The 57,671-nt window shown below is 70.7% G+C and carries 40 protein-coding genes (1 of these 40 running past the window's edge); 32 read left to right on the forward strand and 8 right to left on the reverse strand.

Translation table 11 applies throughout. From position 1 onward, the window contains the following. Window positions 1-746: 746 nt before the first annotated feature. From PLE19_00005 to PLE19_00015, 3 genes are all read right to left on the reverse strand, one after another. Window positions 747-1,799: a Gfo/Idh/MocA family oxidoreductase gene (locus PLE19_00005; protein ID HPD13297.1), complete on the reverse strand. Its 1,053-nt coding sequence runs from the start codon at window positions 1,797-1,799 to the stop codon at window positions 747-749. Between the two features lie 64 nt (window positions 1,800-1,863). After that, window positions 1,864-4,557: a serine/threonine-protein kinase gene (locus PLE19_00010; protein HPD13298.1), complete on the reverse strand. Its 2,694-nt coding sequence runs from the start codon at window positions 4,555-4,557 to the stop codon at window positions 1,864-1,866. After that, window positions 4,550-5,197, reverse strand: coding sequence for a sigma-70 family RNA polymerase sigma factor (locus tag PLE19_00015; GenBank protein HPD13299.1), 648 nt, complete (start codon window positions 5,195-5,197; stop codon window positions 4,550-4,552). Before PLE19_00015 ends, PLE19_00010 begins: the two co-directional genes overlap by 8 nt. 222 nt (window positions 5,198-5,419) lie before the next feature. Between PLE19_00015 and PLE19_00020 the strand changes: the two genes are divergently transcribed. The 7 genes from PLE19_00020 (at window position 5,420) to PLE19_00050 (ending at window position 23,272) form a co-directional block, all read left to right on the forward strand. Next, window positions 5,420-6,466, forward strand: a complete 1,047-nt coding sequence (locus PLE19_00020; GenBank protein HPD13300.1) for a hypothetical protein — start codon at window positions 5,420-5,422, stop codon at window positions 6,464-6,466. Between the two features lie 180 nt (window positions 6,467-6,646). Then, entirely contained in the window at window positions 6,647-8,641 is a 1,995-nt protein-coding gene (locus tag PLE19_00025; protein HPD13301.1) for a hypothetical protein, read from the forward strand. Window positions 8,642-8,675: 34 nt separating this feature from the next. Beyond that, the gene (locus PLE19_00030) at window positions 8,676-13,559 is read left to right on the forward strand and encodes a PQQ-binding-like beta-propeller repeat protein (GenBank protein HPD13302.1); all 4,884 of its coding nucleotides are present in this window, start codon (window positions 8,676-8,678) and stop codon (window positions 13,557-13,559) included. Next, a complete protein-coding gene (locus tag PLE19_00035) occupies window positions 13,559-16,771 on the forward strand; it encodes a PQQ-binding-like beta-propeller repeat protein (GenBank protein HPD13303.1) in 3,213 nt (1,070 codons plus the stop codon). Before PLE19_00030 ends, PLE19_00035 begins: the two co-directional genes overlap by 1 nt. Before the next feature lie 136 nt (window positions 16,772-16,907). Further along, on the forward strand, window positions 16,908-17,729 hold the full coding sequence (locus PLE19_00040) for a sugar phosphate isomerase/epimerase family protein (protein ID HPD13304.1): 822 nt from the start codon (window positions 16,908-16,910) through the stop codon (window positions 17,727-17,729). A gap of 318 nt (window positions 17,730-18,047) precedes the next feature. Then, complete coding sequence (locus PLE19_00045; protein ID HPD13305.1) at window positions 18,048-21,521, forward strand: hypothetical protein; 3,474 nt, start codon at window positions 18,048-18,050, stop codon at window positions 21,519-21,521. Between the two features lie 500 nt (window positions 21,522-22,021). Further along, window positions 22,022-23,272, forward strand: coding sequence for a hypothetical protein (locus tag PLE19_00050; protein HPD13306.1), 1,251 nt, complete (start codon window positions 22,022-22,024; stop codon window positions 23,270-23,272). A 35-nt stretch (window positions 23,273-23,307) separates the two neighbouring features. On the opposite strand, the gene PLE19_00055 is transcribed toward PLE19_00050, so the two are convergent. Both PLE19_00055 and PLE19_00060 read right to left on the reverse strand, forming a co-directional pair. After that, on the reverse strand, window positions 23,308-24,510 hold the full coding sequence (locus tag PLE19_00055; GenBank protein ID HPD13307.1) for a DNA polymerase IV: 1,203 nt from the start codon (window positions 24,508-24,510) through the stop codon (window positions 23,308-23,310). Window positions 24,511-24,755: 245 nt separating this feature from the next. After that, window positions 24,756-26,123 (reverse strand): Gfo/Idh/MocA family oxidoreductase, encoded by a 1,368-nt coding sequence (locus PLE19_00060; protein HPD13308.1) that lies wholly within the window; start codon window positions 26,121-26,123, stop codon window positions 24,756-24,758. 374 nt (window positions 26,124-26,497) lie between these two features. Between PLE19_00060 and PLE19_00065 the strand changes: the two genes are divergently transcribed. From PLE19_00065 to PLE19_00130, 14 genes are all read left to right on the forward strand, one after another. Then, window positions 26,498-27,358 carry a HEAT repeat domain-containing protein gene (locus PLE19_00065; GenBank protein HPD13309.1) on the forward strand — a complete coding sequence of 287 codons (861 nt, stop codon included), beginning with the start codon at window positions 26,498-26,500 and terminating at the stop codon, window positions 27,356-27,358. 67 nt (window positions 27,359-27,425) lie between these two features. Continuing rightward, window positions 27,426-28,916 carry an ADP-ribosylglycohydrolase family protein gene (locus tag PLE19_00070; protein HPD13310.1) on the forward strand — a complete coding sequence of 497 codons (1,491 nt, stop codon included), beginning with the start codon at window positions 27,426-27,428 and terminating at the stop codon, window positions 28,914-28,916. Between the two features lie 137 nt (window positions 28,917-29,053). Then, on the forward strand, window positions 29,054-31,345 hold the full coding sequence (locus PLE19_00075; protein HPD13311.1) for a PPC domain-containing protein: 2,292 nt from the start codon (window positions 29,054-29,056) through the stop codon (window positions 31,343-31,345). A 155-nt stretch (window positions 31,346-31,500) separates the two neighbouring features. After that, window positions 31,501-32,265, forward strand: a complete 765-nt coding sequence (locus PLE19_00080) for a hypothetical protein (GenBank protein ID HPD13312.1) — start codon at window positions 31,501-31,503, stop codon at window positions 32,263-32,265. A gap of 30 nt (window positions 32,266-32,295) precedes the next feature. Then, window positions 32,296-33,261: an L-lactate dehydrogenase gene (locus PLE19_00085; GenBank protein ID HPD13313.1), complete on the forward strand. Its 966-nt coding sequence runs from the start codon at window positions 32,296-32,298 to the stop codon at window positions 33,259-33,261. Between the two features lie 86 nt (window positions 33,262-33,347). Next, window positions 33,348-33,563, forward strand: a complete 216-nt coding sequence (locus PLE19_00090) for a type II toxin-antitoxin system HicB family antitoxin (GenBank protein ID HPD13314.1) — start codon at window positions 33,348-33,350, stop codon at window positions 33,561-33,563. Beyond that, window positions 33,560-33,784, forward strand: a complete 225-nt coding sequence (locus tag PLE19_00095) for a type II toxin-antitoxin system HicA family toxin (protein ID HPD13315.1) — start codon at window positions 33,560-33,562, stop codon at window positions 33,782-33,784. The genes PLE19_00090 and PLE19_00095 overlap by 4 nt, the downstream gene beginning before the upstream one ends. A 65-nt stretch (window positions 33,785-33,849) precedes the next feature. Continuing rightward, window positions 33,850-34,707, forward strand: coding sequence for a dihydropteroate synthase (locus PLE19_00100; GenBank protein HPD13316.1), 858 nt, complete (start codon window positions 33,850-33,852; stop codon window positions 34,705-34,707). Window positions 34,708-34,727: 20 nt separating this feature from the next. Further along, window positions 34,728-35,264 carry a cob(I)yrinic acid a,c-diamide adenosyltransferase gene (locus tag PLE19_00105; protein ID HPD13317.1) on the forward strand — a complete coding sequence of 179 codons (537 nt, stop codon included), beginning with the start codon at window positions 34,728-34,730 and terminating at the stop codon, window positions 35,262-35,264. Further along, complete coding sequence (locus PLE19_00110) at window positions 35,261-36,898, forward strand: hypothetical protein (GenBank protein HPD13318.1); 1,638 nt, start codon at window positions 35,261-35,263, stop codon at window positions 36,896-36,898. The genes PLE19_00105 and PLE19_00110 overlap by 4 nt, the downstream gene beginning before the upstream one ends. A gap of 11 nt (window positions 36,899-36,909) precedes the next feature. Next, a complete protein-coding gene (locus tag PLE19_00115; protein ID HPD13319.1) occupies window positions 36,910-37,920 on the forward strand; it encodes a Gfo/Idh/MocA family oxidoreductase in 1,011 nt (336 codons plus the stop codon). 176 nt (window positions 37,921-38,096) lie between these two features. Further along, window positions 38,097-39,596, forward strand: coding sequence for a hypothetical protein (locus tag PLE19_00120; GenBank protein ID HPD13320.1), 1,500 nt, complete (start codon window positions 38,097-38,099; stop codon window positions 39,594-39,596). Continuing rightward, window positions 39,593-40,186, forward strand: coding sequence for a DNA-3-methyladenine glycosylase (locus tag PLE19_00125; protein HPD13321.1), 594 nt, complete (start codon window positions 39,593-39,595; stop codon window positions 40,184-40,186). The genes PLE19_00120 and PLE19_00125 overlap by 4 nt, the downstream gene beginning before the upstream one ends. 20 nt (window positions 40,187-40,206) lie before the next feature. Further along, window positions 40,207-41,010 carry an alpha/beta fold hydrolase gene (locus PLE19_00130; protein ID HPD13322.1) on the forward strand — a complete coding sequence of 268 codons (804 nt, stop codon included), beginning with the start codon at window positions 40,207-40,209 and terminating at the stop codon, window positions 41,008-41,010. Between the two features lie 6 nt (window positions 41,011-41,016). On the opposite strand, the gene PLE19_00135 is transcribed toward PLE19_00130, so the two are convergent. Further along, window positions 41,017-42,138, reverse strand: coding sequence for a uroporphyrinogen decarboxylase family protein (locus PLE19_00135; GenBank protein ID HPD13323.1), 1,122 nt, complete (start codon window positions 42,136-42,138; stop codon window positions 41,017-41,019). Window positions 42,139-42,270: 132 nt separating this feature from the next. On the opposite strand from PLE19_00135, the gene PLE19_00140 reads away from it, so the two are divergent. The 7 genes from PLE19_00140 (at window position 42,271) to PLE19_00170 (ending at window position 50,530) form a co-directional block, all read left to right on the forward strand. Next, window positions 42,271-43,974 (forward strand): hypothetical protein, encoded by a 1,704-nt coding sequence (locus PLE19_00140; protein HPD13324.1) that lies wholly within the window; start codon window positions 42,271-42,273, stop codon window positions 43,972-43,974. Window positions 43,975-43,988: 14 nt separating this feature from the next. Next, window positions 43,989-44,606 carry a hypothetical protein gene (locus PLE19_00145; protein ID HPD13325.1) on the forward strand — a complete coding sequence of 206 codons (618 nt, stop codon included), beginning with the start codon at window positions 43,989-43,991 and terminating at the stop codon, window positions 44,604-44,606. Window positions 44,607-44,802: 196 nt separating this feature from the next. Continuing rightward, window positions 44,803-47,532 (forward strand): beta-galactosidase trimerization domain-containing protein, encoded by a 2,730-nt coding sequence (locus tag PLE19_00150; GenBank protein HPD13326.1) that lies wholly within the window; start codon window positions 44,803-44,805, stop codon window positions 47,530-47,532. A 13-nt stretch (window positions 47,533-47,545) separates the two neighbouring features. Continuing rightward, entirely contained in the window at window positions 47,546-48,346 is an 801-nt protein-coding gene (locus PLE19_00155) for a hypothetical protein (GenBank protein HPD13327.1), read from the forward strand. Beyond that, a complete protein-coding gene (locus tag PLE19_00160) occupies window positions 48,343-49,011 on the forward strand; it encodes a hypothetical protein (GenBank protein HPD13328.1) in 669 nt (222 codons plus the stop codon). Before PLE19_00155 ends, PLE19_00160 begins: the two co-directional genes overlap by 4 nt. Then, window positions 49,008-49,859, forward strand: coding sequence for a hypothetical protein (locus PLE19_00165; protein ID HPD13329.1), 852 nt, complete (start codon window positions 49,008-49,010; stop codon window positions 49,857-49,859). Before PLE19_00160 ends, PLE19_00165 begins: the two co-directional genes overlap by 4 nt. Next, window positions 49,856-50,530: a hypothetical protein gene (locus tag PLE19_00170; protein HPD13330.1), complete on the forward strand. Its 675-nt coding sequence runs from the start codon at window positions 49,856-49,858 to the stop codon at window positions 50,528-50,530. Before PLE19_00165 ends, PLE19_00170 begins: the two co-directional genes overlap by 4 nt. A gap of 6 nt (window positions 50,531-50,536) precedes the next feature. Here the strand turns inward: PLE19_00170 and PLE19_00175 are convergent, their stop codons facing one another. Then, window positions 50,537-51,778: a CAP domain-containing protein gene (locus PLE19_00175; GenBank protein ID HPD13331.1), complete on the reverse strand. Its 1,242-nt coding sequence runs from the start codon at window positions 51,776-51,778 to the stop codon at window positions 50,537-50,539. A 167-nt stretch (window positions 51,779-51,945) separates the two neighbouring features. Here PLE19_00175 and PLE19_00180 point away from each other — a divergent pair, with 167 nt between their 5' ends. From PLE19_00180 to PLE19_00195, 4 genes are read left to right on the forward strand one after another with little or no spacing between them, the layout of a single operon-like run. After that, window positions 51,946-53,217, forward strand: a complete 1,272-nt coding sequence (locus PLE19_00180; GenBank protein ID HPD13332.1) for an FHA domain-containing protein — start codon at window positions 51,946-51,948, stop codon at window positions 53,215-53,217. Next, window positions 53,217-55,352, forward strand: a complete 2,136-nt coding sequence (locus tag PLE19_00185) for an FHA domain-containing protein (protein ID HPD13333.1) — start codon at window positions 53,217-53,219, stop codon at window positions 55,350-55,352. Before PLE19_00180 ends, PLE19_00185 begins: the two co-directional genes overlap by 1 nt. Next, a complete protein-coding gene (locus tag PLE19_00190; GenBank protein ID HPD13334.1) occupies window positions 55,349-56,686 on the forward strand; it encodes an ABC transporter substrate-binding protein in 1,338 nt (445 codons plus the stop codon). Before PLE19_00185 ends, PLE19_00190 begins: the two co-directional genes overlap by 4 nt. Window positions 56,687-56,696: 10 nt before the next feature. After that, window positions 56,697-57,056, forward strand: coding sequence for a cupin domain-containing protein (locus PLE19_00195; protein ID HPD13335.1), 360 nt, complete (start codon window positions 56,697-56,699; stop codon window positions 57,054-57,056). Between the two features lie 89 nt (window positions 57,057-57,145). Here PLE19_00195 and cysK read toward each other — a convergent pair whose 3' ends face one another. Then, window positions 57,146-57,671: the 3' portion of a cysteine synthase A gene (gene cysK / locus PLE19_00200; protein ID HPD13336.1), read on the reverse strand. The gene runs 362 nt beyond the window's last position; 526 of the gene's 888 nt are visible here — the last part of the coding sequence; the start codon falls outside the window, past its right edge — the gene reads right to left on this strand; the stop codon is at window positions 57,146-57,148.

Genomic DNA, 57,671 nt, shown 5'->3' on the forward strand with positions numbered 1-57,671 from the left:
GCGGAGCCCTCCCCAGGAACCACCAGGTCCGCAATGGGACAGCGTGCCAACCCCCCGCGCCGGCCAGTCGAGGCAAGATCGCCGAACCCCGAAGAGCCGTTTCTAACGCAGGGGCCGGGCATAGGATCTGCTTTTTCCGACCCACTCCTCATCGGGGTTCAACGACCCTGCCGTGCCCGCCGTCGGCGGGAGGACTGGTGTTGCCGCGCCAGCGACGTCCGCCCCATAACCCCATATGCTGCATGGCCTTACGCTCTCCGGCCTTTCCCCTCCCATACTTGCTCATCCCGCAGATGAGCGCGAATGGCCGGAGCCGCGAGAATCGCCAATCCTCGCCCATCCACCCATACTTGCTCATTTCCCCTCCTCAAGGTTGAGCAAGTATGGGCGCGAGGAAGGCGAGAGGAAGGGGTCTCAGATCTGCTTCTCCACTTACCACTCCGGCCGCAATTGAGGATGGATCGCGACGCGGAAGACGCTCGTAGTGCGGCCTTCAGGCCGTATCTGGGCATACGGGCTGAAGCCCGCACTACGAACGAGCGCGGCATGAACTGGGGCCGGAGCAGTATCCTGCATGAGCAAACACGGACAAGCACGGACAGGCTCCAAGCGCCGCTGCGACCACGCACCGAGTGCGATGAGACTGATAGGATAGGCAGCACCGAGAGGACGAGGCAGGACCGCGCCCGCTCCGGGTCCTATCCGCCCTGTCCGGCCCATCGGTCCCGTCGCCTGCGGCAGCCGCCTCAGGCCTCGGGCAGCTCGCGCGCCAGCCGCGCGATCTCATCCTCCGCGGGAATCTCGGCCAGCGGCAGGTCCACGCGGCGATGATCGAGGGCGCTCGTGATGAAGGCGTAGGCGATCTCGAAGCCGTGATAGCTGATGTCGCCGTTGCAGGGGTGGACCTTCGTCTCATCGTCCAGCCAGTCGGCCAGGTCGCGCAGGTAGCGCGGCTGGAGCAGCACGTTCTCCTGCTCGGGCCACCGCGGCAACGCCTCGCCGAGGATCTCCCCGCCCGATGTCCTCGTGAACGCCGCCCAGTCGCCGTCGGTGTTGGCCCAGGCGTAGCCGTGGGTGCCGTAGAGGGTGATGCGGTTGTCGGTCCAGAACTTCTCGTTGGCGAGCCACTGGGGCGAGAGGTAGCCGAACTGAACGAAGGCGCGCACGCCGTTCTCGAAGGCGATCTCGCCCTCGGTGTAGTCGGGCGACGGATGGCTGTCGGTGAGGCCCTTGCGGCCGTGGACGTGGCCGACGACCCACTTGGCCCTCACGCCGCGGTTGAACCAGAGGATGTAGTCCACCAGGTGCGTGCCGAGCTGCGAGAGCCAGGCGCGCGAGGAGGCGTGGATGCGCACGAGGTCGCCGATCTCGCCGCGCTCGTAGACGGCCTTGGCCCTGCCCCACTGCTCGCCGTACTTCTGCTGGTGCGAGACGATGTACTTGACGCCCGCCCGGGCGCACAGGTCGTGGATGCGGCGGGCCTCGGCGAGCGAGGTGGCCATCGGCTTCTCGAAGGCGATGGCTCTGGGCTTGTGGCGGAGACCCAGCTCGATCATCTCGAGCCGCACCTTGGGCTGGGTGACGAAGCAGAAGACGTCGGGCCGCTCGGCGGCGAGCATGGTGGCGGCGTCGGTGTAGGTCCGGGCGATGCCGAATTGCTTCGCGGCGGCGTCGAGGCGTTCGCGGTTCAGATCGCAGAGGGCCACCAGCTCGAAGCGGTCGGGGTTCTTCAGAAAACCGTCAATGTGGTTCCTGCCGCGGTGTCCGCAGCCGACCTGGGCGACGCGGTACTTGGCCATGGCGTGCTCCTGGAGGCGGAGGAGAGTCGGACTTGCCGAATCATGCCCCGACCTCGGCGGCCCGTCAAGCGGCGTTCGCCCTGACACGCCCCCGAGAGCGCGCGCCGGGAGCGGGCTTGGGGTCTTGGGGCGGCTTGGGCTGCATGGCGTTCCGGTGCTCGGCGGCCTTGGCCCGCGCCTGGGCGGCGGCGGCCGGATTGCCGAGGTCGCGCCAGGCGGCCTCGAGCGCGCCGTAGCTCCGGGCGAGCAGCGCGTGCAGCACCTCGGGCTCCCGGCTGTCCTGCAAGGCGGGGGTGAGGAGGGCGATGGTCTCCTCGAGCAGCGGCCGCGCGTCGGAAGCGCGGCGGTGGAGCAGCCGCAAGCGGGCCAGGTCGTTGGCGAACTCGCCGAGCCGGACCTTGTGGTAGAGGACGTCGGCGAACTGGCTGGCGAGGGTTCGCTGGGCCTCGAGCGCGAGGGAGTGGTAGCGCTCGGCCTCGTCGAGGCTGCCGCCGGCCTCCAGGAGCAGGGCCAGGCGGTGGGCGAAGAGGGCCTGGGCCACGGCGTAGCGCGGGATGTGCGGGCGGCGCTGCGCGAGGCCCGTGGCCAGGGCGAGCGCCTGCCGCAGACGCTCCTCCACCGCGTGGGGCGCGTAGGCGGCCGGGCCGGGCCGCGGCAGGTCCGCCGCGGCGTAGGCTTCGGCCAGATCGTACGGGTAATCGGGCACGCGCGGGAAGTCGGCGGCGAGCTGCCGCAGTGTGTCGGTGGCCTTGTCGAGCGCGGCGCGCGCCGCCGCGGGCTGGCTCGCGGCCAGCGCGTGGAACTGCTGGCGGTGGCAGAGGGCCTCCAGGTGGCGGCGCGGGGGGCTGTCGGGGTCCGTCTGGCGCAGCGGCGCGAGCGTCGCGAGCGCCGTCGCGAGGTGGCGAACGGCCTCGGCCGGGTCCGTGAGCGCCAGGAAGTAGTGGGTCCGGGCCAGCTCGAGCCGGAAGGCGGGCGTGGGCGTCGCGCCCGCGGGGGCGCCTTCGAGAAGGCGCAGGGCGCTGCGGTGCGCGTCGAGGGCCTCCGGGGTCCTGTCGGAGGCCTGCCGCAGGCGGCCCAGCTCGTTGTAGGTCTTCGCCATCTCCACGGTTGCGCCGAGGGCCTCGGGAGCGTCGGCCGCGAGCCCCTCGTAGAGGGCGATGGCGCGCTGGTAGGCGGCGGCCGCCGGGTCCAGCTGGCCCAGGCGCTGGCGAATGTCGCCCACGCGGCGGTTCGCGTCGGCCACCTTGCGCCGCAGGGCCACTGCGCCGGGCGTCTGTTGCGCCAGCCGCTCGTAGTGGGGCAGCATGTCCTCCAGCAGCGCGGCCGCCTCGCGCGAGAGCACCGGCTCCACCTGCACGTCCACCGGCGAGCCCTCCACATTGTCCACGAGCAGCCCGGGCGACGCCACGACCGAGCGGGGCGAGAAGCGCTCGAAGATGCGGTCGAGGGCGTCGGTGGCCACCTGGGCGCTGGCCTTGGCCTCCAGGAGCGCGCGCCGCGTGCTCAGGTAGCCGACGGTGGCGACGGCGGCGACGAGGAGGGTGAGGAGGGCCGTGGCGCCGGCGAGCGCGGCCACGGTCTTGTTGCGGCGCGCCCAGCGCCCCAGGCGCTCGAGGGACGAGGCTCGGCGGGCCCGGATCGGCTGGTCGGCCAGGAAGCGCCGGAGGTCGTCGCCCAGGGCCTCAGCCGTGGGGTAGCGGTGGGCGGGGTCGCGGGCGGTGGCCTTGAGCACGATCGTCTCGAGGTCGTGCGGCACCGCCGGGTTGAGCCTCCGTGGGGGGGTGGGGCGCCCCTCGGCCACCAGGCGGATGAGCCGGCTGCGGTCCTTCTCGTCGAAGGCGGGCCGGAAGGTGAGCAGCTCGTAGAGCGTGAGGCCGAGGCTGTAGACGTCGCTGCGCGCGTCGGCCCGGCCCTCGAGCTGCTCGGGGGCCATGTAGCGCAGCGTCCCGGCGATCTCGCCCGTCACGGTGATGTCGTCGCTCCGCACGGCCTTGGCGAGGCCGAAGTCGGTCACCCACACGCGCCCCTGGGCGTCGGCGAGCAGGTTGCTGGGCTTCACGTCGCGGTGCAGCACGCCCTGGCCGTGCGAGTAGTGCAGGGCGTCGGCCACCTGGCAGCCGAGGGCGGCCACCTGGCGCCAATACGCGGCGCCGCCCTTGCCCAGGAGCTTTCGCGCGATGGACTCAGCGGCCTGTGCGGCGGGGGAGGGCGCCGCGGCGCCGCCCTGGAGCGCCGCCAGGCGCTGGATGACCTGGTCGAGGCCGGGCCCGGGGATGTACTGCATGACGAAGTAGTGGTGGCCGTCCTGCTCGCCTACGCCGAAAATCTCGGCGATGTTCGTGTGGTGCAGCCCGGCGGCGATGCGGGCCTCGCGGCGGAAGCGACGCAGGCGTTTGACGTCCTGCAACGCCGGACGGGGCAGGACCTTGATGGCCACGCGGCGGCCGAGCGACTCCTGCTCGGCCTCGTAGACGATGCCCATGCCGCCGCGGCCGATCTCGCGGAGGAGGCGGAAGTCGCCCAGCCGCTCCAGGCGCGGGGCCTCGAACGGAGCGCCGCCGGGCAGCAGGCACTGCGTGGACCCCTTCATCGCCTCGGCGGCGAGCATGGCGGGGAACAGGTCGCGGATCTCGTCGGCCAGCTCGGGATGGCGCCGGGCGTAGTCGTCCACGCTCGGGCTCTCGCCGCGGCGCTGGCGCTCGAGGAAATCGCTCGCCAGCACCTCGAAGGGGTCGCGGTCGTCTGCGGGCTCAGGCATCGCGGGTCTCGTCATGAAGCCCGGGCAGCGTCGAGAGGAGGTCCTTGAGCCGCCGCAGGGCGCGCACGTAGCGGATGCTGGCCGCCTTGGGCTGGATGCCCAGCACCTCGGCGGTCTCCTGGTTCGAGAGCTCCTCGAAGTGGCGGAGCGCCAGCACCTCGCGATCGATCGGGTCCATCGTCTCGATAGCCTGGCGGGCCCGCTCCACCTCTTCGGCGCGCGCGGCGGCCTGGCTGGGCGAGGTGAGGTCGGCGGCCAGGCGAATGGCCATCGAGGCCGACGTGGCCTCGGGCGAGCCGCTCTCCTGGAGGGGCACCTCGCGGCCGCCGTCGCGCATCTTCGCGCCCAGGTGCTGGCGGTAGAGGTCCACGAGCGTCTGCATCACGATCATCCGCAGCCACACGAAGGGCGAGGGCGCTTCCGTCCTCGCAAAGTGCTCGAGCCGCCGCGCGGCGGCCAGGTAGGCCTCCTGGAGCACGTCGTCGGCATCCACCCGCCCCTGGAGGCGGGGGGCGAGCCGGAAGCGCACCAGGCCGGCCAGGCGCTGGCGATGGCGCGCGAACGCCTCGGCCAGCGCCTCCCGGTCGCCCGCTCTCAGGCGGCCGACCAGATCGTCGGTGCTGTTCGGCGAGGCACTCACTCCGGCCCCTTCGCCCAGGGTTCCCTGCACATGCTGAACGGGCAGCCGCTCACAGGGTCCACAGCCCCCTCGGGATTCTACTGCCCGCCGGGCGCGGGAGTCAATGCCGCGGGGCGGTGCGGTGGAATCCCCCTCCGCCCTGTGGACCGCGCGCCCCGGCCGCCGTTCCTGTACTTGGGCAGTGTGCTCGGCAGCGTCCCTTTGGAGAAAGGAGAGACCCGGATGCGCACGCTGTTGTGGATGGCCGTGGCGGCGGCCCTGGCCGCCCCACCGTCGTGGGCAGCCGAGAAGGGCAAGGCGGCGCCGCCCGGCGGCGAGCGAATCGGCGGCCAGCAGGACGGCCCGGGCCGGCCCCCCGGCCCGCCGCCCGAGGGCGGCCCAGGCCGCGCCCCCGGCGACCGGCAGGGCGGCCCGCCGCCCGGCGGGCGAATGGGGCCGCCCCCCGGCGGGTTCGGCGGACCCGGCGGCGGCTTCGACGCCATGAGCCGGCCCGAAATCTTCGATGCCGCCCGGCAGACGATCGCCCTGCCCGACGACGCGAGGAAGGGCGTGGACCAGCTCGAGATGCAGTTCAACGACGACCTTCAGGCGGCGATGACCGAGGCGCGCCTCAAACTCGCCAAGGCCTACGTGGAGAAGCTCCTGGCCCTCGTGCCCGAGGCCGACAAGCCGAAGTACCAGGCGGTGGCCAACGCCCTGACGGCGCGCGATGAGACCCTCGCGGCGGCGCAGAAGGAGCTGAAGGGCGCGCTCGACCTCATCAAAGTGGCCCAGGCCGGGGCTCCGGCGGCGCGCGACGAGCGTCGGCCCCGCTTCGGCCCGCCCGGCTCGATGACCAGCAAGACCGACATCCTGCGCACCCACTTCACCCTCACCGACGAGCAGCGGGCCGACTTCGACCAGGCGCAGCGCGAGGGCTTCGACGCGATGCGCGAGCGCACCGACGCCCTGTTCGCCGAGCTGCGCCAGCGCGGCGGCCCGCCCGACCCCACGGCCTTCCGCCGCATCGGCCAGGCCATGCGCCAGGTGCGCGAGGAGATCGAGGACCAGGTGGCCAAGGCCGTCGCGCCCCTCCTCACCGCCGAGCAGAAGAAGGACTACGAAACGGCCTGCGCCGCGATTGACGCCTGGCGCAAGAAGGTCAAGGACGCCGAGGCGGCCTGCCGCGCGAAGATCGTCGAGGCCGTGGGCGAGGAGAAGGCCGCCGCGCTCCTCGGCCCGCCGCCTGGCCAGATCGCCAAGCCGCCCAAGAAGGCCGCCGAGTTCTGAGCCCGCGGCCGCCCCGCGCGCCATGGCATCCGCCGGCAGCACACCACAAGGGCCCCACCGACACGGCGTCGGTGGGGCCGCTGCGTTCTGGCCCGCCGCGGCCCCTCCCTCCGGGCGCGCTTGACGATGGGTTCGGCACGGCGTAAGATGCGGTGGGCGAGCGCGGCGAAAGGTAACGGCATGACTCGACGGACCCTGGTCGCCGCAGTGTCGGCGTGCCTGTGCGCGGCGGACTGCCTGGCGGCGGCCATCGCGCAGACGAACCGCACCGGGCGCATCCAGTGCCTCGACCTGGCGGGCGACCCCGTGGCGATCCACACCGACCTGCGCATCCCCCTCGAAGGCTGGAAGCAACTGCGCACCCTGGACGCCGCCCAGGAGGTCGAGGCGTCGGCCGTCGAGGGCGGCCGCAAGTGGGCCGGCCGCATCGAGCTCGCTCCCAAGGAATCCTACCGCTACGAGCAGACCCTGCGCGAGGCCGACGGCGCTGTCCGCCTCGCGCTGCGCGTGACGGCCGAGACGGACCTGAAGACGCCCGGCGTGTTCTTCTGGCTCGACTTGCCCATCGCGCTCTTTGGCGGCGGCACGTGCGAGCTGCGCGGCGAGGCGGGCGTGGTCGGCAACGCCTCGCTGCCGAAGGAGCCGCCCCCGAGCCGCCAATTCCTGGCCGGCCTCGCCAGCCAGGCCACGTTCGCCGCCCCCGCCTCCCCGCTCAAGCTCGCCGCCACCTTCGATCCGCCCTGCCCAATGGTGATCCAGGACAACCGCGTGTGGCGCTCCGCCACCTACTCGGCCCTGGTGAGAATCCCCGGCACGCCGCTCGGCAAAGGCCAGGCCGCCACACTCAACGTCACGCTCCGCCTCACGGGCGAGGGCGATTTGTCGCCCGCCCGGCTCACCCTCGACGCGGCGAAGCCCCGCTACCGGCTCGACGGCTTCGGCGGCAACTACTGCTTCGGCATCGAGTCGCCCGTCACCCAGTACACCCTCGACCACCTCCGGGTCGCCTGGGCCCGCACCGAGATGACCCCCGCCGAGTGGGAGCCCGAGAACGACAACGCCTCGCCGCAGGATACCAACTGGGCGGCGCTGACCGCGAACGACAAGCCCGACTCGAATCTGCGGCGCGAGTTCCTCCTCGCCCAGCAGATCCAGAAGCGGGGCATTCCCTATTCCATCACCATCTGGCACCTGCCCGAATGGCTCTACGTGGACCCCCGCACCGACGACCAGCGCCCCAACGGCCGCCGGATCGCGCCCGACAAGTGGCCCGAGCTGCTCGAATGCCTCGGCTCCTACCTCGTCTATGCCAAGAAGCAGTATGGGGTCGAGCCCGACCTCTTCTCGTTCAACGAGCCCGACGGCGGCGTGCGGGTGAAGTTCAGCCCCGAGGAGCACCGCGACGCGATCAAGCGCATCGGCGCGCACTTCGAGAAGCTCGGGCTGAAGACCAGGATGCTCCTCGGCGACACCTGCCACGCCCGCGGCACCCACACCTATGCGGCGCCCGCCGCCGCCGACCCCGAGGCCCTGCGCCACGTGGGCGCGCTCTCGTTCCACTCGTGGGGCGGGGCCACGCCCGAGGAGTACGCCGCCTGGGCCGACCTCGCCGATACTCTCAAGCTGCCCCTGCTCGTGGGCGAACTGGGCGTGGACGCCTGGGCCTGGCGCGGCGGCTCCTACGACTCCTTCCACTACGGCCTCCGCGAGGTGCAGATGTACCAGGAGCTGGTGCTCCACGCGCGGCCCCGCGCCACGATGCACTGGGAGTTCACCTCCGACTACGGCCTCGCGAAAGTCGGGAAGGACGGGGCGCTCATGCCCACCTCGCGCTTCTGGTTCGTGAAGCACTTCTGCAACCTCACCCCGCCGAAGGCCGAGGTGCTGGCCACCGCCTCCGACCATCCCAAGGTGCTCTTCACCGCCTTCCGAGGCGAAGGGCCCGTGTTCGCCTTCCACATTGCCAACCTGGGGGCGGCTCGCCGGGCCACCCTGGCCGGCCTGCCGGCCGGGCTCAAGAGCCTGCGGGCCGTGCAGACGAGCGAGACCGATTCATTCCAGGAGCTGGCCCCCGTGGCCGTGGAGGACGGGGTGGCGAGGCTGTCGCTCGCGCGGCAGTCGCTTCTCACGCTCACCACGGCCCCCGCAGGCGCCGGACTCGCGCCTCCGAAATGACCGATTGCAGAACCCGGAACGAGGACGCGGCATCATGAATTGCTGGCAACGGATCGCGTGTGCATGTCTCGTGCTGGCGTGCCGAGGGGCGGCGGCCGACGACTGGCCCGTGTACCGGCACGATGTGGGCCGCAGCGCCACGACGCGCGAGCGGCTCCGGCTCCCGCTCTCGCCGGCCTGGACCTATCAGCCGCTGCACAAGCCCCAGCCGGCCTGGGGCGACCCGAACCCGCGCAAGGTCGGCGGCTTCTACGGCTCGGTCGAGGGCCGCCGCGTGCACTTCGACGACGTGTTTCACGCCGTGGTGGCCTACGACAAGGTCTTCTTCGGCTCGTCGGCCGACGGCAAGGTGTATGCGCTCGATGCCGCCACGGGGCAGGAGGTGTGGACCTTTTTCACCGGCGGCCCGGTGCGCCTGCCGCCGGCCGTCTGGAGGCGCAAGGTCTACGTCGGCTCCGACGACGGCTTCGCCTACTGCCTCGCCGCGCGCGACGGCAAGGAGCTCTGGCGCTTCCGCGCCGCGCCCAGCGACCGCAAGGTACTGGGCAGCGGCCGCATGATCTCGCTGTGGCCCGTGCGCACGGGCGTGCTGGTGGACGACGGCGTGGCCTACTTCGCCTCGGGCGTCTTCCCCGCCGAAGGCGTGTACCTCTTCGCCGTCAACGCCGACGACGGAAAGCTCGTCTGGTGCAACGACCAGGGCGGCTCGACGCCGCAGAGCCGCTTTTCGCCCCAGGGGCCGCTGCTGGCCTCGAAGGCCACGCTCTTCGTGCCCACCGGCCGCGTGTCGCCCGCCGCCGTGGACCGCGCGACGGGCAAGCTGCTGCATCAGCCGGCGTTCGGCCACGACGTGGGCGGCACCTTCGCCTTCCTGGCCGACGACTGCGTGTTCACCGGCACCGAGCAACTCATCGGCTACGGCCAGACCCCGCCCTGGCGCCGCACCGCCTGGTTCGAGGGGCGCACCCTGGCGGCCGGGCGCAATGCCTATTACCTCGCCACAGGCCGCGAGATCATCGCCCTCGACCGCGACACCTATCCCAAGGCCAGCCTCGCGCAGCAGGCGATCATCGTCCAACGCGACCGACTCAACGAGCCGCTCACCGTCTCGCGGCAGCGCGTGTACCGCCACGAGGCCACCCTCAAGGAGGACAAGGAGGACCTGGCCGCGCTCGACCAGCAGATCGCCGAGCTGGCCAAGAAGGCGGCAGCCGATGACCAGGAACTCGCCACGCTGAACGAGCAGCGCGCGGCCCTCGCCAAGAAGATCGAGGCCGACACCAAGGCCCTCCCCGGCCTCGTCCAGGCGGCCGAGAAGCTCCAGAAACAGGCGGCCGACATCCGCGAGAAGGTCAAGGAGGCCGACGCCGCACTGGCCCAATGCGCCCGCTGGCGCGTGGCGTCGGACTGCGCGGAGGCGCTCGCCATCGCCGACGGCGTGCTTCTCGCGGCGGGCAGGGGCAAGGTCGTCGCCCTCGACATCGAGAAGGGCGACACGCTGTGGACCGCTGAGGTCGAGGGCACGGCCAAGGGCCTGGCCATCGCGGAGGGCCGCCTCTACGTGAGCACCGACACGGGCGCCATCCACTGCTTCGGCCCGGCCGGCACAAAGCCGATCGGCGTGGTGCGACCCGCGACCAGGCCATTCCCCGCCGACGACCTCGCGCCGGCTATCGAGGCCGCCGCCGACCACATCGTCCGCACCACCGGCGTCACGCGCGGCTACTGCCTCGTGCTGGGCAACGACACGGGGCGCCTGGCCTATGAACTGGCCCGGCGCACCGAGCTCCAGGTCTACGCCGCCTGCTTCGACCCCGACCGCGCGCCCGCGGCGCGCGCCGCGCTCGACGCCGCCGGCCTCTACGGCTCGCGCGTGGTCATCGAGCCGGCCACGCCCGGCCATCTCCCGTTCTCCGACTACTTCGCCGACCTCATCGTGTCGGAGGGCGCGCTGACCCGGGGCCTGTTGCCCGTGGACCCGAAGGAGGCGTTCCGGCTGATGCGGCCCCTCGGCGGCAGGATGCTCATCGGCCAGCCCGAGTCGGCAAGGGCCAAGACCAAGCCCCTCGATGCCGCCGCGCTCCGCGACTGGCTGGCGAGGATGGGCACCGAAGCGGCGGGGCGTGCGCTCCTGCACGCGGAAGTGACCGAGGACGGCAGCACGTGGCTCGCGCTCACCCGCGGCGCGCTCCCCGGCGCGGGGAGCTGGACGCACCAGTATGCCGAGCCTGGCAACACCACGTGCGGCGACGACCAGCTCGTGAAGTGCCCGCTCGGGGTCCTCTGGTTCGGCGATCCCGGGCCGGGCGACATGGTCGAGCGCCACCCGCGCGCCGCCGCGCCGCTCTCGGTCGGCGGGCGGTTCTTCGTGCAGGGCGTCAACGTGCTGATGGCCTACAACGCCTACAACGGCGTGAAGCTCTGGCGCCGCGAGATGCCGGGCGCGATGCGCCTGGGCGCCTCCCACGAGGCCAGCAACCTCGCCGCCGACGCCGACAGCCTGTTCGTCGCCGTGGGCGACCAGTGCCACCGCCTCGACGCGGCCACGGGCGAGACGAAGGCCACCTATGCCATCCCCCCCGCCAAGGACGCCAAGCCACGCCGCTGGGGCTACGTGGCGGTCGTGGGCGACACCCTCTACGGCAGCCGCGCGCTCACCAGCGGCACCGCCTGCGAGGCCCTCTTTGCCCTCGACCTCGCCAGCGGGAAGCTCCGCTGGCTCCACGAGGGCAAGAGCATCCCACACTCCTCCATCTCCATCGGCGACGGCCAGGTGATGTTCGTCGAGACCGCCGTGACCCCTGCGCAGCGCGACGAGGTGCTTCAGCGGCAGATCGCGGCCCTCCAGGCGCTCAAGGGCACCGACCGTGCGAAGGCCGAGCGCGAACTCAAGGCTGCCACCGTGCGCCTCGTGGTCGCCCTCGACGCCGCCACCGGCCAGCCCCGCTGGCAGAAGCCCATGGACCTCACGGGCTGCGGCAGCGGGCAGTACTGGTGCGCGATGGGCACCATGTACGCCAGGGGCCTGCTGGCCCTCTTCGGCGTCTACTCGGACGGCCACTACTGGAAGGAGTTCTTCGCCGGCCAGTTCGGCCAGCGCCGCGTGGTGGTGGTGGACGCGGCGAACGGCCGCGAGCTCTGGTCGAAGCAGATCGGCTACCGCGTGCGCCCGCTCATCATCGGCGACACGCTGCACGCGGAGCCGTGGGCTTTCGACCTGCGCACCGGCGCGCAGCGCATGCAGCCCAACCCGCTGACCGGCCAGGAGGAACCCTGGCAGTGGGCCCGGCCCGGCCACCATTGCGGCTGCCCGTCGGCCTCGCCCCACACGCTCTTCTTCCGCTCCTACTGCTTCGGCTACTACGACCTGGTGGGCGACCAGGGGACCCAGCACTTCGGCGGCCAGCGCCCCGGGTGTTGGATCAACCTCATCCCCGCCAACGGCCTGCTGGTGGCGCCCGAGGCCAGCTCAGGCTGCCAGTGCCCCTTCCCGACCATGTGCACGGTCGTATTCCAGCACCGCGACGAGAGCCGCGCCTGGGGCTACTACAGCGTCGCAGGGCCGCTCACGCCCGTGAAGTCGCTGGGCATCAACTTCGGGGCCGGCGGCGACCGCAAGGATGCCACGGGCACCCTCTGGCTCGGCTTCCCGAGGCCCAAGGGCTCGCTGGTGGCGCCCCTCGCCGCCTCGGTGTCGCTGCTGGCGGGCGGCGAGTACTTCGAGCGGGACCCCGCGCGTGTGGAGGTCGAGGGCACCGACAAGCCCTGGGTCTTCCGCGCCGGCGTGCTGGGGCCGCGGCAGGTCGTTCTGCCCCTCGTCGAGAAGGGCGATGGCGCCGCGCGCTACACGGTGCGGCTCGCCTTCGCCGAACTGGACGGCGCCAAGCCCGGCGCCCGCGTGTTCGACGTGAGAATCCAGGACAAGCCGGCGCTCCAGGCCTTCGACGTGGCGAAGGAGGCCGGCGGGAGCTCCAAGGCCCTGGTGAAGGAGTTCCCCGGCATCGAGATCGCCGACAAGCTGAAGATTGACTTCGCGCCCAAGGCCAAGAAGCCGACGAGGGATGAGCTGCCGATCCTCATGGGAATCGAGATCGTGCGCGAGGCCGTCCTCACCCTGGGCGTGACCGTGCCGTCCTTCGTCCTCAGCGACGCCGACACCGAGCGCGAGGGCGAGATGCGCCTGGCGAACCACCGGGACGCGGAATTCGCCGGCACGCTCCGTCTTGCGGCGCCCGACGGCTTCACGGTGACCCCCGCCGAGATGCCGGTGAAGCTGGCCGCGGGCACGACGGCGAAGCTGACCCTCAAGGCCGCCGTCGCCAGGGCCATGCCGCGGGGCAAGTACGCCATCGCCCTCACGCTCGTGCGGCCCGACGGCACGACCGAATGGGCCGGCCGCGCCGACATCGAGCACCTCGGCCCGCGCGCGCGGCTCGTGGTGCAGGCCGCCGAGGATGCCCACGTGACCAAGGGCTCCGCCACGGCCAACTTCGGCGCGGCCAAGGTGCTGCTCGTGGATGCCGGCGACACCGCGGCGGGCGACCACGACCACGCCATCGCCTACCTGAAGTTCCGCCTCCACATCCCCGGCAAGCCCGTCTCGGCCACGTTGCGCCTCTTCAACGCCGGCAACCCCACCGGCGCCTCGGGCAACGTGTGCTTCGTCACCGCGCCGTGGGACGAGAAGGCTGTTACCTACGACACCCGGCCCTCGCTCGGCAAGGTGGTGGCCAAGCTCGGCGCCGTGAATGAGGACCAGGTGGTCGAGGCGCCGCTCGCCCTCGACCTGGCCGGCCTGGCCGAGCTGAGCCTGGCGATCGACCCCGTGAGCCTCGATGGCGTAGACTACCTGAGCCGCGAGGCCGGCAAGGCGGCGGAGCTCGTGGTCGAATACGAAAAGAACCCAGAGGAGTTGTGATGCACGTCTGTAGCCCCACCGTCAGGCGCTCTCCGGTTCATAGTTCCGTCTTCAGGCGGTCTTCCCTCCTGCTGCTGCCTCTCGCGCTCGCCCTCCTCGCCCCGGCGTCGCCCGGCATCGCCGGCGAGGGGGACGACGCGAAGGCGCTGGCTGCGGAGATCCTCCAGTCGGCCGGCGTCGCGGGCGGCCTGTGCGTGCACCTCGGCTGCGGCGAGGGCGCCCTCACCGCCGAGATCGCCGCCACAGGGAAGTTCCTCGTCCACGCCATTGACCCCAACCCGAAGGCCGTGGCCGCGACGCAGCAGCGGCTGCGCGACCGGGGCCTCTACGGCATCGCATGGGCCGAGACGCGTCCGCTGAGCCCCCTGCCGTACGCCGAGAACCTGGTGAGCCTGATCGTGATGGACGCCATGCCCGAGGGGGAGGGCACGCCGCTCAAGGAGATTCTGCGCGTGCTGCGCCCGAACGGCATCGCCTATATCGGCCAGAGCGACCAGGCCGCCCGCCATGGCGTGCGCGTGCCGAAGGAGGCCTTTCGCCGGCTGCTCACGGCCTCGGGCCTCGAGGGCGTGGAGATCATCGAACGGCGCGGCCTCTGGGCGCGCCTCCCGAAGCCCTGGCCCGAGGAGATGGACGAGTGGCCCATGCCGCGCCACGGCCCCGACGGCAACGCCGCCTCGCGCGACGCGCTCGTGGGCCCGCCCCGCCGCATCCGCTGGGTCAACGGGCCCTGGCACGAGGCGAGCAACATGGTCACTGCCGGCGGCCGCCTCTACCACAGCGGCCTCATCGCGCGCGACGCCTTCAACGGCCTGCGCCTCTGGAGCCAGACGCTCACCCCCGGCCCCTTCCGCTTCGGCTACCCGGCGTCGGGGCCGGCCGGCAGCGTGCTGCCCGTCGTCGCCCACGACCGCCTCTTCGCCTTCACCGACAAGCGGGTCGTGGCCCTCGACCCCGCCACGGGCGCCCTGCTGCGCGAATACCCCGAGGCGGGCCACCCCGCCGAACTCGTCTACGACCGCGGCATGCTCTATGCCATGGGCAAGACCTTCGTCCGCGCCCTCGATGCCACCGACGGCAAGCTCCTCTGGGCCTTCGAGGGCAAGGAGCTGGACGGCCTGGTGACCGGCGACGGCGGGGTGTTCCTCTTCGCGGGCGACGCCAAGCAGGGCGAGAAGCGCGCCCTCGTGTGCCTCGACCGCCGCACCGGCCGCGAACGCTGGCGCCGGGACGACTACCCCTGGCTCGCGCGCGCTCGCCGCCTCTCGCACGGCAACGACGTGCTGGCCTGCGAGGTCTCCACCTTCAAGGACGACAAGCCCGGCAACGCCATCGAGGTGCTCTCGCCGCGCGACGGCTCGTTCCTCTGGGAGCGCGTGTACGAGCCGGGCATGACCCACTACACCCAGGCCCGCGCCATTCACACGGCGGGCCTCGTGTGGGTGCTGCTCGCGCGAAAGTGGGAGGGCCTCGACCCGAAGACCGGCGCGGTGGTGAAGTCCGCCGAGGGGGCGGGCGGCCACTGCTTCCCGCCCGTCGCCACCCCGCGGTTCCTCCTCTCCAGCGAGATGAGCTTCGCCGACATCGCCACGGGCAAGCTCGACTCGAACCGCATCACCAAGGGCAATTGCAGCCGCGAGGCGGGGTTCATGCCGGCCAACGGCCTCGTCTACGTGGGGCCCAAGCACTGCGCCTGCTGGCCCATGCTCCGCGGCTACAGCGCCCTCGCCCCCGCCGGCGGCCCCGCCGAGGACCTGGCCCACGACCCGGCGCCCCCGCTCCTCGAGCAGGGCGCTGCCTTCTCCGAAATCGGCCATCGGCCATCGGCAATGGGAAAGACAGACGAGTGGCCGTCGTACCGCGCCGACGCCTGGCGCAGCGCCAGCACCGCGAGCGTCGTGCCCACCGAACTCGATGTGCTCTGGACCGCGAAGCTCGGCGGCTGGCCCGAGGGGCCGCTGACCGAGGACTGGAAGTTCAACCTCCACTCGCGCGGCCCCGTCACGCCGCCGGTCATCGCGGGGGGCCTGGCCGTGGTGGCGCGGCCCGAGGCCCACCAGGTGGTCGCCTTCGACGCGCAGACGGGCGAGCGGCGGTGGGACTTCACGGCGAACGGCCGCGTGGACACGCCGCCCACGCTGCACGCGGGCCTGTGCCTCTTCGGCACGCGCAGCGGCTGGGTCTACTGCCTGCGGGCCGCCGACGGCAAGCTCGCCTGGCGCCTGCGCGCCGCGCCCCACGAGGAGCGCATCGTGGCCTTCGGCCAGCTCGAATCGCCCTGGCCCGTGCCCGGCAGCGTGCTCATCGTGAACGAGGTGGCCTACTTCGCCGCCGGCCGCCAGCCGCTGGCCGATGGGGGCGTGCGCCTGTTCGCCGTCGAGCCGGCCACGGGCAAGCTGCTGTGGGCCAAGCGCCTCCACTCCGTGCCCATGACCAGCTTCTACGGCGCCCTCGGGCTGGAGTTCGACCCCTTCGACCTCCTGGTCGCCGAGGCCCCCAAGCCCACCTCCACCGAGGCCGGCCTGCCGGCCAACGGCGCCGCCTTCGTCACCATGTCGCGCTGGCGCTTCGCGCCCGCGACGGGCGACATGACCGTCGTGCCCCGCAGCGGCTTCGCCTGCTATCGCAGCGACGCGGGCGGCGTGATGGCGCCTCGCGGCGTGTGGACCTATGGCCCGCGGATGAGCTACACCTGGACGCCCGACATCGTGCACACCGTGCCCCGCGGCCTCGTGGCCTTCCGCGCCAGCACGCTCGTGGGCGCGAGCGAGGACGGCCGCCAGCTCTTCCGCACCGACTTCGACCTCGCGGCCCTCGCCGAGTTCAACGACCTGTGGTACTCCCACGGCCAGCTCCCGCGCAAGAAGGAGGACAAGGGCGACCGCAACCGCAACGAGCGCCTCGCCCGCAAGGCGAAGTGGACCGCCGACCTCCAGCCTCCCGACCCCCAACCTCCCGCGGGTTCCAAACCCGCGGGAGGTTCGCCCGCGGGAGGGTCCCTCGGCCCGCCCATCGCCGGGCTGCTGCTCGCGGGCGACGCGGTGTTTGCCCTCGACCAGGCGGGGCGGCTCCGCGTCGTCGCCCTCGCCGACGGCAAGACCCTCGTCGAGCGCGCCCTGCCGGCTCCCGTGTGGGACGGCCTGGCCGCGGCCCACGGCAGGCTCTACCTCACGACCCAGAGCGGCGACCTGATGTGCCTGGGGAAGAGATAGCGTCTTGCGCGCGTGCCGGGGAGGATGATTGGATGAATGGATGGCTGGATGGGTGCCTGACAATCATCCATTCATCCACCTGTCCGATCATCCCCCGCTTCTCCACGGGAGGCACCGAGGAGATCACGTGCTCTCGATGACCACCGACTACGCGAACGTGAGCACCGGCTGCCCCGAGCCGTATCTGCGCCGCATCGCCGAGGCCGGCTTCGCCCACATCCACTGGTGCCACCACTGGAACACCGATTTCCTCTACGCCGCTTGCGAAGTCGAGCAGATCGGGCAGTGGCTGCGCGCCCTCGGCCTCGCGCTCACCGACCTCCATGCCTCGGCCGGCGTCGAGAAGGGCTGGGGCTCGGCCCGCGAGTACGAGCGCCTGGCCGGCATCGAGCTGGTCGCCAACCGCATCGCCATGGCTGCCCGCCTCGGCTCCGACGTCGTCATCCTCCATCTGCCCGCCGAGCCGGCCGAGCCCGAGCAACGCGAGCCCTTCTGGACGCGCCTGCGCCGCTCCCTCGATGCCCTGGAACCGATCGCACGCGAGCACGGCGTGCGCATCGCCCTCGAGAACATGGCGAAGGACAACTTCGACGCGCTCGAGCGCGTCTTCGCCCTCTACGGCCCCGACTTCGTGGGCCTCTGCTACGACAGCGGCCACGGCCACCTGGCCGGCAACGGCCTCGACCGCCTGGAGCATGTGCTCAGCCGCCTCCTCGCCGTCCACCTCCACGACAACGACGGCACGGGCGACCAGCACAGGATCGTCGGCGATGGCACCGTGGACTGGCCCCGCCTCGCCGCCCTCCTCGCCGCCTCGCCTTACCGCAAGCCCCTGAGTTTCGAGTCGAACCTGGGCAGTTACCCCAAAGGCGCCGACGAGAGGGAGCATCTGCGGCGCGCGTTCGAGGCCGGCTCGCGCCTGGCCCAAAGGGTCGTTGGGTGTGGGCCGGAATTGTAGGCAGGGTGATGGTCTCTGGAGCCTGAAGGGCTCGCATGGGATAGCCCAGGGCAACGCCCTGGGTTCAGCGGGATCCACGAGTCCAGCCCTGAAGGGGCGAGATAGAAGCTCTCGATTCCGCCCTGTCAGGGCTGCCGCGGGGCGGTCTTGTTCCCAGGGCGTTGCCCTGGGCTATCCCATTTCGCTCCTTCGGAGCTCTCGCAGCCACCCACAATTCCGGCCCGCACCCAGGGTCGTTGCCCCGCTTGCGCCTCAGCCGTGAGGCCGGTAAAATCGCCCACACGCTGTGACGCCCGCACACCCAAGGAGGAGACTGCCATGAGGTCACGGAGATTGCTCGCAGCCAACGCGCTTGCACTGCTCGTCGGGGCCACGGCCGGCGCGGCGGAGTTGAGACTGCTGTTGCCCCTGGCCCGCACGGCCTACCAGACGAACGAGACGATCAGCCTGGCCGTCGTGCGCTCCTCGGCCGAACCCCTCGCCGCGGGCAACCTGGTGCTGAACGTCACCAGCACCAACGGCTCGAAGCTGAGCTTCACCTTCGCCGTTCCCGCCGTGCCGGTCGCGGGCAAGGACGCCCGCGCCACCGAGCACCTGCACCTCAACGCCTGGCTCCTGCGCCCCGGCAGCTACGTGGCCGAGGCCGCGTGCGACGGGGCGACGGCCTCGGCGGCCTTCGACCTCTTCCGCCACGTGCGCAAGAGCGACTTCCGCCTGGTCAACTGGGGCCGCGCCAAGGGCGCCCAGGGCCTCGTCGAAGGCGAGGACAGCCTCGGCTTCAACCTCATCTACGGCCACTACACGGGCAACGACGACGGCACTTACATCCGCGCGGGCGTGGACTTCATGCCCTGCTGCGTGATGAGCGGCGGCCACCAGATGGACCTGCGGATGGAGTGCGACTGGAGCGACCCCTACGTGGCCCGCGGCGGCACCGCGCGCGTCGTGCACCGCGCCCTCCAGACCCGCACCCAGCCCAACGTGCCCGGCATCCACTTCTACGACGAGCCCGGCCTCACGTGGACGAAGGACCCCGTGACCGGCCAGGGCACGCCCCACGGCGTGCCCGCCCAGGTGCGGGCCTACCAGAGCGCCTTCGCGCGCGAATGGCTCAGCCACCACAAGCTCGACCCCAACAACCCCGACCACGTGCGCCAGTGGAAGCAGTGGGCCTACTGGAAGCTGGGCTTCATGGACGCCGCGTGGAAGGAGGCCGCCTTCGGCGTCAGCTACGTCGAGCCCAGCTACCTCTCGGTGACGCAAAGCCAGTACGGCTGGTCCGCCTACACCGACGGCTACTACTTCAACGTGGTGCGCAGCCTGCCCATCGTCAGCGGCCACGGCGGCTACCACGACTACGGCCCGGGCTACTTCAACCCGTCCTACTTCCTCGAGATGGCCCGGGCGCGCGATCTCGCCAAGCCCTGCTGGTATCTGCCCACGTGGTACGGCAACACCACGAGCGACGAGTTCCGCCTCGAGCAGTACCTCTCGTTCCAGACCAACATCCAAGGGATGATTTCGCCGCCCGACATTGACCCCTTCGAGCCGGCCACGAGGCCGGCGGCCCAGGGCGTCGTCGAGTCCAATCAGCTCATGGCCCGCCTCGGCACCATCTTCACCACGATGCCCGTCACCCGCCCCCCCGTGGCCATGCTCTACAGCCTCTCGCACCTCATCAACGAGCAGGTGAAGGACCGCTCGGTGAACTACGCCCACGGCGAGACGCATGGCGAGAAGCTGCCGCTCACCTACCTCGCGGGCAAGCTCATCCAGCAGCACCTGATGGCGGTCGTGGACGAGGATGTCGCCGACGGCACGCTCGCGGCGAACCACAAGGCCGTGATCCTCACCGCCATCAAGTTCCTCGACCCGCCCGTCATCGCGGCGCTCGAAGATTTCGCGGCCAAGGGCGGCCTCGTGCTCACCACCAGCGACTGCACGGTGGCAATCAAGGGGGCGACGGCTCTGGGCGTCACGCCCGCCATGCCCGACGCCGAGATCATCAAGAAGCTGGCCAAGGAGCAGAAGTACAAGGAGATGGCGCCCTACACCACCGTGGGCAAGTGGTTCCAGGGCGCTCAGCCCCTCGCCCAGGCCCTCAAGGCCCAGCTCGACAAGGCCGGCATCAAGCCCGCCCTCGAGTGCGACAACCCCTACATCGTCGCCACCCGCCAGGCCGCGGGCGACATCGAGTACCTCTTCGCCGTCAACGCCGAATACGACTACAAGGCTGGCCAGTACCTTTCGATGAAGCCGGCGGTTGCCACCATCGGCCTGCCCGACGACGGCCGCACAGTGTACGATGCGGTGCGCGGCGGCGCCTTCGCCGAGTTGAAGGGCGGCGCCAAAGGCGCCTTGCGCTTCGGCCCGGGCCAGATGCACGTCTTTGCGCGCACGGCCCGGCCCATCGGCACGGTGAAGGCCCTCGCGCCCGTGCTCACGCGCGACCTCACGCTCGCCCAGGCGCCCATTCGCGTGGAGGTGGGCGCCGCATTGCTCGACGCCAAGGGCGGCGTGCTCAGCGGCTCGGCGCCGCTGCACATCCAGGTGGTCGATCCCCTCGGCTCGATCCGCTACGAGCGCTTCGTCGCCACGCGCCTCGGCACAGCCACCGTTTCCTTGCCCCTCGCCGCCAACGACCCCGCCGGGCAGTGGAAGGCGGTCGTCCGCGAGCTTCTCAGCGGCACCGAGGACACGGCCACGTTCGCCTACCAGCCGCTCGAGAAGTGCGGGATGCTCGCGGGCGCGACCCATCGCGCCGTCTTCTTCGCCCCCGACTTCGACCGCGTGCACCGCTTCGCCCGCATCGCCCGCGAGGCGACGATTGTGACCGGCTCAGGCGACTACGCGGCCGCGGCCAAGCGCCTCGCTGACATCGTCGAACCCTGGGGCCTGCGCTGCAAAGTGGTCGCTGCCGCGGACGTGGCCAAGCCCCGCGAGCTCAGGCCCGAGGAGGCCGAAACCTGGGTGGGCATCGAGTTCGGCCGCGCCAAGCCCGGCCGCGAGAACTCCGTCGCCAAGGCCGGCTTCGACCTCGTCGGCCACGCCATTCTGCTCGGCACCCCGCAGGACAACCCCCTCATCGCGCACGTCGAGAAGATGAAGGTGCTGCCGTACGCGCCGAAGGCCGACGAGATGCCTGGCCGCGGCCGTGGGTATATCGCCTGGCAGCGCGACATCATCGGCATCGGCCAGGAGAGCATCACCCTCATCGCCTACGACGCCGAGGGCATGGCCGAGGCGGTCGGCACCCTGTACGAGATGGTCGCGGGCATCCAGCCCCTCACGCCGTGGCGAATGCCCGCCGCACACTCCGTCGCCGCGGCGACCGCTGCGCCCGGCCTCCTGCCCGAACTCAAGACCGCCTGGGTCGCCGTCCTGCCCGACCGCGTAGTCGCCATGAAGGCCCTCACGAACGGCCTCCGCGTGCTCACCCACGACGACTCGCTGAGCAACCTGAGCGCCGGCGGCAAACTGGCGAGCCAGACGCCCGTCGCGCCCGAAGACCGCGAGAAGGCGGCAGCCGACCTGCGGCCCGACCCGCAGAACGCCTCGCGCGACCTGCCCAAGGAGAACCTGCCGCAGGACCGCATCGTGAAGCTCATGGCCACGAGGCCGCCCGTCACCGCCGTGGCCTTCTGGGGCGGCACGCTCATCACGTACGATGCCGCGGGCGCGCCCAAGAGCCGCCAGCAGATGCCCCAGGACATCACGGCCCTGGCCTGGCTCGGCGACACCCTGGCCGTCGGCCTCGCCGATGGCCGCGTGGTGGGTCTGGCCACCAGGTGAGGCCGAGGCCCCCGCAACGGCTCGAACAGTGCGCCAGGGGGGCAGGGGGCTGTGGGCGGGGCGTCTCAGCCCCGCGGGGAATGGGGACGCGGGACAGGGACGTCCCGCCCACAGCCGACGGATCGAGCGTTGTGCGCGAGGCAGGGGGGTGGGCATTCCCGCTCGTTGCGGGCCTGGCGGTTCCTCGGGAGGGCGCAGCAGAGCGTCTGGTGGGCGCAGCCTGCCCATGCTGTATCAACCCTGAGAGGTGGGAAGTGATACAGCATGGGTAGAATGGCGAGGATTGGCGATTCTCGCGGCTCCGGCCATACTCGTTCATCTGTACGATGAGCAAGCATGTGAGCGGGAATGGCCGGAGAGCGTAAAGCATTGCGGCATAGAGGGTTATGGGGTGGCCCTCGCTGGCGCCGCACCACCGGGACTTCTGTGGCCGCCGGCCCGCCGGCAAGGGCCGCGACGCGGGCGCCCTTGAACTCATTCCGTAGCCAGTGAGGCACCACATGAAGACGAACCACCGGAGAGACACGGCGATCCTGCGGAGGCTGGTCAGGCAGTACGTCGAGCTGACCCAGAAGCGAGTTCAGGCCGAGCGGCGCGAGCTCTGGAGCGACCTCCTGAGCCTCAGGAAGACCCGCCCCCTGGTTCTCGCAAGCTATGGGATGTGGAACGTCTGGTGTCGCGAGGTCTTCGGGGACCACGCCCTCGAGTGCGAAGACCCCCTGTTCCGCGCCCACGAACGGAATCTGCGGATGGCGATCTTCCACGACACCATCGGCGACGACTTCATCCTCGAGCCCTGGATCGGCGAGGAGGCGGTCAAGGAGGGCGGCTGGGGGCGCCTCTTCGGCGTGGAGCAAGGGCTGACGGCCAAGCCGCAAGAGGGCGGAGCCGGCGCCTACAGGCCCGTCATTCGGAACTGGGCGGACGTGGCGAGCCTGACGCCGGTGCGGCATCGGATTGATGAGCAGGCGACCGAGGCCAAGATCGCCCGGCTGCGAGACGCCATCGGCGATCTCATCGAGATTGACGTCAACCGCGGCCCCGTCTACTCCGGCTTCCTGGCCGACATTTCGTGGAACATGACGATGCTCCGGGGCCTCGAGCAAATGATGCTGGACATGTACGAATCGCCGCGGGAACTGCACGCGCTGGCCGCATTCATCCGCGACGCCACCCTGGCGGCCCAGGACGCCGCCGAGGCCGCGGGCGACTATGGGCTGACCAGCCACGGCATCCAGGAGATGCCCTATTCGAGGGAGTTGGAGTGGCCCCGGCCCAACGCACGCGGCCGGAAGCGCAGGGACCTCTGGTGCTTCGCCGCCGCCCAGGAGTTCGCCCTCGTCTCGCCGAGGCAGCACGACGAGTTCCTGCTCCAGTACCAGTTGCCTTGCCTCCGCCCGTTCGGCCTCGTCGCTTACGGCTGCTGCGAGGACTTGACGCACAAGATCGACATGCTGCGGCAGATTCCGAACCTCCGGCTGATCGCCGTGACCCCGAGGGCCGATGTCCGACGGTGCGCCGAACAGATTGGCACCGACTACGTCATCTCCTGGCGGCCCAATCCCACCGACATGGTGTGCTGCGGCTTCGACGAGGCCAAGATTCGCAGAATCATCCGCCACGGGATGGAGGCGTGCAGAGGCCTGCACGTCTGCATCCACCTGAAGGATATCGAGACCGTGGAGGGCGACACCTCGCGCCTCGCCCGTTGGGTGGAAACCGTCCGCAGCATCTCCGACGATTATGCGTGATACGGGCAGAGCCCACGGAGGCCGCTGGAGGGCCGCTACTCGTCGTCCCTCGGCCGGTCCAGCGTGGTGCCCTGGTGAAGCGCGTCCTGGCCGAAGCGGGTCTTGATGCGGTCAATGGCATCGGCAAGCAGCCGCTGCTTCTCCCTGCCCCCGGCGTCGCTTGGCTGCTCACCGAACAGTGCAAGCTGCCGCGGCCGAGCCTCGAAGCCAGAGACGCTGACGCCGATGAGGCGAATCCTGTGACCCTTCATCGCCACGCGGCCGAGGTTGGCCGAGGCGATCTGGTAGATGGCCGCGGCGGCATCCACGGGAGTCTCCACCGTCGTCGCTCGAGTGAGCGTCGTGAAGTCTTCGAACCGTAGCTTGGTCGTGATGGTGCGTCCCCGGAGGCCGGCCCTCCGGAGGCGGAAGGCCACGCCCTCGCACAGCTCCATGAGGGTGGAGGCGAGCAGGCGGGGGTCGCGGGTGTCGTGCTCGAAGGTGTTCTCGTGGCCGATGGACTTGGCTTCGCCTGCGGCCTCGACGGGCCGGTCGTCGCGGCCGTGGGCGAGGTCCCACAGGTCTTCGCCCTGCTTGCCGAAGCGGCGGACGAGTTCCTCCCGCGGGCGGGCCGCGAGGTCGCCGATGGTCCGGATGCCGAGGCGGTCGAGGGCCTCCTGGGTGCGCCTGCCGACGCCCCAGAGCTTGCCGACGGGCAGCGGGCGGAGGAAGGCTTGGGCCTCGCCCGGCTCGACGATGACGAGGCCGCGGGGCTTCTGGAGGTCGGAGGCGATCTTGGCGACCATCTTGCACGGGGCGATGCCGATGGAGGCGGTGAGACGTGTCTCGGCCTCGATCCGCAGGCGGAGCCGTTCGCCTAGCGCCCGCTTCGTGCCGAAGAGGTGGAGCGACCGGGTGACGTCGAGGAACGCTTCGTCAATGCTCACCGGCTCGATGTCAGGGGTGAACTCCTCCAGGACGCGGAAGACCGCCTCGGATGCCTGTTCGTAGGCGTCCATCCGGACCGGGAGGTAGACGGCCTTGGGGCAACGACGCCAGGCTTCGCTGATGGGCATGGCGCTGCGGATGCCGAAGCAGCGGGCCTCGTAGGAGCAGGTGGAGACCACGCCGCGGCCCCGCCCGCCCTTGGGGTCGGCGCCGACCACGACGGGCTGCCCGCGCAGCTCGGGGCGGTCGCGCTGCTCGACGGCGGCGAAGAAGGCGTCCATATCGAGGTGGACGATGACGCGCTCGGCCATGCATGGCCCCACACGGGTGACGAACGTCGCGTTGAGGCCCGTCGCCTTGAGCTGGTCGAGGGTCGCGGCGATCGCCGTCCGCCTCGGCTCAGGCTGCTGGGCCTTGGGCAGGTCGCATCCTGCTGCACGGCCCCACCCGCTACAGTGCCGTGGACCCGCCGGCTTGGGCCCGAGCCCGCCGACGGCCGCCCCGTGACCCTGACTTTGGCCAGACGCACAAGGCATGTCGCCATTCGAGGAGAGAGCTACATTCGCCACGGCTGGCGCATGGCGCGGGAGCGCAGGCGATTCGCCTCCTCGTCGGCGGCGAACTCCTCGGTCGTCGGGTTCCACTTCAACGAGCGTCCCAGCCGGAACGCGATGATCGCCAGATGCCCGAGGGAAGCCGACCGGTGGCCGATCTCCTCGGAGGAACTGGGCTTGCGCCGCGTGCGGATGCACTCGAACCAGTTCGCATGGTGGTCGTTGGCGCCGGTCACCTCGCGGGTCGCCAGCTCCGCCTCCGCAAGGAGGCTCTCCGGGCCTGCCTCGATCGGCCCGCCGCCGTACATCGAGGTGATCCAGCCACGCTCGCCGACGAACAGGCCCCCGAAGTTCCCTGCCAGCCGGGCCGCCTTGGGCACCGCCTTGTAGACATCCGCGACCATGCCCCAGTGGTCCACGAGGTGGAGCAGCGTCCCATTGGCATACCGGAACGTGAGTGTGGGGAACTGCCCGTCGCTGGGATGGCAGACCTCAACCGGCCCGCTGGTCTCCATGCCCAGGGCATACTGCACCACATCGGCGCTGTGCGAGTGGTGCCAGGTGACCGAGGCGACGCCGTAGCCGTCGCAGAACGCCCACGGCACCACGCCGGGCCGAGGGTTGCGGTGATACTCGTGGTTGTAGGGCCGCCAGGGGCCTGGCCCGACCCACAGGTCCCAGTCGAGGCCCTGCGGCACGGGCTCGCCGGGCAGCCCTGCATCAACCGGCACGTACGCGCTGCCGAACATCGGGTGCAGCCGGCTCCAGAGCGTGAAGGCCGCGCGGACGCGGCCCAGCCCGCCCGCTCGGACAAACCCGCACACCGCGCGGATGGTCGGCATCGAGCGATACTGCGTCCCCGTCTGGAACACGCGGGCGAGCCGCCGCACCGTATCCGCCAGCTCGCGGCCCTCCTGGATCGTGATCGAGACGGGCTTCTCGCAGTAGACGTCCTTGCCCGCCTTGGCCGCGTCTACCGCCTGGAGCGCGTGCCAGTGATCGGGGGTGGCGATCACCACGGCGTCAATATCCGGCCGGTCGAGGACCTCGCGGTAGTCGTTGCAGGCCGCGCAGCCGCGGTGCGAGCCGCCCGCGTACCGGGCGGCGTAGGTCTCGTCCACGCGCTGCCTGCCCTCTTCGCGCCGCAGCCGATCCACGTCGCAGACGGCGCGGACGTGGAGGGCAGGGTTCCCGATTGCCCCGGCCAGGTGGCCCTGGCCCATCATCCCGTTGCCGATCAGCGCCAGGGTGAGCCGGTCGCTGGGCGCCACGGCGCCCTCCGCGCCCCGGGCCGAGGCGGGGATCAACGTCGGCGCGGCAGCCGCCGCCGAGAGCAAGGCGGTCCTGTGCAGGAACCTGCGGCGGGTCACGCAGCGATACCCTCTTGGCTTTTCGGGAGCCGCTTGCCCAACGCGACCCACGTCCACGCCATTTCGACCGACCGTTCCCACATCGGCCGACTGGCGTCCCATGGGCGTTCGCCCTCGAACAGCGAGCGGCTCAGCCTTGGCCTGGACTCCAATGATGTCGGGTCCGTCAGGATTCGTAACGTAGCTGGGATACATCATAGAGCGCAGCCTCTCTCCGCGCAACCCCGGAGGCTCCGACGTCGCCCGACAGCACGGGCACGGCCGCGGCGGCCCGCCGTTCCCGCCCGGGCCGCGTCCCGATTTTCTTGACAACGCCTCGCGCTCTGTGGTAGAAGGGTAGGGACGGGCTAGGGCCGGAGTGGCGAGGGCGACCTATGATCGGCCGACTCCTGAACCGGTGGAGAGAGGGCAAGGCGGCACAAACGATCGAGGGCGCGCTCCGCGGCGCGAAGCCGCCGGCAGAGGCCATCGCCGCTATCCGCGAACTGGGGGAGTGCGGCTCGCGCGCCTCGGTGCAAGTGCTGTGCCTGGCGTTCACCCATGGTCCGGAGGCTCTGCGTGCCGAGGCGCCCGCGGCTCTGGCCGCGGTGCACCAGCGCGAGCCCGACGAGCGCATCCTCAAGGCCCTCAACGAGGCCGTCCTCTCGGAGCAGCAGTCCCCGGCGGTACGCCAGGCGGCGATTGCGGCCCTCGCCCAGGTGGTGGATGCGCGCCGCGCCGGCGGCCTCGTGGAGCTGCTCAAGAGCGGGCGCACACCGTTGCCCGTGCGCACCGCGGCCGTGCAGGCCCTCAAACAGCTCCACTACGCCGAACTCGTCGAGCGCCTGGTCGAGAACTTCCTGCGCAGCCGCCAGGTGGACCCTCGGGGGGTGATGCACCAGTGGGTGGTCGAACAGCTCAAGGCCCTCGACGATCGCGAGAAGCTCACGAAGCTGAACGAGATCGCGCACGTGCGCCGCAAGCTGCGCTACTATGCCGTGAACCTCGACACCACCGACCCGGCGGCCATCGTGCACCTGATGGCCGAGGTGGACCCCGGCGAGGCCAAGCGGTTCCTCAGCCAGATGGCCGACGAGTCCACGCGGGTCATCTCCGCCGCCGCCATCGAGGCCCTTCAGGACATCCGCAAGCGGCAGCAGGAGGCCGACACCCAGGCGGCCAGCCAGGAGCATCGCACCCCGCCGCGCGGCCAGCGCCCGCCTCCCGCCCTGCCGGCACAGCCAAGCCGCACCTGACCTCGCCGCCTCCTCCCCGCGCGCGCCGCGGGCCGGCGGCACTCTCTGCCCACGCAAAGGAGTCCCCATGACGCGCCCCGTCCAGATCGGCATCGAGGAGTACCGCGACAAGGTCTTCGCCTGCTGGCTCGGCAAGAACATCGGCGGCACCCTCGGCGCGCCCTACGAGTGCAAGAAGGACGTCACACACCTGACGTTCTACGACCCCCTGCCCAGCAAGAGCGCGCCCAACGACGACCTCGACCTCCAGCTCGCCTGGCTCAAGTGCCTCGAGGACCGCGGCGTGCACATCACCTGCGGCGACCTGGCCGACTACTGGGTCGAGTTCCTCTCGGCCTACCCGTGGAACGAGTACGGCTTCTGCCGCCGCAACCTGGGCCGCGGCCTGCGGCCCCCCATCAGCGGCTGCTTCGAAAACTATTACATTGACGAAATGGGCTCGCCCATCCGCAGCGAAATCTGGGCCTGCATCGCCCCGGGCGATCCCCAGCTCGCCGCCGCCCTGGCCTGGCACGACGCCGTGCTCGACCACGCCGGCGGCGAAGGCGTCTACGGCGAAATGTTCTGGGCCGCCCTCGAGGCCGCCGCCTTCGTCGTCAGCGATCCGAAGACGCTTATCGCCATCGGCCTCAACATGATCCCCATCTGGAGCCGCATCTCGCGCGTCGTCCGCGACGCCGTGTGGTGCCACGACAACGCCGTGCCCTGGGCCGAGGCCCGCGAGCGCGTCCTCCGCTCGTTCGGCCACCACAACCCCTGCCACGCCCCGCAGAACCACGGCTTCACCGTCCTCGGCTGGCTCTACGGCGCCGACTTCGGCGACAAGCTGTGCAAGGCCGTCAACTGCGGCTACGACACCGACTGCACGGGCGCCACCCTCGGCTCGGTGCTCGGCATCCTGGGCGGCACGGCCGGCATCCCGAAGAAGTGGCGCGACCCCATCGGCGAGCAAATCGTGCTCCACAAGTTCACCGGCAACTGCGGCGCCCCGAAGGATATCGCCGAACTGACCCGCCGCACCGAGGCCGTGGCCAAGGCCATGCTGCCCGCCCGCTCCGATGCCGCCGAGTTCACCCGCACGACCCAGGCGCCCGCCGACGCCTCGGTGCTCTTCCGCAACGAGCAGGCCCTCAACGCCCTCGCCCGCGACCCCATGAGCGCCATCGAGCGGGTCGAGGGCTTCGACATCGCGCTGCACTACAACGGCGAGCCCGTGCTCCGCCCCGGCATTGCCAAGCGCATCTCGGTCGCAGTCACCCAGCCTTTGCCCGGGGAGGACGTCCCAATCGAGCTGGAGTCCGTCGGCCTGGAACTGCCGCAGGGTTGGACGATGGAGATCCCGAGCCCGCTGTCCCACGGCAATGATTTCATGCTTCGCGCCGATGAGCCGGCCGACCGCAACATCCTGCGCGTCACCGCCCGATGGGGCGGCAGGGAGGTGAGCGCCGACTTCACGATCCTCGGCCCGGGCGAGGCTCAGGGCTACCCGTGCAACGTCAACGTGCCGCGGTGCGAGAAGTGCGGCGCGCGCAAGGAAGCCTGCGTCTGCAAGGCGTGAAACGCTCTCCTCTCATTGACTTCCGACGGAGAACGGTGTTACATGAAGAGGCGGTGCGGTTTCCTTGGCGGGGCCCTCTGCTGCAAGGACATCCGGAGATGCACTCCTTAAGCCTCTCGCGGAGAGGTGCGTGGGCAATGGCCGCGGCGCTGGCTCTGGCCGCGCTGGCGGCCGAGGGCGCCGAGACGTGCCGCCTGGCCGGGCGCGTGGCCACAGCCGCGGGCGAGCCGCTGGGCGGCGTGACCGTGCGCTTCTCGAACGGCCTGCCCGCGCAGACGACCGACTCGTCGGGCGCCTTCGAGACCGTGGCCCCCGCCGACGGAACGCGCTGCACGGTGACCCCCAGCAAGCGCGGCTGGGAGTTCACCCCTGCCGAACGCAGCGTGTGGCTCTCGGGCGACGAGGCGGAAGCGAGTTTCCGCGCCGCACCCGCCGGCCGCGAGAAGACCAAGTCCAAGGACGGCGACTCGTGGACGAACGCGGTCGAGCTGGTGATGGACGGCCCGACCAAGACCGGCGACATCTGGTACGGCAGCGCCCAGAACTGGTTCTACTTCAAGGTCGTCACCGCCGGCACCTACATCGTCGAGTCGTGGCCGGGCACCCTCACCGACAACTACATCTGGCTCTACAACAGCAGCCTGAAGGTCATCGCGGCCGACGACGACAGCGGGGAGGGCCTCATGGCCAAGATCACCCGCACCCTCAGCGCCGGCACCTACTACGTCCTCGTCCAAGGCTACTCGTGGTCCCTCTCGGGCACCTACACCATCGGGGTCCGCACCCCCGGCCCCACGCTGTCGAACTTCGCCATCAACGGCGGCGCCCTGGCCACGCTGACCCCACAGGTGACGCTGAACCACGTGGCGCAGGGCACGCCCGCCCAGTTCATGGCCAGCGAGTCCCCCACCTTCGCCGGCGCGGCCTGGACCCCCTACGTCGCGAACCCGCCCTTCACCCTGTCGGCCGGCAACGAGACGAAGACAGTGTACCTGAAGGTGCGCGATGCCAACAACCGCGAGTCGAACGTGCTATCGGACTCCATCCTGCTCAACGAGCCCATCCCCGTGGAACTGACGGTGAACGCGCCGCCCACCCTGGGCAACCTGTGGCCGGCCGGGGACCTGGACTGGTTCTACTTCACGGCCGCGGCGCCGGGCATGTACACGATCGAGACCTGGGCGGGCTCGCTCACCGACAACGTCATGGGCCTCTACCAGGGCGATCAGGCGACCCTGATCGCCACCGACGACAACAGCGGCGAGGGCGGGCGCATGGCCCGCATCGTCCGCATCCTCGCGCCCGGCACCTACTTCATCCGCGTCGTGCCCCTCAAAGCGAAGAAGACCGGCACCTATCTGATCCGCGTGATGACGGGCGAGCCGCAGCTCACGGTCCTCAACCCGTACGGCGATCCGACGGCGAACACCGCCGCCGCCGTGGGCAACTCGGAGGTCGTCTTCTCGGCCAGGATTCCCGCCACGCTGGAGGTCGCCTGCTCGTTCGCCGTCAACGCGCCCGCGGTGCCCGACCTCGCCAACAAGGTGCGCGTCTGCATCAGCCCCGTCGGAGGCTCCGCCCTCCAGTGGATGGCCGGGAAGAAGACGCCCTCGCCCTGGACCGGCTCGGCCGCCGGCCAGCCTGCCGGCGCCCACGCCGCCATGGGCAAAGCCCTCTTCAACCCGAAGACGGGCCGCTACGAGGCCAAAGCCGTCTTCACCGGCCTGCCCGCGAACAACGCGGACTTCGGGCCGAAGACGATCTGGGTGCAGATCGTGGACGGCGCGAACGTGATCGGCACCGCGCAGCAGCCCATCGAGGTCTTCTATCCCAGGCTTGTCACCAACAACGCGGGCGCGGGGCCGGACCGAGGCCCCAACTGGTTCTACTTCTGGAAAACCGGCAACGTGTGCGGCGCCACCACCGGCTGGCAGTACCTGCGGGGCCGCAGCTACGGCGTCTACTACCCGGGCGAAGACCACGTGAACGTCCGCGACGCCGCGCCCACGCGGAACTCCGGGCCGGAAACCTATCGCAACGACTTCGGCTCCAGCGTCACCGTGACGGGCCAGGGCGTCGGCCCGCAGTGCTGCACCGAAGTGATCGCCCACGAGTTCCAGCACAAGTGGTTCTACGACAACTGGGACGCGCTGATCGCCGCGGCCGAGGCCGACGGCGAGAACAACGGCGACGACTACGACGACCCCGACGACGACGGCATCCCCAACCTCTTCGAGCCCGGCTTCCTCGGCATCGCCACCGACCCCAACGACCCGGACACGTTCAACATGGGCGGAAGCTACAGCTCCTACGGCGACGAGGAGCTCCGCTGCCGCAAGGTCGAGCTGGCCCCCGGCCTCACCGCCGACCCCGCCGCCGACTGGGCCTTCCCCGGCAGCAACTCGTACCCGCGATACGGGGGAAACTGACCCTGAGCCGCTCACGGACCCGCTTCTGCGCCGCACTGGCCGCGGCGTGTGCGGCCGCCTGCGCGGGCGCCTTCGCCCAGAACGCCGCCGACCCGCGCCGCCTCTACGACGCCTTCGAGGCCCTCAACACGCCCGAGAACCTCGAGCGCCGCTTCGTGGGCGGCCAGCCGCCCGAGTTCATCATCCAGCAGACGGCGCTGCTCCAGACCCTTGCCGCGCTGCCGCCCGCCGACGCCGTGCCCGCGCTGCTTCGCATCGCCGCCGAGCACCTGCGGCGTCTCGAGGCCCTGGGCGAGGTGCGGCTGCGCCAGTCGCCCCTCCAGGCCCTTCAAGTGCCGCTCGTGGATGCCCTGAGCCGCCACCTGGCGAACCGGGACGCGCGCGCCGCCCTCGACGGCCTCGCGGCCTCGCCGTTCCTCAAGGAGTATGCCCGCGGCCGCGCGCTCGACGCCCTGGCCGCGCAGCGGCTCGCCGAGATCGCCGAGGCCGACGACCCGCGCGGCGAGCAGCGCGCCCGGGCGCTGCTCGACACGCTGGCCGGCAAGCTCACCCTCGCCGAACTCCTCCACGCGCCCGCGCGGGTGCGGTCGCTGGCCCGGCGGGCGCCCGCCCTCGGCGGCGAATGCTGGGCCGCCCTGGCGGCCGCGGCCGACACGCCGGCCAGGCGCTACGCCGCCGATGCCGCCCTCGCGCTCGCCTGCGCGCAGGGCGAGGGCGCCGGCAAGCCCGTCCCGGCCGCCGACCGCGACCTGCTCGTCGCGGCCGCCGGGCGCTGGCTCCAGGAGTACCGGCCCGTCGTGGCCAGGGAGAAATACCCGAGCGACCTGCTGGGCCAGGCTCTCACGCTCCTCGGCGCCCGCCCCGGCTATGAGGCCCTCGCCAAGGCCCTGCGCGACGCCGGCCTGCCGCCCGCGCCGTGACCGCCGAGCCCTCTCGGGCAGGAGGCCGCCATGTCCAAAGTCAGCGTCATCGGGGTCGGCGACGTCGGCGCCACCGTGGCCTACACGCTCCAGATGTCGGGCCTCGCCACCGAGATCGTGCTCTCGGACGTGGACCAGGCGCGGGCCCGTGGCCACGCGATGGACATGAGCCACGGGCTCTTCTTCGTGCCGCCCGTGGCGATCCGCGCCGGGGGCTACGCCGAGTGCGCCGGCTCGCAGGCCATCGTCCTCACTGCCGGCGCGCGCCAGAAGCCGGGCGAGACCCGGCTGGAGCTGACCCGGCGCAACGCCGCCATCTGCCGCTCGATCGTGGACGGCTTGAAGCCCCACCTCGGCGAGGCCGTGCTGCTGGTCGTGTCGAATCCCGTGGACGTGATGACTCACGTAGCGCTGGAGCGCTCGGGCCTGGCGCCCGGCCGCGTGTTCGGCTCGGGCACGGTGCTCGACTCGGCCCGCTTCCGCTACGAGCTGAGCCGCACCTGCCGCGTGGACGCGCGCAACGTGCACGCCTACGTGGTGGGCGAGCACGGCGACAGCGAGGTGTTCCTCTGGAGCCAGGTGCACATTGCCGGCACGCCGCTCGAGGCGTTCTGCGAAGGCTGCGGCCACGCCTGCGTGCCGGGCGATCCCACGGCGTCGCTGGCCGCCGCCAGGGCCGCCATCGAGCGGAGCGTGCGCGAGTCCGCCTATCACATCATCGAGAGCAAGGGCTTCACCAACTATGCCGTCAGCCTCGCCATCCTGCGCATCCTGGGCGCGCTGCTGCGCGACGAGAGCAGCGTGCTCACCGTCTCCACGCGTGTCGAGGGCGAGTACGGCCTGCGCGGCGTATGCCTGAGCGTGCCGTGCGTGGTGGGGCGGGGGGGCGTCCGGCGCATCGTCGAGAGCCGCCTCGCCGACGGCGAGCAGGCGGCCCTGGCCCGTTCGGCCGGCGTCATCCGCGAGGCGATGGAAGGGATCGCGGCGGGCCGCTGAGGGTGTCTTGCGGCCGGCCGCGGTTGTGGTATAATCCCTGTGTCAGGGAGAGGACGGCTGGGACCAACCTGTTGGGAGCGCGGGCGATGCAACGAGAGTTCAGCGTGATCATCGAGCGCGACGAGGATGGATATTACGTAGCCAGCGTGCCAGAGCTGCGGGGATGCCACACCCAGGCGAGGTCGCTGGACGCGCTCATGAAACGGACGCGAGAGGCGATCGAGCTGTGTCTGGAGGTCGAGGGGGAGGCGGAGGCGCTCCCGCAGTTCGTGGGCGTACAGCGCATCACGGTGGGGTCATGAGCAAGCTCCCACGCCTCCGCGGCCGGCAGGTGATCGCCGCGCTGCGCCGGGCAGGCTTCGAGGTGATTCGGACCCGTGGGAGCCACCATTTTCTTCGGCATCCCGACGGCCGGGGCACTGTGGTGCCCGTTCATGCAGGCGAGGACATTGGCCGGGGCATGCTTCGGAAGATTCTGGCCGACACCGAATTGACCGCGGACGAGTTTGCTGCCCTTCTATAGCTCCGCCCCGCTCGCCACCTCATTTGACTCGCCTTCATGCCGCGGTACAATGGCGGCACAGGGTTGTGCTGCATCGTGTTCACACCTCAGGAGGCCCCGCCATCGCCCGCTTCACGATCATCGGCGAACGCATCAACATGACCCGCAAGAGCATCCGCGAACGGGTGTTCGCCCGCGACGCCGCCTTCATCGCGGCCCAGGCGAAGAAGCAACAGGCCGCCGGCGCCACGCACATTGACGTCAACGCCGGCGGCGACCCGGCCCGCGAGGTCGCCGACATGGCCTGGCTCACCGAGGTCGTGGCCGAGGCTACCGATCTGCCGCTCTCGTTCGACTCCACCAATCCCAAGGCCCTCGAGAAGGGCCTGCGCCTGTGCAACCGCCCGGGCACGATCATCAACTCGATCACGGGCGAGAAGGACCGCCTGAAGCACATCCTGCCCCTCGTGAAAAAGCACAAGACGGGCGTGGTGGCGCTCACGATGGATGATAGCGGCATGCCGGAGGACCTGGAGGGCCGCGTGGCTCTCACCCGCACGATCGCCGCGGCCGTGCAGGCCAAGGGCATCGGCCTCGACCGCGTGTACTTCGACCACCTGGTGCGCCCCGCCTCGACCAACCCCGGCCAGGCCCGCCACATTCTCGAAGCCATCCGCATCACGCGGGCCGAGTTCCCCGAGGCCCACATCGCCCTGGGCCTCTCGAACGTCTCCTACGGCCTGCCGAACCGCAACAACCTGAACCGCGCGTTCCTCGCCATGCTCGTGGCCGCGGGCGCCGACGGCGCCATCATTGACCCCTGCGAGGAGGGGATGATCACCACCCTGCTCTCGGCCCGCGCGGCGCTGGGACTCGACGAGTTCTGCATGGAATACATCACGGCCTATCGCGAGGGGAAGCTGGGGGAGAAGAAGGACGCGTGACCCGTGACGCGTGACGCGTGATGCAGACGCCCTGGAATCGCGGCTACGTGCAGCTCTACACCGGCGACGGCAAGGGCAAGACCACGGCCGCGCTGGGCCTGGCGCTGCGCGCGGCCGGGCACGGGCTGCGCAGCTACATCGGCCAGTTCGTCAAAGGACGGCCCAGCGGCGAGCACGAGGCTGTCCGGCGCCTCGGCGGCCTCATCACCATCGAGCTGTACGGCAGCGGCAGGTTCCTGAGCCGCGCGCAGCCGCCCGACCCCGCCGAAGCGGCCCGCGCCCGCGAGGGACTGGCGCGCGCGCGTGCCGCTATGCTCTCGGGCGACTACCGCATCGTGGTCCTCGACGAGGTGTGCGTGGCCATCCGCCTCGGCCTGCTCTCGGTGGCGGAGGTCCTGGGAGTCATCCGCGAGAAGCCGGAAGCGGTTGAGCTGGTCCTTACCGGTGGCGACCCGCCCTTTGAGCTCGCCGAGGCGGCCGACCTGGTGACGGACATGCTCTGCGGCAAGCACTACTTTCGCAAAGGCGTCGAGGCGCGCGAGGGGATCGAGGAATGAGTGCGTCAATCCGTTCCTGGCTTCCTGCCTTCCTTATCGCCTCTTCTTCCTTCGCCTTCGCGGCCGATGCGAGAGCAGTGGCCGACGCGATCCGGGCCGAGGCCACGCGGCCCAACGACGGCCCCGAGGGCCGCCCGCTGCCCCTGGCGACCCACTGGTGCACAGGCTCGCACCCGCGCTCGGAGGGCCTGGCCCCCCGCCACCAGATGCGCCTGATCGAGGAGGGGCACCACCTGCTCCCCTGGTTCGCCCACCCGCCCCTCGAACCGCAAACCTCGCCCGAGGCGAGCAAGCGGTTCGGCGACTACTACGAGGCGCCGCTCAAGCGCGCCGCCGAGCTGAAGCTGCCGCTGTGCCTCAAGGCCACGCAGTGGGAGAGCCTGCTCTCGGCCGAGCCGTACCTCAGCCTCCCGCCCGAGAAGAACCCCAACGTGGTGACGCCCGAGGGCAAGGTGCGCAAGATGGTGTGCCCCTTCGGCCCCGTGGAGCCGTGGGCCGAGGTCGGCCGCAAATGGACCGACAATGAGCCGCTCAAGCAGCTCCAGGCCTGGTACCCCGACCCGCCCTTCGTGATGTTCCTGTCGAACAACGAGCACGCCGACCTGCGCTGGCACAAGGCCGAGGAGTCGCAGCGCTACCTCGACGAGTACGGGAAGGGCAGGGACGACGATTTCAAGCGCCGCGTGGTGGCCGACGGCTGGATCGAGCGCTACCGCGCGCTCCAGAGGGGCATGCGCGAGGGCCTCGCCAACGCCACGTGGCGCGACAAGGCCCTCTTCGTGGGCTACGGGGCCTTCGGCCCCGACCACTTCGGCCGATGGGGCGGGTGGCCCAACTACTCGCTCCACTCCAAAGGCCGCATCAGCCCCTATCCGCTCATGTGGGACGGCGGCAGCCCGTCCTACTACACCCACGACTGGAACCCGAGCCGCGACCACACGGTGTGGAGCCCGCAGCTCGAGTTCATGAACCTGGTCTTCATGCAACGCGAGGCGTGGAAGCTGAACCCCAGGTTCTGGTTCGAGTTCTCGGTCTGGGACGGCTATAGCGGCGCGGAGAGCGAGAAGAAGCGGCCCTCGCCCCGGATGCTCTACCGCCTGAAGGGGCAGACGTACGACCCCGCCCGCTACGGCGGCTTCGTGCAGTTCGGCATGTGGCTGCTGCGCCCGCGGGCCGTGCGCGAGTTCCGCGGCTGGACCTTCCCGAGCGAGGAGGCGCTGCCTTACTTCATGGCCATCGTCGAGGCCGTGGACCGCGTGCACGCGAGCGACACGCTGCGGCGGTTCTGGCGCACGGGCGAGCTGGTGCCCAACCGCGCCCGCAAGCACCACTATCAGGCCGGCATCCCCGACGAGTGGAAGGACGAGGATCGCTGGTTCCTCCTCGACGCCAGCGTGAACCCGCAGGAGTTCCCCTGGGACCTGCACTGGGACATCCCGGTCTTCTCGCTCGCGCTGGTGATGGGCCAGGCCCCCGAGCGGCAATGGCTCGTCTACGCCCACTCGCCCGTCCAGGAGCGCAAGGGTGTGAAGCTCACGATTCCCGGCTACCAGCCGATCACGGTTGACACGGCGCCCGCCGGTTCGTTTCATTTGGTGGATGAGAAGTCTGGACGCGTCGAACTGGTGAAGTGAGGAGCGGAGGCATGGTCAGCTTCGGCATCATCGGCTGCGGGGGCATGGGACGGCACCACACGAAGTCGCTCCAGGCCATCGAGGGGGCGCGGGTGCTGGCGTGCGCGGACGCGGACGCGGGGGCGGCGCACGAGCTGGCGCAGGCCTGCAACGTGCCCGAGGCCTGCGACGACTACCGCCACCTGCTGGACCACGAGGACATTGACGGGGTGTTCGTGTGCACGCCGACGTTTACCCACCGCGAGATCGTGGTGGCCGCGGCCCAGGCGGGGAAGCAGGTTTTCTGCGAGAAGCCGCTCGCCCTCACCGTGGGCGACTGCCAGGCCATGCTCGACGCCTGCCGCGCCGCGGGCGTGCAGCTCATGGTCGGCTTCGTGCGCCGCTTCGACCACCATTGGGGCAAGGTGCGCGAACTCATCCAGGCGGGCGCCATCGGCCGCCCCGTCGTCTGGCGCCAGTGCAACGCCGGCTCCTGCCCGAAGTCGCCCTGGTACATGTACAAGGACCAAGGCGCCGGGCCGCTGATGGATGGTGCGGTGCACACCTACGACTTCGCGCGCCACATCTACGGGGACGCCGCGGCCGTGTGGGCCGACATGACCCGGCTGCGCCGCGACCGCACGGCGTGGGACACAGGGACCGCGGCCATCCGATTCCGGGCCGGCGACGACCTGGTGCTCTCGTGGTCATGGGGCCTGCCGGGCGGCGTGAGCGGCGGCTCGATCCTCGACGTGCTCGGTCCCGATGGCGTGCTGCTCTTTACCGCGCCGCCCGACAAGCTGCCCGCCGGCTGTCCGCCCGAAGAATACGGCGCCATCTCCATCGTGCGCGAGGGCGGGGCGACCGAGGTGGCGCCCTTCCGCAAGAACAACATGTTCGCCGACATGGTGCGGGCCTACGTGAACGCCCTCACCGACGGCCAGCCCGTGCCGATCCCGGGCGAACACGGCCTGAAGGCCACCGAGATCGCCTGCGCCGTGTTCGCCTCCAGCGAAGGCCGCAGGTGCGTGGAACTCCCCTGAGGCGAGAAGGCACAGGAGCCGGGTCCGAGTGCCATGGACATCACGGACTGAATGGACGAGGATCGGCTGAAGGAATGTCCATTTCGTCCATCATGTCCATCTCGTCCAGCATGTCCAGCCATGCTCAGCAGCCCAGTCCTGGTTGCAGGCGCTGGCCCCCTTTGGAGGATGACTAGATGGCTATGGGCTTCGGGATGATGGAACTCCTGATGGCGCTGCTGAGCGGCGGCGGCTGGGGAAACGATCTGCTCGACTACCTGCCGACGAGCGCCTACTGGAAAGCCAAGGGCGTCGCCGTCTCCGTCGAGCGAATGGTGCCCGAGCTGGCAGCCAGCGAACCGGGCGACCTGGCGCCGCTCATCCGCGATCTGGGCGCCCAGCAGTACGAGACGCGCGAGGCGGCCACCGCGAAGCTCCGCGCTGCCGGCCCCGTCGCCATCCCCGCGCTCAGGAAGGCCGCCGAGGCCGACGACCCCGAGGTGCGCGCCCGCGCCCGCGAGATTCTCGAGGGCCTCTCGGGCGGCGCGCAGGCCCTCGCGGTCCGGCGTCTCATGGCCATCCGCACGCTCGGCGAGCTCGGGAAGCCCGAGGCCGTGCCCGCGCTCCGAGCGCTGCTGGAGTCGAAGGAGCCCTTCGTGGCCGACTACGCGGCCCGCGCCATCGCCCTCCTCGAGGGCAAACCTCACGAACGGCCCCAGGCCACAAAGGAACAGGCGTGGAGCGACGTGTGCCTGCTGCCCGCCAACTGCGGCATCGTGGCCCAGGTGCGCATGCCGGCCGGCCAGGCCGCCTCGTTTGAAGAAGTGCTCAAGAAGGTGCTACCCACCCTGCCGATGGGGCAGGACGCGGAGCGGGCCCTCGGCGAACTCACCCAAGCCGTCGCCGCCCTGGCCGAGCGGATCGGGAACGTGCGCTTGGACACCTTGACCGTCGGCGTCTCGGACGACTTGGGCGGGCGTTCGGGCAGTGTCGTGCTGGTGGCCCGCGGCCTCTACGACGCCCAGGCGGCCGCAGCGACGCTCAAGCAGATGAACGTGCGCACGGTGAACGTGGCCGGCGTAGAGGCGTTCCAGCCGGAGAGCGAGGTGCGCCTCATCCTGGCCTCGAACGAGCGGTTCATCTTCACCGCCGGCGCCAGCCCCGAGCAACTTCCCGGCGAGCAACTGGCCGCGGCACTCAAGAACCCGCCCGAGAAGCCGGCCCTGAGCTCTGCGATGCTCCAGCTCATCAAGGCCCTCGACCCCGCGTCGCCCGCCTGGGTCGCCGTGACGATGAGCGACGCCTACCGCCAGGCGCCCTTTCTCGCGCCCTTCGACACCATCGCGGCCATGGGCAAGCCCGCCGAGGGCGGCGTGTTCGCCATCACCGTCACGGCCGCGGGCAAGGACCCCGAGGCCGTCAAGCAGGCCGCGGCCACCATCGAGGGCGGCGTCAAGCAGGGCCTGGCCGAGATCAAACGCGAGGCGGAGCGCATGGTCTTCCTGAAGCCCATCGCGGAGTTCATGGAGAGCATCCGCATCGAGGCGGCCGGCGCCAGGGCCACGCTCACCGCGAAGATGAAGGGCCAGGGCAGCGCGCTCCTGATGCCGATGATGGTGCTCTTCGGCTTCCGGGTGTCGGCCGTGGCCCCCGACATGCACGAGGGCCCGATGGAGGCCGTGCCGGTACCGCAGTGAGCAGGCTCGTGCGCGCCTTCTACGCCCGTCCCGCGCTCGACGTGGCCCGCGAACTGGTGGGCCTGGTGCTCGTGCGCCGCGCGCCCGACGGGGCCGTCGCCGGGCGCATCGTCGAGGTCGAGGCCTACATCGGCAGCGAAGACAAGGCCTGCCACGCCTCGCGCGGCCGCACGGCCCGCAACGCAGTCATGTTCGGCCCGGCCGGCCACGCCTACATCTACTTCGTCTACGGCATGCACTGGTGCCTGAACTTCGTCACCGACGGCGAGGGCGTGCCCTCCGCCGTGCTGCTGCGCGCCGTGGAGCCGGTCGAGGGCATCGAGCGGATGCGGAGCCGACGGCCCAAGGTCCGAAAAGACCAGCAACTTACCAGCGGCCCGGCCCGCGTGTGCCAGGCATTCGCCCTTACCGGCGCGCTCAACGGCGCCGACCTGTGCGCGCCCGACGCGGTGCTCTTCGTCGAGGACCGCGGCCTGGGCCACGGCCCCATCGTCGCCCGGCCACGCGTGGGCGTGGGCTATGCCGGCGAATGGGCGCTCAAGCCGTTCCGCCTCTATGATGCCGACAGCCCGTTCGTCTCGGTCAAGTAGCGCCTGGGAGGACACGACCCGTGAGCACCCGCCTCGCCCTTCTCGTCCTTCTCGCCGCCCTCTCGGGCGCACAGGCCGGCACCCTGGGCGAGCCGAAGGACGTGACGTTCAGGGCCGAGGTGGATGGCTCGGAGCAACGCTATGTGGAGATGCTGCCCGAGCCGTTCGACGCGGCTCGGGAGCACCACGTGCTCATCGCCCTCCACGGCCACGGCTCGGACCGCTGGCAGTACATAAGAGACGGGCGCGACGAGTGCCGCGCCGCCCGCGATGTGGCGGCGAGGCACGGGATGATCTACGTGTCGCCCGACTACCGCGCCAGGACCTCGTGGATGGGGCCGAAGGCCGAGGCCGACATGGTGCAGCTCATCGCCGAACTGCGCCAGCGGCACAAGGTGGGCAAGGTCTTCCTCGTCGGCGGCTCGATGGGCGGCTCGGCCGCCCTCACCTTCGCCGCGCTGCACCCCGACCTCATCGCCGGCGTGAGCAGCCAGAACGGCACGGCAAACCACCTGGAGTACGATAAGTTCCAGGACGCGATTGCGGCGTCGTTCGGCGGCACGAAGGCGCAGGTGCCGGAGGAATACCGGAGACGGAGCGCCGAGCTGAACGCTCAGGCCCTCACCATGCCTGTGGCGATCACAGCGGGAGGCAAGGACACCCTGGTGCCCGCCGCGAGCGTGGTGCGCCTGGCGAATACCCTCAAGCAGGGCGGGCGCAAGGTGCTGCTCCTCTACCGCGAGGAGGGGGCCCACAGCACCAACTATGCCGACACCGCGGCCGCGCTGGAGTTCGTCATCAGCAACGCGCGAGGCGAGGAATGAGGTCGGTCAAGAGCGGCCACGCGCGCGGTAGTACGCGAGACCTTCAACAAGCGCCCGGAGATTGTGCCACGGCACGCCGGGGGTGATGGAGCTTGAAGCGCCGAGGAAGAGGCCCGTGCGGGGGCCGGCCTCGACGAGCCACCGAAGCTCGCGGCGAACGTCGTCCGGCGTGCCGTAAGGCAATGTGGTGCTCACAGATACGCCCGCGAGGATCACCAGCTCCGAGCCATCCTTTGCCTTCATCCGGCAGATGCGCTCGTAGTCCATCCCGCACTCGTATTGAAAGCCCTGGAAGCCGCGAAGCCCAACGTCGAGGAGGCGCGGCACCATCTCCATCAGGTTCCCGTCGCAGTGCCAGATGAGCCGCACGTCGCTCCGCACCAACGGCTCCAGGCAGCGAGTGAAGTGGGGGAACCAGAGACGGTCCAGCGAGCGAACATCCACCAGCGTGCCCCGCGAGTCGGCCATGTCGTGGTCGAGGCGGAGGAGGGGGGGCAGGTTGCCCTCCCGATAAGCCCGCGCGACCGCGCGGTTGTTGCGGAGCGCCAGGTCAGCCTGGAGGGAGAAATCGCGCTCCATCACCTCAGGGTAGAGCGCGTAGGCCATGAAGTAGGGGGCATAGCCGTAGGCGCCGTAGCGGAAGCAGGGGAAGCGAGCGACGGCGTAGGGGGCCTTGAGGATGTCGGGGCCGAGTGTGGCCTGCACCGCCGCCTCGCCCCGCAGGATGTCCGCCGTGCGGCGGGCCTCGTCGAACTCCGCGGCGGCCTTGCGGAGGCGCGGGAACTCGAATCGCTCGAGGTGCTCGGCGACCGCTTCGGGGCCGGTGATCTCGAGGCCGTCGAGGACGACGCGTTCGGCGCCCGTGGTGGCCCCCTTTTCATGGCTCTCGAAGCCCTGGGCGCCCATCGAGAGGGGGTTGTCGGGGATGAACTGGTCAATCATGCATGCACCCACGGCCCGCTGCATGGCCAGATACACGCGGCTGGGGTCTCGGCGGTATTCGCCGGAAGCGGCCCCGGCGAGGCGCTCGATCGTCGAGTGCTCCATGATGTGGAGCATCCAGGTGGGGATGCCGCGCGTGGGCCGCCGGAGGATCGTGTCGAGGGCGAGTCGCGTGTTCTCTGTCATCCCCTGGCTCCTTTGCGCTATACTATCGCTGAATCGCCCAACGCTCGCAACTTCGGGGCCGGGGATCGGCCGGGTAACCTCCCGCAGGTATTGGAACCTGCGGCAGGTCGGGCTTCTCGACGGAGGCTTGCGATGAAGCGGCTCGTGGCCAGCCTGCTCTTGGCGGCACCGTGGGGCCTTGGGGCCGAGGGAAGGATCGCGCTGCTCACCGACACGCCGAAGTCGCGCTTCGCCCGTTCGCTTGAAACGCTCTACCCAAGCCGCGTGCAGGCGTTCGAGCTGGGCGCGAAGCCCGACCTGAAGGACTTTGCCTTTCTGGTGACCGAGGTGCGCGATGAGGCGAAGCTGGGCCTGCTCGACGCTGACATGGTCCGCGCCTTCGCCCGCTCGGGGCGGACGGCCATCGTCGGGCTCGACGAGTTCGCCCGCACGCACGGACTCAAGGTGTCGGTGGAGTCGTTGCCCAACGAGGACCACGCGCCAAAGCTCACGCCCGAGCAGTTCAAGGCGCTGGCGGCGGCCGCAGCGAGGATCTGTGGGAATACGCCCGGCCCGCAGGAGCCGCGCTGGCTGCCGCCCGAGGGCAACCTGCCCGAGCCGTGGATGAACGAGGTCGTGAAGGCCCTCAAGGCCGAAATGCTGGAGCCCATCCCCCGCATCACGTTCCGGGAGGAGCACGCGCTGACGGCCGGCTTCGCCAGCGGCGACACCCTGCCGTGGTGCGGCAACGAGGGCGGGCGCTACGTGCAGCGGCAGCTCGTCATCCCCGAGGGGCGCATCGCCACGTTCTGCGTGGTGGCCGTCTCGTCGCTCAACGACCGGCCGGTCTTCGTCCGCGAGCAGGTGGGCGAGGGGAACCTCTACGCCCTCGACTTCCGCTCGCTGGGCGAGCCGGACCTCGCCTGGGGCGCGGCCTGGGAGAGCCGCGGGGCGTTCAACAAGTATGTGTTCCTCGGCAACCTCCTCGGCCAGTCGCTCCGCATGGGCCGTCACTGGAACAAGAAGCCCCTGGCCGAGGAATGGGGCGGCATCCTGCGCGACGTGGCCGCCCGGCACCCGCCGCTGCGCGTCGAGTGCGAGGGCCACGTGCTCGGTTACAACGTTTGGAGCCTCAACCTCGGCGATCCGTCGAAGCCCATCTGGTACGCCTACGGCATGTACCACGCCGAGGATGAGTGGCGCTCGGCGCTGGGCCTGGTGGACTTCGCCCGCTACGTGGCCGATCACCGGGATGAGCCCGGGATCAGGGCGCGGCTGGAGAAGCTCTGCCTCAAGGTCATCCCCTGCCAGACCCCGCACATGTACATGAAGGCGCTGCGCGGCTTCGCCCCCGGCCCCGACAAGCCGCTGCCGCGCGACCCCGCCAAGGAGACGCCGGCCAACCTGGCGATGGCCTACTCGATCCACGAGTGCGACGCCGCGCTCCAGTACGGCATCATCCCGATGACCGGCGCCTCGGTGCCCCTGATGGCGAGGGCCGAGGCGATGCACCGCCAGCGGATGGCCGGCCGCTTCATCGAGTGGGAGGGCGACGCCTGCCGCCAGGCCGAATCGCGGAGCTGGCGCGGCAGCGACGACCCGAAGAAGGCCGAGGAGAACCGCTACTACGGCTTCGGCATCGGCTTTGAAGCCCTGTGGAACATCGGGCGGCCCTCGTTCGACAAGGTGCCCTGGGGCCTCTGCATCGAGGGCGGCCGCCGCGGCTTCCTGCCCGACGCCTTCCTCCACCACTACCAGACCCGCGGCCTCCTCTGGGAGGAAGACCTCTATCGCAGCGCCGTGATCAACGAGATCATCGCCGACTGGACCCTCAGCGCCTTTCTCACCTGCCCGTGACCCGGGGTGCTCCCTTGTCCCCATCGTCCTCGCCATCGGTTTCCCTTGCCCTGCTTCTGGCTCTGGCGGGCTGTGCGCGGGAGAGGGCCTTCGACGCTCTATCGGCCTTCGCCGACGGCGGCGGGTACGACAAGAGTTGGAAGGGCAGCGGCTCGCCGGAGGAGATCGTCTTCAAGGGCAGGACGATTCTGCCCAAGGCCGCGAACGGCACGTATTGCTGCGGCTTCACGTTCGCCGTGGCCATGCGCGTGGCCGCAACCCGCGGGCTGCTGGCCGACAAGTCGGTCGAGCAGGTGCAGCGCTTCCAGCGCGAATGGTTCGGCGCCACGCCCGCCAGCCGCGAGAAGCAATGCGTCGTGGCCGCGGAGAACCTCGGCATCGGGCGGGAGGTCGCGCTCGACGACGCCCGCCCCGGCGACTTCATCCAGTTCTGGCGCGCGAATGGCTCAGGCCATAGCGTCGTACTCCTGCGCGCCATCCGCCGCGAGGGCCGGCTCGTCGGCCTCGAATACCGCAGCTCGCAGGGCTCGACCAATGGCATCGGCAATCGCATCGAGCACTTCGCCGACGCCGAGCCGAAGGGCGCCCTCTTGCGCGCGCGAAGCTACGTCTGCCGCCTGAACGCGCGGTAGGCGGCTCGCCGCGATTCCGGGTCGTTGTGGGCGGGGCCTCCGCGCCCCGCGGGGCAGAGACGCCCCGCCCACAGGATCGTCGCCCCCTGCTGCCGGTGCCGCGCCGGCTGTCTGGCTCTTGCAATCCGTCTCGCCCCCGCTATACTCAGCAGCAACCGGAGAGGACTGCGCCGCGGAAACAGATGGAAAAGGTAAGATGGGCTCACGCGGAACGATCTGTGCTGCGCTTCTCGCTCTGGGCGCTGCGGCGCTCGCCGGCCAGTCGGGCCTGCGGGCGGCCGACGTGCCGCAGTTCCAGCTCCGGGCGCGGGTGACGAGCGTCGGCGGCGAGGAGCCCGCGGGCAGGAAATTCACCTTCCGCTTCGGCGTGCCCGGCAAGGCCGAAACCGCCGCCGGAAACGCCTGGTGCGAGTGGCTGCGCTTCGAACTCGACCAGGTGGTCGCCACGCTCAAGGGCTATCCCGCCATCTACATGCGCGGCTTCCCCGCCGTCGTGCGCCTGCACGTGGACAAGGTGGTGGACCCCACCCTGGTCGAGGCAGAACTGAAGCTGGACGAGACGGGCGAGACGACGCCCCTGCGCTGGGAGCTGTTCGGCGGCTCGGCCGGCTTTCTCCTCTGGCGCGACGAGGCTGGAAAGCCCCACGCCGCCACCATGGCCGACTACAATCAACGCTACTGGAAGGCGCTGGCCACCGTGCAGGTGCCCGAGGCCCGCCGGCCCAAGCACTTCCCCATCGTCGAGCGCTTCATCGGCGGCGATGACGACCGCCTGGCCTGGCGGCAGGGCATCGAGCAGCTCGCGCGCGGCGGCTTCAGCGTCATCATGCTCCCGCCCTCCAAGCCCATCCGCGACCTGCTCCTCAAAGTGGGCCTGCGGCGCACGGCCTGGGCCGTCTACAACCCGCCCGGCTACGCCTTCGACTACGACCCCAAGGTCACGCCCGCCGCCATCCAGGAGTGGGCCGACAAGGAGGCGAAAGCCTATCTCGACGCCGGCTACGCGCGCGAGGACATGGCCATCTTCGCCATGTCGGACGAGCCGGGCTGGTACTACCCCGCGATGTTCCGCCCCCTCGCCGAGAACCCCGCCGCGCTGGCCCGCTTCCGCGACTATCTGAAGGCCCAGGGCCTCCAGCCGGCCGACGTGGGGGCGAACGAGTGGGCCGCCGTGCTGCCGCTCGGCCGCAGCCTGGTGCCGCCCGACCTCCGGCCCCCGCCGCCGCGCAAGATAGACCGGCCCGAGCCGCCCGGCGTCGAGGGCGAACCGCTCGACGAGGCGAGACTCGCCGACGAGCTGGCCGGGCCGCCGCCCCCCAAAGAGCCGCCGAAGGAGGAGAAGCCGCCCGAGCCCTTCCCGCCCCCCGCGCGCAACACCCTCGCCAATCGCCGGCTGTTCTACTGGACCATGCGCTTCTATGCCTGGGACTCCGCCCGTCACTTCGCCGTCGCCACGCGGGCGCTGGAGAGGGCCTTCTGGCCGGGCATGCCGATCCTCACGAACTGGAACTTCTTCAGCGGACGCTTCTACGTGCCCGGCCCCGCCGCCAACAACGCCGACAAGCAGAGCCCCGACGCGGCCATGGGCGGGCACGACTGGCTGGAGTTCGGCCGCCTGCGCGGCGGCACGATGCTGTGGACCGAGGACTGGTTCGGCGACGGCATGGCGCCGCAGTGGTCCTTCTACTGCTCGAAGCTGCGCTGCGCCGCGGAACTCGGCGGCGTGACCTTCGGCGGCTACGTGATCCCGCGCACCGCGGGCGACCGCACCGACGGCATTCTCCAGAAGATCCTGTGCGTCGTCGGCTCCGGCGGCAAGGCCGTCAAGTACTTCGTCTTCGGCCCCGAGTACAACTTCCCCGGCAACTGCTACTCGGAGAACGCCCGCGTGCTGCCCAAGATGGCCGAGGCCCACGCGATGATCGGCGCGGCCGAAGAGCTGTTGTGGCCGGGCAAACGCCCGCGGGCCGAGGCCGCCATCCTCATGCCCCGCAGCGCGCAGGCGTGGGACGCCGCGGCCATCCGCATCCCCAACCAGATCCACGACGCGACCAACAACCACCTCAACAACGCGACCGTGGACTACCTGGCCGAGGTCTTCAACCTCTACCTCGCCCTCCAGCATGCGAACCTCCCGGTGGACTTCGTGGATGAGGACGACTTGACGGAGAGGGGCCTGGCACCGTACCGCGTGCTGTACGTCACCGAGCCGAACATCCCCGAGGAAGGCCAACGCGGCCTCGCGGCCTGGACCCGCGCCGGCGGCACCCTGGTCACGGTGACCGGAGCCGGCGCCCGCGGCCGCTACGACGAGCCGTGCGCCGTGCTGGCGGAACTCAGCGGCCTCCAGGAGCCCCCGCGCGAGCGCCTGCTCGTGGCCAACCTCGGCAGCCTCAAGCCCGTCGGCAAGGTGCGCGGGGCGGGGAACGAGGTGGACGCCATCGGCGCGCGCGGCACGCTTCCGAGCGCGCCGAAGGCCGTGGAGGCCACCTTCGACGACGGCGCGCCGGCCGTCGTGCAGCAACCGGCGGGCAAGGGGCGCGTGGTGCACTTCGCCTGGATGCCCGGCCTCGCCTACGCGAAGTCCGCCAGCGGCGCCAAGGACCGCCTGCCGGTGGGCTTCTCGGCGGCGATCCGCCGCTGGATCACCTGGCCCACCGAGCTGGCCGGCATCCGGCCGCCCGTCGCGGCCGACGTGCCGATGGTCGAGACCCCGCTGCTGCTCTCGGAGAAGGGCGGGGCGGTGACGCTGCTGAACTGGACGGGCGAGCCGCTCGAGCGGCTGAGGCTGACGGTCCGCCTGCCCTTCGCCGTCCGCACCGTCGAGAGCGTGAAACAGGGCAAGCTGCCCTTCGAGCCGGCGGGCGAGGGCATCTCGCTCTCCCTGCCCCTGGGCGCGGCCGACATCCTGATGCTGCGGCCGTGAGGAGCCGACCGCCGTGCAACACGCCGACGCGCTGGTGGCCATCCTGATGCTCGCCTTCGCCGCCGCCGTGCTCGGGTGCCTGTGGCGCGCCAAACGCGGGCGCGTGCCCTACGTGCGGCAGATCCCCGGCATCGCGTCGCTCGAGGAGGCGGTCGGGCGCGCGACCGAGCTGGGCCGCCCCGTGGTCTTCGCCCTCGGCCACAGCGGCCTCCAGGCCATCGAGACCCACGCCGCCCTCTCGATCCTCGCCCACGTGGCCCGCCTCGCCGCACGGCTGAGGACCCCCTTCGTCACCCTCGTGTCGCAGCAGGACGTCTATCCCGTCGCCGAGGAGACCGTGCGGCAGGCCTACACGGCCGAGGGCGTGCCCGACCAGTTCAAGGCCGAAGAGCAAGTGCGCTTTCTGTCGGACCACACGGTCGTGTATGCGATGGGCGCCGCGCGGATCATCGAGGAATCGCGCGCGGGCTGCGCGCTCTTCTTCGGCCCCTTCGACTTCACGAGCCTGCTGATGGCCGAGCCGGGCGCGCGCCTGGGCGTGATGCAGATCGCCGGCGACCCCAGCCTGTTCCAGATTCCGTTCTTCGTGTGCACGTGCGACTACACGGTGATCGGCGAAGAGTACTACGCGGCGGGCGCCTACCTGAGCGCCGACCCGGCCGCCCGCGCAACCCTGGCGAGCCAGGACCTCATCAAGGCCGTCTTCGCGGTCCTTGTCGTCGTGGGCACGCTGCTCTACCAGTTCCACGCGGCGTGGCCCCCGTGGCTGCATGAGTTCCTCAAGGCCCTGAAGATCGTGGGGCCGCGCCCATGAAGAACGCTGTCGTGCGGCTCCTTACGTTCATCGGCGGGTTGTTCTTCCTGGTGGAGTTCCTGCTGCCCGAGCGCGCGCCGGCCTGGCTGGGCGGCTTCGCGAACCCGCTCACGCCGCACCTGGGCGTGGTGACCACCTTCCTGGTGGTCGTGGGCACCATGGCCTTCCTGCTCGGCCCCATCAACCTCACGCGCGGCCACCTGAAAGCCGTGTGGCGCCGGCACAAGGGCTGGGCGCAGAGCGCCGTGTTCCTGCTCTTCCTCGCGCTGGGCCTGCTGGCGACGGCGCTGAGGGACGAAGCGGCCAGGGGCTTCGCCACGAGAGTGTACGACGCGCTCTTCTTCGGTCTGCTCTTCGCATTCGGCACCACGAGCATGGCCATTCTCTCCTTCTACCTCGTCTCGGCGGCCTACCGGGCCTTCCGCGTGAACAACCTCGACTCGGGCATCATGATGGCCTCGGCCGTGATCGTGCTGCTCGGCCAGGTGCCGCTGGGCGACTGGATCACCTACGCGCTGCCCGACACGCTCCAGCTCCGCTCGCTCGCGCAGTGGATTACCATGGTGCCCAACGCCGCCGTGCAGCGGGCCGTGCTCATCGGCGCCTGCGGCGGCGCCTTCGCCACCGGCCTGCGCCACTGGCTGGGGATAGGAACCAGGCGATGATTCGCTGGCTCGCAAAGCTGCACTCCCTCGACCGCCGCTGGCTCTACCTGGCCACGGTGATCGTGCTCGTGGTGCCGTTGCTGTGGACAGGGCTGCACATGCCCTCGGCCTTCACCTCGCCCGCCACGCGCGGCCTCTACGAGGCCATCGAGGCCTGCCCGCCCGACAAGGTGGTGTGGATCGACTCGAGCTGGGACCAGGGCTCGCGGGCCGAGAACTACGCCCAACTCGGCTGCGTCGTGCGTCACCTGTGCCGCCGGCGCATCAAGTTCGTCGTCACCTCGGTCGCCATCACCGTGTTCGCCCCCGAGTTCGCCGACAGGGTCATCCGCCCCATCGCCGAGGAGGCGGGCTACGTCTACGGCCGCGACTGGGTGAACGCCGGCTATGTGCAGGCCGGCACCAGCCTGGGCGCGGTGATTGACGGCCTGTGCCGCGACTTCCACAACGTGCGCCCCACCGACGCCGCCGGCACGCCCGCCGCCGACCTGCCTCTGATGCAGCGCGTGCGCTCGCACAAGGACATCCACCTCGTCTACTGCATCACCTACTCGCCCAACCCCGAGTGGATCAGCTTCGCCAACGGCCAGTTCAAGCTGCCTGTGGCCTTCGGCTGCATGAGCATCATGTCGCCCTATTACTCGACCTACATAGACAGCGGGCAGCTCTGCGGCATGCTCGTGGGCAATCGCGGCGCCGCCGAGTACGAGGCGCTCAACCAGCACCTCGCCGAGGGCACCACCCTCATCACCGCCGGCTCCTTCGGCAACTGCGCCATCATCCTCGCCGCCCTGCTCGGCAACCTGGGCTTCTGGGCCTCCCGTCGCCAGCGGAGGAAGAGCCCATGACCGACCCGCTGGCCCTCTGGATCGGAGCCTTTGTCACCCTGGTGGTCTTCAGCTACCTGGCGAAGGACAACCCGTTCTACCGCCTCGTGCAGCAGGCGGCCCTCGGCGCCTCGGTGGGCATCGGCATCGTGGTGGCCTGGCAGCAGGTGCTCTACCCGATGTGGCTCACGCCCATCCGCGAAGCGCTGGCCGGCCGCGCGGCGTGGACGGGCGCCCTGTGGCTCCTCGCCCTCGTGCCGGGGTCGTTGTGGTACTTCCAGCTCTCCAAGCGCTGGTTCTGGGCGAGCCGCCTCGTCAGCGGCCTCTTCCTCGGCGTGGCGGCCGGCCTGGCCTTCAAGGGCCAGATTCTCCTCATCCTGCCGCAGATCGGCGCGAGCCTGAAGCCGCTGAACCCCTTCGCCGGCCCCGTGGGCTTCTCGATGGCCTCTCTGGCCGCCTGCGCCAGCAACCTCATCTTCCTCGCCGGCCTGCTCGCCACGCTGCTCTACTTCTTCTTCTCGGTGCGCAGCGATCACCCGCTGCTCCAGCGGCCCATGCGCTTCGGCCGCCTGATGATCATGGTCTGCCTGGGCGCCATGTTCAGCAACACGGTGATGACCCGCATGGCCTACCTGATCGAGCGTCTCCAGTTCCTGATCGAGCGGGTAGGGGAGATTGCCGGGCTGTTGTAGGCGGCCTCACGGCTTGCGGGCGCGGAGGCGCTCGAGGGCCTTCTTGGCGGCCTCGTGGTTGGGGTCGAGGGCGACCACGCGCTCCAGCTCATCCTGCGCCTGGGTGAGAAGCTGCACGCTGGCGCACCACTTGGCCAGCTCGAAGAGGGCCTCGGCCCGCTCGCCGGCCTCGTAGCGGCGCCGCACATAGGTGGCCATTTTGTCGGTGCGTGGGCTCGTGATGCGGCTGCCGCCGACCATGAGGGTCCACGTGCTGCCGGCCCGCCCCACGCCCACGCAGGCGCCGCCCGAGATCATGATCTTGTGGTGGCCCTGCGAGTAGTACCAGCCTGTGAAGGCCCCCACGCCGGTGCTCTGGCCGCCGGCGATGCACTCGCCATTCGAGCCGGTCTGCTCGCGCCCGGCGCGCATCCAGGGGGTCTTGAGGCTTTCCGTGGGCGAGTCGTGCGCGAAGTACTTCTTCGCCACCATCTCCTCGCTGTGCTTCTTGCCGGCGATGACGAGCCGGAGATCGATCTCCATCGGGGCCAGGCCGATGAGGAGGCGGTGGACGTTCAGCCGCGCGATGCAGGCGGCCTCGCCGGGGTCGATCCAGCCGCCGACGAGCTGGTTCGTCTCGATGAGCGACGAGTGGCGCGGGCTGCCCGCGAAGCGGTTGACCACGACGAGCGCGCATTCCTGGTCCCACAGCTCCTCGCTCCAGCCGTGGCGCAGGCCGGCCTGGACCGCGTAGCCCTCGAGCTCGTGCACGCTGGCGCGGAGGGCCTTGTACTTCTCGGCCTCGCCGACCGCGGCCATCGCCTCGTCGAAGGCCTTCTGGATCGGGGCCATCACCTCGTCGAGCTTCTCCTTGCTGAAGGCGTTGCCGTTGACGAAGTCCCGGGCCTTGGCCTGATGGGGGCCGAGGGCGCCGCGCAGGCCCGCCAGCGGCTTGAGCGAGCCGAGCGAGCCGACGGCGGAGGCCAGGCGCTGCCAGGCGCGCTCGCGCGCCCGGTCGAGCGCCTCGGCCACGGCCCGCGGCGGCTTCTTGTCGCCCTCGGTGAGGGCCTTCCAGGCCTCGGCGCGCTGCTCGGGCGTGGCCGTGGCGCTCTCGAGCGCGCGCACGAAAGCCTGCGCGGGCGAGGACGCCTCGCCGCCCGCCGCTGGCGCCACCGACGCAACGCGGAGGGCGGCGGCCAGCAAGGCCCCGAGCGCCAGGGCGCCCCGGGCGGCAACGCGGCTTCGCACGTGCAGCAAGCGGGGGAACACAGGAGTCCTCCAAGAGGCGGCTTCCTGCAAATTATAGCGCAACTCCCGGCCTGAGGCGAACGCGATTGGCTGGAACGCCCCGAGGGCAGTTTCCCCTGTTGCAAAGCCGGGCGAAGATTTGGTACAATGGCGATGGAGTTTGACGCCCCAGGCTCCAGGGATGGACCATGCCACGACCCCGGATCTGTTTCACTGTGGTGAGCGAGGCCCTCGGCGGCCAGCAATTCGCCTTCGACGGCGAACAGCCGATCCTGATCGGCCGCACCCCCGATAACACGCTGGCCCTCGACCACAAGAGCGTGTCGCGCCGCCACGCGCGCGTGGAGCCGGAGGGCTCAGGCTACGTGCTGGTGGACCAGGGGAGCCACAACGGCACCCGGGTGGGCGACCGGCTGGTGTCGAAGCACGTGCTCGCCTCGGGCGACGTGATCGGCCTGGGCGAGCTGCGGTTGCGCGTGACCTTCGAGGGCGGCGACTCGGGCGCGGCGCCTCCGCCGCCCGTCAGCACGCTGCCGGCCGTGGCCTCGGCCCAGGGGCCCCAGGCGGGCGCGCTCGCGCGGCCGCTCACCGTGGAGGAGCTCTTCGCGCGCGCCGGCCCCACCCAGGCCCTGCCTGTCTCGAAGCCGCGCCGCAACTACTGGCCCGCCATCTACACGCTGCTGATGGTCACCGTGGTCGTCGTCGGCCTGGCCACCTTCTGGGCCGTGGGCGTGCGGCCCCAGGGCACGCCGCGCCTGGACGTGCTGGTGCGCGCCGGCGAGGCGCTGCCGGTGGACATGTCGCGCCTCCCGGCCCCCGACCGCCAGGGCTGGACCCGCGGCATCCTGCGCGTCGAGGAGATCCGCCGCCCCACCGACGAGCGCGTGGCCGACGCCAAGAAGACCCGCTTCCCCGAATTCGTCTCGGTGCGCGGCAAGACGCTCGGCACCACCGACATCGCCGTCTACGGCCCCCCCGTCGGCTGGGTGATCCTGCGGGTGCTGGTGCGCGACACCAAGCCCGAGCCCGAGCCCCTCGCCTGGCTCAACAAGCCCGTGAATGAGCGCCGCGACTACGCCCTCGAAATCCTCCGCCGCGCCAAGACCATCGTCATCAACATCGGCTCGGTCAACGAGCGCACCTGGCAGGTGGCCAAGGACCTCGACCTGGCGGCCCGCCTCCTCGAGGCCATCCCCGGCGAAACCGCCAACGCCACCTGGGCCTCGCAGACGGCCCGCGAGCTGCGCCAGGCCCTCGACCGCCGCTACGAGGTCCTCGCCCGCGAGATCAACGTCCTGCGCGAGCAGGGCAAGCTCCGCGAGGCCCTCGCCAAGGCCCTCGAACTCAAGAGCCTCTTCCCCGATCCGGAGACCGAGGAGCACCACGTCGTCAACAGCTTCTACGACATCCTGGCCGACGAAGAGGCCAGGGCGGCACGCGAAGCGCAGGAGAAACGCTAGTGCGTCTAGTGGCCATGAGCGGCGGGCAGACCCTCTCGTTCCCCCTCCGGCAGGGCTCCACCCTCATCGGGCGCCACTCCTCCTGCCACATCTGCATCCCGTCCAAGACCATCTCGCGCCGCCACGCGCAGTTCTACGTGGACGGCCCGTCGGTGACCGTACGCGACCTGGGCAGCTCCCACGGCACCTTCGTCAACGGCCAGCGCATCGAGCGGGCCGAGCTGCACAACGGCGACGTCGTGTCGCTCGGCATCTTCGACCTCCGCTTCGAGGCCGAGGGCGCCGCCGCCACCTACGGCCACGGCACCGCGGCCGCCGCCGACATCGTGGTGACCGCCCAGGGGCCCGGCGCCGCCATGGCCGGCGGCCCGACGGCCGGGCCGGCGGCCGGGCCGCCGCCCGCCGGCGGCGCGCCCTTCGACGCCCAGATGCCGCCCCCCGCGCCCACCGACTTCCCCGCGCAGCCCACCGGCGAGGAGACCCCCGCCGACCAGAGCTTCATGCCCGCCCCCTACGTGCCGCGCCAGGAGACCGTCATGGGCGGCGAGGCCGGCCAGCCGCAGCTCGTCGTCCGCGAGGGCCGCTGGTTCCTCCGCGACCCCGGCACCGGCCGCGAGGTCGAGATCGCGCCCCGCGGCGCCGAGGGCGCCGCCGCCCTGCCCGCCGAAGGCCGCCGGCCCAACACCCGGCTCCTCGTCACCGTCGTCGCCATCGCCGCCGTCGTCGTCATCACCTTCGCCGCCGTCATCCTGCGCCGCCCGCCCCCCAAGGACGGCGGCCCCAAGTTCAGCGTGGCCGAGTACGTGCAGGACGTGGACACCGGCCTCGACGCCCTGAAGGCCGGCGACTACGCGAAGGCGCGCGCCCAGTTCGACCTCGCGAGCAAGAAGCGCACCGACTTCGAGACCGCGCGCCTCCTCGGCCAGTACGCGCTGCTCCTCGAGGCCGCCGGCGGCGACTTCGTGAAGCTCAACAAGAGCGAGGCCAAGCGCTACCTCGAGAGCCTCGAGAACACCCGTTGCCCGTCCGACAAGGCCATCGCCTTCGCCCGCGAGCAGCGCGACTGGATTGACAAGGAGAGCGTGGCCATGGGCCTCTACGAGGCCGCCCTGGCCCGCCTCCAGAGCGGACGCGACAGCGAGGAGGTCATGCTCGAAGCCCGCGCCGCCCTCCACCAGATCCCGCCCGACCGCTACGCCGCCACGCTCGCCAAGAAAGAGATCGCCGGGATCAACAAGGCCATTGCCGAAGCCCGCCTCGCCCGCGCCGAGCGCGAGAAGGCCCAGCTCAAGTGGACCGACGCCATCGCCCAATACCAGGACGCGCTGCCCTTCATCGAGGACGCGGCCGCCCGGGCCAAAGTGGCCCAGGAGACCGAAGACTGCCGCCGCTACGCCAACGAGGCGCAGATCCTCAAGCAGGCCCAGGACGCCGTGAACGCCAAGAACTACGAGAGCGCCCGCGAGGCCCTCAAGCGCATCCAGCCCGGCTACTACCACAACAACGCCCAGCGCCTGATCGCCGACATTGACCGCATGGAGAAGGCCGAAGCCCGCGAGGCCATCCGCCAGCAGATCACCTCGCTCTACACCAGCGGCGCCGCCGCCCAGGCCGACGAACTGGCCAAGAAGCACAACTTCCCCGAGTTCAACTACATCGCCGAGCGCGCCCGCCGCATCGAAGACCTGCTCGCCGCCGGCAAGAAGGCCGAAGACGAACGCAGCTACCGCGAGGCCGAGAACGCCTACCAGCAGGCCCTCGGCGTGGAGCCCGACACCAACAACGACTACAACCGCCGCGCCCAGCGCCTCCTCGACGCCATCAAGGCCCGCTACCCCCAGATCTCCATCGAGTTCTCCGACAGCGGCTACCGCAAGATCGACAAGGACCCCGTGGCCGCGCGCAAGGACTTCGACCAGGCCCTCACCTACGACGCCGCCAACGAGCGCGCCAAGAAGGGCCTCGCCCACCTCGACCGCCAGGCCAACCTCGCCTACAGCCAGGGCCGGGCCTACGTGATGGCCGGCAAGCCGGCTCACGCCAAGCCCGTCTTCGAGCGCGCCCTCGCCTGCGCCGAGCCCGGCAGCAAGATGTACCAGCTCATCGCCCAGGAACTCGAGAACCTCAACAAGTGACCACACACCTCGGCGTCCGGCTTCTCCTCCCCACCCTCGCGCTCGCGGGCCTGGCCGGCTGCTCCGGCGACTCCCAGAACGGCGCCAACGGCACGCCCTCGGGCAAGACCGTCCTCACCATGTGGCACGCCCAGAAGCAGCAGAACGAGGACGCGCTCAAGGCCATCGTCGAGCGCTTCAACGCGGCCAACGCCACCTACGCGGTGAAACTGCACAACCTCGGCTCCTACACCACCCTCTTCCAGAAAGCCCGCGCCACCATCCAGGGCGGCAAACTGCCCGACCTGTGCGTGGCCTACGAGAGCATGGTCGCCGAGTTCATGGAGGCCAAGGTCGTCCTCCCCCTCGACGACTACCTCGGCCACGCCGACTACGGCCTCTCGAAGGCCGAGCAGGACGACATCTTCCCCTCCTTCCTCCAGGCCAACCGCTACGAGGAGTTCGGCGGCCAGCTCCTCTCGTTCCCCTTCACCAAGAGCCTGCTCATGCTCTACGCCAACACCGACCTCCTGCGCTCGGCCGGCATCGAGAAGCTGCCCGAGACGTGGACCGAGTTCGTCGAGCAATGCCGCAAGGTGAAGGCCAAGACGGGCCGCCCCGCCTTCGCCTACTCGCGCGACCCCTCCTCCTTCGACAGCATGGTCCTCTCCCTCGGCGGCAAGCTGGCCACCATCGCCGACCGCCGCAGCCACCTCGACGGCCCCGAGGCGGTCCAGGCCCTCACCCTCCTCGACACCCTTGTGCGCGAGGGCCTCGCCACCGTGATCGCCATGGGCAGCGACGACGACCGCACCCGCTTCTCCGGCGGCGAGGTGGCCTTCATCCTGCGCTCGAGCACCTCGCGCTCGTACATGGACGCCGACCTCCTCACGCCCGACGGCCGCGACAAGTTCGCCTGGGCCATGGCCTGTCCGCCCGTGGGCGAGGGGCGGCCCAAGCTCACCGTCCTCTACGGCGGCAACATCCTTATCTTCAAGTCCAACCCCGAGCGCCAGCGCGGCGCCTGGGAGTTCATCAAGTTCTTCATCTCGCCCGAGGTCACCGCCGAGTGGTCGGTGAAGACCGGCTACCTGCCCGTGCGCCGCTCGGCGGCCGACACGGCGGCCCTCCAGGCCTACTTCGCCAAAGGGCCGCGCTACCGCGCCGCCTTCGACACCATCCCCTTCGGCGTCGCCGAACCCAACGTGGCCGGCTGGCAGGCTGTGCGCGAACTCATCAAGGACGCCTTGACCCGCGTGGTCACCGGCCGGGCGAGTCCCGCCGAGGCCGCCGCGGCCCTGGGCAAGGCCGCCGACGCCGAACTCCAGCGCTTCGCCCCACGCGCCGGCAAGTAGGCGAAGCCCCATGGAAGTGGTGAACCGGAACCAGAGCCCGCCCTTCCTCACCAAAGACGGCTCGACCATTCGCTCGCTGCTCGACCGCACCAACTCGTCGGCGGCCCGCCAGAGCCTCGCCGAGGCCACCGTGCCCCCCGGCGGCGCCACCCAGCCGCACCGCCATCCGCGAACCGAAGAGATCTACTACGTCCTCCGCGGGCGGGGGCGCATGGAGGTCGGCGGCGAGGCGCGCGACGTCGGCCCCCTCGACGCCATCCTCATCCCGCCCGGCGCCCGGCACACCCTCGCCAACACGGGGGCTGAGCCGCTCGTCTTCCTCTGCTGCTGCGCGCCGCCCTACTCCCACGACGACACGCTGCTCGACTAGCCCGGGAGTTCTTGCGATGGAGGGAGCCGCGTGGGGGAGGAAGCCCCTCTTCCCAAGGAGGGCTTCCTCCCCCGCAAATCAGCCATTTCTCACAGCAGCGCCGTGCTGAAGTAGCGTTCGGCCCGGTCGGGCAGCACGGTGGCGATGTTGCCCTTCACCCTGCGGGCGAGCTGGCGCGCCCCCCACACGTTGGCCCCCGACGAAATGCCCACCAGCAGCCCGAAATCGCGGCCCAGCTCGCGTGTCGTCTCGATGGCGTCCTCGTCGGTCACCTCCACCACCTCGTCAATGAGCTTCACATCCAGCACGGCCGGGATGAAGCCGTCGCCGATCCCCTGAATCTGGTGCAGGCCCGGCTCGTGGCCCAGGATCGCCGACACCCCCTTCGGCTCCACCGCCACGATGCGCGTGCCCGGCCTGTGCTCGCGGAGGAACCTGCCCACCCCCTGAAGCGTGCCGCCGCTGCCCACGCCCGCCACGAAACACGCGATGTCGCCCGTCATCTGGCGCCACAACTCGGTCGCCGTCTCCTCGTAGTGGCAGCGCGGGTTGTCGGGGTTCTCGAACTGCTGCGGCACGAAGACGCGCGGGTCGTTCGCAGCCATCTCCTGCACC

This window comes from Planctomycetota bacterium (assembly GCA_035384565.1).
In the GTDB taxonomy this organism is placed as follows: Bacteria; Planctomycetota; PUPC01; order DSUN01; family DSUN01; genus DAOOIT01.

Bases quoted from the DNA above. Each gene is read 5' to 3' on its own strand.
- PLE19_00005 (HPD13297.1), bottom strand. From the start codon at position 1,799: ATGGCCAAGTACCGCGTCGCCCAGGTCGGCTGCGGACACCGCGGCAGG.
- PLE19_00195 (HPD13335.1), top strand. From the start codon at position 56,697: ATGGAAGTGGTGAACCGGAACCAGAGCCCGCCCTTCCTCACCAAAGAC.
- PLE19_00140 (HPD13324.1), top strand. From the start codon at position 42,271: ATGAAGCGGCTCGTGGCCAGCCTGCTCTTGGCGGCACCGTGGGGCCTT.
- PLE19_00045 (HPD13305.1), top strand. From the start codon at position 18,048: ATGAGGTCACGGAGATTGCTCGCAGCCAACGCGCTTGCACTGCTCGTC.
- PLE19_00040 (HPD13304.1), top strand. From the start codon at position 16,908: ATGACCACCGACTACGCGAACGTGAGCACCGGCTGCCCCGAGCCGTAT.
- PLE19_00055 (HPD13307.1), bottom strand. From the start codon at position 24,510: ATGGCCGAGCGCGTCATCGTCCACCTCGATATGGACGCCTTCTTCGCC.
- PLE19_00170 (HPD13330.1), top strand. From the start codon at position 49,856: ATGACCGACCCGCTGGCCCTCTGGATCGGAGCCTTTGTCACCCTGGTG.
- PLE19_00165 (HPD13329.1), top strand. From the start codon at position 49,008: ATGATTCGCTGGCTCGCAAAGCTGCACTCCCTCGACCGCCGCTGGCTC.
- PLE19_00135 (HPD13323.1), bottom strand. From the start codon at position 42,138: ATGACAGAGAACACGCGACTCGCCCTCGACACGATCCTCCGGCGGCCC.
- PLE19_00075 (HPD13311.1), top strand. From the start codon at position 29,054: ATGGCCGCGGCGCTGGCTCTGGCCGCGCTGGCGGCCGAGGGCGCCGAG.
- PLE19_00050 (HPD13306.1), top strand. From the start codon at position 22,022: ATGAAGACGAACCACCGGAGAGACACGGCGATCCTGCGGAGGCTGGTC.
- PLE19_00105 (HPD13317.1), top strand. From the start codon at position 34,728: ATGCAGACGCCCTGGAATCGCGGCTACGTGCAGCTCTACACCGGCGAC.
- PLE19_00010 (HPD13298.1), bottom strand. From the start codon at position 4,557: ATGCCTGAGCCCGCAGACGACCGCGACCCCTTCGAGGTGCTGGCGAGC.
- PLE19_00090 (HPD13314.1), top strand. From the start codon at position 33,348: ATGCAACGAGAGTTCAGCGTGATCATCGAGCGCGACGAGGATGGATAT.
- PLE19_00085 (HPD13313.1), top strand. From the start codon at position 32,296: ATGTCCAAAGTCAGCGTCATCGGGGTCGGCGACGTCGGCGCCACCGTG.
- PLE19_00065 (HPD13309.1), top strand. From the start codon at position 26,498: ATGATCGGCCGACTCCTGAACCGGTGGAGAGAGGGCAAGGCGGCACAA.
- PLE19_00180 (HPD13332.1), top strand. From the start codon at position 51,946: ATGCCACGACCCCGGATCTGTTTCACTGTGGTGAGCGAGGCCCTCGGC.
- PLE19_00020 (HPD13300.1), top strand. From the start codon at position 5,420: ATGCGCACGCTGTTGTGGATGGCCGTGGCGGCGGCCCTGGCCGCCCCA.
- PLE19_00035 (HPD13303.1), top strand. From the start codon at position 13,559: ATGCACGTCTGTAGCCCCACCGTCAGGCGCTCTCCGGTTCATAGTTCC.
- PLE19_00120 (HPD13320.1), top strand. From the start codon at position 38,097: ATGGCTATGGGCTTCGGGATGATGGAACTCCTGATGGCGCTGCTGAGC.
- PLE19_00030 (HPD13302.1), top strand. From the start codon at position 8,676: ATGAATTGCTGGCAACGGATCGCGTGTGCATGTCTCGTGCTGGCGTGC.
- PLE19_00115 (HPD13319.1), top strand. From the start codon at position 36,910: ATGGTCAGCTTCGGCATCATCGGCTGCGGGGGCATGGGACGGCACCAC.
- PLE19_00070 (HPD13310.1), top strand. From the start codon at position 27,426: ATGACGCGCCCCGTCCAGATCGGCATCGAGGAGTACCGCGACAAGGTC.
- PLE19_00025 (HPD13301.1), top strand. From the start codon at position 6,647: ATGACTCGACGGACCCTGGTCGCCGCAGTGTCGGCGTGCCTGTGCGCG.
- PLE19_00110 (HPD13318.1), top strand. From the start codon at position 35,261: ATGAGTGCGTCAATCCGTTCCTGGCTTCCTGCCTTCCTTATCGCCTCT.
- PLE19_00150 (HPD13326.1), top strand. From the start codon at position 44,803: ATGGGCTCACGCGGAACGATCTGTGCTGCGCTTCTCGCTCTGGGCGCT.
- PLE19_00095 (HPD13315.1), top strand. From the start codon at position 33,560: ATGAGCAAGCTCCCACGCCTCCGCGGCCGGCAGGTGATCGCCGCGCTG.
- PLE19_00160 (HPD13328.1), top strand. From the start codon at position 48,343: ATGAAGAACGCTGTCGTGCGGCTCCTTACGTTCATCGGCGGGTTGTTC.